Annotated in this window: 50 protein-coding genes and 3 pseudogenes (2 of these 53 running past the window's edge); 20 read left to right on the top strand and 33 right to left on the bottom strand. The window is 71.1% G+C overall.

Features of this window, described 5'->3' with window-relative positions:
* Window positions 1–986: the 5' portion of a zinc-binding alcohol dehydrogenase gene (locus ACGFZ2_RS04030; RefSeq protein WP_393450252.1), read on the bottom strand. Its footprint begins 64 nt before the window's first position; the window shows 986 of its 1,050 coding nt (coding positions 1–986); it begins with the start codon at window positions 984–986; the stop codon falls past the left edge of the window.
* A gap of 154 nt (window positions 987–1,140) precedes the next feature.
* Here ACGFZ2_RS04030 and ACGFZ2_RS04025 point away from each other — a divergent pair, with 154 nt between their 5' ends.
* Both ACGFZ2_RS04025 and ACGFZ2_RS04020 read left to right on the top strand, forming a co-directional pair.
* Window positions 1,141–2,550, top strand: a complete 1,410-nt coding sequence (locus ACGFZ2_RS04025) for a KamA family radical SAM protein (protein WP_393449930.1) — start codon at window positions 1,141–1,143, stop codon at window positions 2,548–2,550.
* Window positions 2,551–2,703: 153 nt separating this feature from the next.
* Window positions 2,704–3,033: an ArsR/SmtB family transcription factor gene (locus ACGFZ2_RS04020; protein WP_393449927.1), complete on the top strand. Its 330-nt coding sequence runs from the start codon at window positions 2,704–2,706 to the stop codon at window positions 3,031–3,033.
* Between the two features lie 185 nt (window positions 3,034–3,218).
* Here ACGFZ2_RS04020 and ACGFZ2_RS04015 read toward each other — a convergent pair whose 3' ends face one another.
* Window positions 3,219–3,413, bottom strand: a complete 195-nt coding sequence (locus ACGFZ2_RS04015; protein ID WP_393261983.1) for a CsbD family protein — start codon at window positions 3,411–3,413, stop codon at window positions 3,219–3,221.
* A gap of 172 nt (window positions 3,414–3,585) precedes the next feature.
* Between ACGFZ2_RS04015 and ACGFZ2_RS04010 the strand changes: the two genes are divergently transcribed.
* Window positions 3,586–4,197 (top strand): histidine phosphatase family protein, encoded by a 612-nt coding sequence (locus ACGFZ2_RS04010; RefSeq protein WP_393449924.1) that lies wholly within the window; start codon window positions 3,586–3,588, stop codon window positions 4,195–4,197.
* Here the strand turns inward: ACGFZ2_RS04010 and ACGFZ2_RS04005 are convergent.
* The 4 genes from ACGFZ2_RS04005 to ACGFZ2_RS03990 form a co-directional block, all read right to left on the bottom strand.
* Window positions 4,127–4,633, bottom strand: coding sequence for an Lrp/AsnC family transcriptional regulator (locus tag ACGFZ2_RS04005; RefSeq protein WP_357461989.1), 507 nt, complete (start codon window positions 4,631–4,633; stop codon window positions 4,127–4,129). The two genes, ACGFZ2_RS04010 and ACGFZ2_RS04005, sit on opposite strands and share 71 nt — an antisense overlap.
* Window positions 4,634–4,728: 95 nt before the next feature.
* Window positions 4,729–5,871: an acyl-CoA dehydrogenase family protein gene (locus tag ACGFZ2_RS04000; protein WP_393261991.1), complete on the bottom strand. Its 1,143-nt coding sequence runs from the start codon at window positions 5,869–5,871 to the stop codon at window positions 4,729–4,731.
* On the bottom strand, window positions 5,868–6,983 hold the full coding sequence (locus ACGFZ2_RS03995; protein ID WP_393449921.1) for a M24 family metallopeptidase: 1,116 nt from the start codon (window positions 6,981–6,983) through the stop codon (window positions 5,868–5,870). Before ACGFZ2_RS03995 ends, ACGFZ2_RS04000 begins: the two co-directional genes overlap by 4 nt.
* A 120-nt stretch (window positions 6,984–7,103) precedes the next feature.
* Window positions 7,104–7,985, bottom strand: a complete 882-nt coding sequence (locus tag ACGFZ2_RS03990; RefSeq protein ID WP_393449918.1) for a winged helix-turn-helix transcriptional regulator — start codon at window positions 7,983–7,985, stop codon at window positions 7,104–7,106.
* Window positions 7,986–8,069: 84 nt separating this feature from the next.
* Here ACGFZ2_RS03990 and ACGFZ2_RS03985 point away from each other — a divergent pair, with 84 nt between their 5' ends.
* A complete protein-coding gene (locus ACGFZ2_RS03985) occupies window positions 8,070–9,338 on the top strand; it encodes an MFS transporter (protein WP_393450249.1) in 1,269 nt (422 codons plus the stop codon).
* 16 nt (window positions 9,339–9,354) lie between these two features.
* Here the strand turns inward: ACGFZ2_RS03985 and ACGFZ2_RS03980 are convergent, their stop codons facing one another.
* Window positions 9,355–10,443, bottom strand: a complete 1,089-nt coding sequence (locus tag ACGFZ2_RS03980) for a DUF4037 domain-containing protein (protein ID WP_393449915.1) — start codon at window positions 10,441–10,443, stop codon at window positions 9,355–9,357.
* A 116-nt stretch (window positions 10,444–10,559) separates the two neighbouring features.
* Between ACGFZ2_RS03980 and ACGFZ2_RS03975 the strand changes: the two genes are divergently transcribed.
* The 3 genes from ACGFZ2_RS03975 (at window position 10,560) to ACGFZ2_RS03965 (ending at window position 12,804) form a co-directional block, all read left to right on the top strand.
* Window positions 10,560–10,787 (top strand): hypothetical protein, encoded by a 228-nt coding sequence (locus ACGFZ2_RS03975; RefSeq protein ID WP_393262002.1) that lies wholly within the window; start codon window positions 10,560–10,562, stop codon window positions 10,785–10,787.
* A gap of 86 nt (window positions 10,788–10,873) precedes the next feature.
* Entirely contained in the window at window positions 10,874–11,773 is a 900-nt protein-coding gene (locus ACGFZ2_RS03970) for a 5'-3' exonuclease H3TH domain-containing protein (protein WP_393262611.1), read from the top strand.
* A gap of 359 nt (window positions 11,774–12,132) precedes the next feature.
* Entirely contained in the window at window positions 12,133–12,804 is a 672-nt protein-coding gene (locus ACGFZ2_RS03965) for a hypothetical protein (RefSeq protein ID WP_393449912.1), read from the top strand.
* Between the two features lie 239 nt (window positions 12,805–13,043).
* Here the strand turns inward: ACGFZ2_RS03965 and ACGFZ2_RS03960 are convergent, their stop codons facing one another.
* Complete coding sequence (locus ACGFZ2_RS03960; RefSeq protein ID WP_393262007.1) at window positions 13,044–13,376, bottom strand: hypothetical protein; 333 nt, start codon at window positions 13,374–13,376, stop codon at window positions 13,044–13,046.
* Window positions 13,377–13,591: 215 nt separating this feature from the next.
* On the opposite strand from ACGFZ2_RS03960, the gene ACGFZ2_RS03955 reads away from it, so the two are divergent.
* Entirely contained in the window at window positions 13,592–13,933 is a 342-nt protein-coding gene (locus ACGFZ2_RS03955; protein WP_393449909.1) for a hypothetical protein, read from the top strand.
* Window positions 13,934–14,522: 589 nt separating this feature from the next.
* On the opposite strand, the gene ACGFZ2_RS03950 is transcribed toward ACGFZ2_RS03955, so the two are convergent.
* The 4 genes and pseudogenes from ACGFZ2_RS03950 to ACGFZ2_RS03935 all read right to left on the bottom strand — a co-directional run bounded on the left by ACGFZ2_RS03950 (window position 14,523) and on the right by ACGFZ2_RS03935 (window position 16,587).
* Entirely contained in the window at window positions 14,523–15,008 is a 486-nt protein-coding gene (locus ACGFZ2_RS03950) for an NUDIX hydrolase (protein WP_393449906.1), read from the bottom strand.
* A gap of 94 nt (window positions 15,009–15,102) precedes the next feature.
* The gene (locus tag ACGFZ2_RS03945) at window positions 15,103–15,609 is read right to left on the bottom strand and encodes a GNAT family N-acetyltransferase (protein ID WP_393450246.1); all 507 of its coding nucleotides are present in this window, start codon (window positions 15,607–15,609) and stop codon (window positions 15,103–15,105) included.
* A 95-nt stretch (window positions 15,610–15,704) separates the two neighbouring features.
* Window positions 15,705–16,148, bottom strand: a pseudogene (locus ACGFZ2_RS03940) (tyrosine-type recombinase/integrase); the annotation flags it as partial.
* A 76-nt stretch (window positions 16,149–16,224) separates the two neighbouring features.
* On the bottom strand, window positions 16,225–16,587 hold the full coding sequence (locus ACGFZ2_RS03935) for a site-specific integrase (RefSeq protein ID WP_393449903.1): 363 nt from the start codon (window positions 16,585–16,587) through the stop codon (window positions 16,225–16,227).
* Between the two features lie 403 nt (window positions 16,588–16,990).
* On the opposite strand from ACGFZ2_RS03935, the gene ACGFZ2_RS03930 reads away from it, so the two are divergent.
* Together ACGFZ2_RS03930 and ACGFZ2_RS03925 are read left to right on the top strand one after the other, a co-directional pair.
* The gene (locus tag ACGFZ2_RS03930; protein WP_393450243.1) at window positions 16,991–19,000 is read left to right on the top strand and encodes a hypothetical protein; all 2,010 of its coding nucleotides are present in this window, start codon (window positions 16,991–16,993) and stop codon (window positions 18,998–19,000) included.
* Between the two features lie 31 nt (window positions 19,001–19,031).
* Complete coding sequence (locus ACGFZ2_RS03925; protein ID WP_393449900.1) at window positions 19,032–19,427, top strand: hypothetical protein; 396 nt, start codon at window positions 19,032–19,034, stop codon at window positions 19,425–19,427.
* 245 nt (window positions 19,428–19,672) lie between these two features.
* Here ACGFZ2_RS03925 and ACGFZ2_RS03920 read toward each other — a convergent pair whose 3' ends face one another.
* The 4 genes from ACGFZ2_RS03920 to ACGFZ2_RS03905 all read right to left on the bottom strand — a co-directional run bounded on the left by ACGFZ2_RS03920 (window position 19,673) and on the right by ACGFZ2_RS03905 (window position 23,965).
* A complete protein-coding gene (locus tag ACGFZ2_RS03920) occupies window positions 19,673–20,041 on the bottom strand; it encodes a hypothetical protein (protein ID WP_393449897.1) in 369 nt (122 codons plus the stop codon).
* A 636-nt stretch (window positions 20,042–20,677) separates the two neighbouring features.
* The gene (locus ACGFZ2_RS03915; RefSeq protein WP_393449894.1) at window positions 20,678–21,511 is read right to left on the bottom strand and encodes a hypothetical protein; all 834 of its coding nucleotides are present in this window, start codon (window positions 21,509–21,511) and stop codon (window positions 20,678–20,680) included.
* Window positions 21,512–21,789: 278 nt separating this feature from the next.
* A complete protein-coding gene (locus ACGFZ2_RS03910; RefSeq protein ID WP_393262032.1) occupies window positions 21,790–22,746 on the bottom strand; it encodes a sigma-70 family RNA polymerase sigma factor in 957 nt (318 codons plus the stop codon).
* A 10-nt stretch (window positions 22,747–22,756) separates the two neighbouring features.
* A complete protein-coding gene (locus tag ACGFZ2_RS03905; RefSeq protein WP_393449891.1) occupies window positions 22,757–23,965 on the bottom strand; it encodes an NAD(P)/FAD-dependent oxidoreductase in 1,209 nt (402 codons plus the stop codon).
* 194 nt (window positions 23,966–24,159) lie between these two features.
* On the opposite strand from ACGFZ2_RS03905, the gene ACGFZ2_RS03900 reads away from it, so the two are divergent.
* Window positions 24,160–24,549, top strand: coding sequence for a hypothetical protein (locus ACGFZ2_RS03900; RefSeq protein WP_393449888.1), 390 nt, complete (start codon window positions 24,160–24,162; stop codon window positions 24,547–24,549).
* A 65-nt stretch (window positions 24,550–24,614) separates the two neighbouring features.
* On the opposite strand, the gene ACGFZ2_RS03895 is transcribed toward ACGFZ2_RS03900, so the two are convergent.
* The 3 genes and pseudogenes from ACGFZ2_RS03895 to ACGFZ2_RS03885 form a co-directional block, all read right to left on the bottom strand.
* A complete protein-coding gene (locus tag ACGFZ2_RS03895) occupies window positions 24,615–24,977 on the bottom strand; it encodes a hypothetical protein (RefSeq protein WP_393449885.1) in 363 nt (120 codons plus the stop codon).
* A 16-nt stretch (window positions 24,978–24,993) separates the two neighbouring features.
* Window positions 24,994–25,242, bottom strand: a pseudogene (locus ACGFZ2_RS03890) (IS256 family transposase); the annotation flags it as partial.
* 22 nt (window positions 25,243–25,264) lie between these two features.
* On the bottom strand, window positions 25,265–25,891 hold the full coding sequence (locus tag ACGFZ2_RS03885) for a class I SAM-dependent methyltransferase (RefSeq protein WP_393262042.1): 627 nt from the start codon (window positions 25,889–25,891) through the stop codon (window positions 25,265–25,267).
* Window positions 25,892–26,025: 134 nt separating this feature from the next.
* On the opposite strand from ACGFZ2_RS03885, the gene ACGFZ2_RS03880 reads away from it, so the two are divergent.
* Together ACGFZ2_RS03880 and ACGFZ2_RS03875 are read left to right on the top strand one after the other, a co-directional pair.
* Window positions 26,026–27,198 carry a sensor histidine kinase gene (locus ACGFZ2_RS03880; RefSeq protein WP_393449882.1) on the top strand — a complete coding sequence of 391 codons (1,173 nt, stop codon included), beginning with the start codon at window positions 26,026–26,028 and terminating at the stop codon, window positions 27,196–27,198.
* Window positions 27,195–27,887, top strand: coding sequence for a response regulator (locus ACGFZ2_RS03875; RefSeq protein ID WP_393449879.1), 693 nt, complete (start codon window positions 27,195–27,197; stop codon window positions 27,885–27,887). Before ACGFZ2_RS03880 ends, ACGFZ2_RS03875 begins: the two co-directional genes overlap by 4 nt.
* 142 nt (window positions 27,888–28,029) lie before the next feature.
* Here ACGFZ2_RS03875 and ACGFZ2_RS03870 read toward each other — a convergent pair.
* Window positions 28,030–28,669: pseudogene (locus tag ACGFZ2_RS03870) on the bottom strand (phosphotransferase); the annotation flags it as partial.
* On the opposite strand from ACGFZ2_RS03870, the gene ACGFZ2_RS03865 reads away from it, so the two are divergent.
* The 4 genes from ACGFZ2_RS03865 (at window position 28,629) to ACGFZ2_RS03850 (ending at window position 30,834) form a co-directional block, all read left to right on the top strand.
* Entirely contained in the window at window positions 28,629–28,790 is a 162-nt protein-coding gene (locus ACGFZ2_RS03865) for a hypothetical protein (RefSeq protein WP_393449876.1), read from the top strand. The pseudogene ACGFZ2_RS03870 and the gene ACGFZ2_RS03865 sit on opposite strands and share 41 nt — an antisense overlap.
* Window positions 28,781–28,978, top strand: coding sequence for a hypothetical protein (locus tag ACGFZ2_RS03860; protein ID WP_393262050.1), 198 nt, complete (start codon window positions 28,781–28,783; stop codon window positions 28,976–28,978). The genes ACGFZ2_RS03865 and ACGFZ2_RS03860 overlap by 10 nt, the downstream gene beginning before the upstream one ends.
* 168 nt (window positions 28,979–29,146) lie before the next feature.
* Entirely contained in the window at window positions 29,147–30,088 is a 942-nt protein-coding gene (locus ACGFZ2_RS03855) for an ATP-binding cassette domain-containing protein (RefSeq protein ID WP_393450240.1), read from the top strand.
* The gene (locus ACGFZ2_RS03850) at window positions 30,085–30,834 is read left to right on the top strand and encodes an ABC transporter permease (protein WP_393262055.1); all 750 of its coding nucleotides are present in this window, start codon (window positions 30,085–30,087) and stop codon (window positions 30,832–30,834) included. The genes ACGFZ2_RS03855 and ACGFZ2_RS03850 overlap by 4 nt, the downstream gene beginning before the upstream one ends.
* Here ACGFZ2_RS03850 and ACGFZ2_RS03845 read toward each other — a convergent pair.
* The 13 genes from ACGFZ2_RS03845 to ACGFZ2_RS03785 form a co-directional block, all read right to left on the bottom strand.
* On the bottom strand, window positions 30,818–33,955 hold the full coding sequence (locus ACGFZ2_RS03845) for a BTAD domain-containing putative transcriptional regulator (RefSeq protein ID WP_393450237.1): 3,138 nt from the start codon (window positions 33,953–33,955) through the stop codon (window positions 30,818–30,820). The two genes, ACGFZ2_RS03850 and ACGFZ2_RS03845, sit on opposite strands and share 17 nt — an antisense overlap.
* An 80-nt stretch (window positions 33,956–34,035) precedes the next feature.
* The gene (locus tag ACGFZ2_RS03840) at window positions 34,036–35,175 is read right to left on the bottom strand and encodes a PucR family transcriptional regulator (protein ID WP_393449873.1); all 1,140 of its coding nucleotides are present in this window, start codon (window positions 35,173–35,175) and stop codon (window positions 34,036–34,038) included.
* Window positions 35,168–35,956, bottom strand: coding sequence for an ABC transporter permease subunit (locus ACGFZ2_RS03835; RefSeq protein ID WP_393449870.1), 789 nt, complete (start codon window positions 35,954–35,956; stop codon window positions 35,168–35,170). The genes ACGFZ2_RS03840 and ACGFZ2_RS03835 overlap by 8 nt, the downstream gene beginning before the upstream one ends.
* The gene (locus ACGFZ2_RS03830; RefSeq protein ID WP_393262063.1) at window positions 35,934–36,860 is read right to left on the bottom strand and encodes an ABC transporter ATP-binding protein; all 927 of its coding nucleotides are present in this window, start codon (window positions 36,858–36,860) and stop codon (window positions 35,934–35,936) included. The genes ACGFZ2_RS03835 and ACGFZ2_RS03830 overlap by 23 nt, the downstream gene beginning before the upstream one ends.
* A gap of 248 nt (window positions 36,861–37,108) precedes the next feature.
* The gene (locus ACGFZ2_RS03825) at window positions 37,109–37,792 is read right to left on the bottom strand and encodes a potassium channel family protein (RefSeq protein ID WP_393449867.1); all 684 of its coding nucleotides are present in this window, start codon (window positions 37,790–37,792) and stop codon (window positions 37,109–37,111) included.
* Window positions 37,785–39,146, bottom strand: coding sequence for a TrkH family potassium uptake protein (locus tag ACGFZ2_RS03820; protein ID WP_393449864.1), 1,362 nt, complete (start codon window positions 39,144–39,146; stop codon window positions 37,785–37,787). Before ACGFZ2_RS03820 ends, ACGFZ2_RS03825 begins: the two co-directional genes overlap by 8 nt.
* Window positions 39,147–39,287: 141 nt before the next feature.
* Complete coding sequence (locus tag ACGFZ2_RS03815; protein WP_393262071.1) at window positions 39,288–39,971, bottom strand: response regulator; 684 nt, start codon at window positions 39,969–39,971, stop codon at window positions 39,288–39,290.
* Complete coding sequence (locus ACGFZ2_RS03810; protein ID WP_393449861.1) at window positions 39,968–42,523, bottom strand: DUF4118 domain-containing protein; 2,556 nt, start codon at window positions 42,521–42,523, stop codon at window positions 39,968–39,970. The genes ACGFZ2_RS03815 and ACGFZ2_RS03810 overlap by 4 nt, the downstream gene beginning before the upstream one ends.
* Before the next feature lie 92 nt (window positions 42,524–42,615).
* Window positions 42,616–43,497, bottom strand: a complete 882-nt coding sequence (locus ACGFZ2_RS03805) for a potassium-transporting ATPase subunit C (RefSeq protein WP_393262076.1) — start codon at window positions 43,495–43,497, stop codon at window positions 42,616–42,618.
* Window positions 43,497–45,704, bottom strand: coding sequence for a potassium-transporting ATPase subunit KdpB (gene kdpB, locus ACGFZ2_RS03800; RefSeq protein WP_393449858.1), 2,208 nt, complete (start codon window positions 45,702–45,704; stop codon window positions 43,497–43,499). Before kdpB ends, ACGFZ2_RS03805 begins: the two co-directional genes overlap by 1 nt.
* A 20-nt stretch (window positions 45,705–45,724) precedes the next feature.
* Window positions 45,725–47,380: a potassium-transporting ATPase subunit KdpA gene (gene kdpA, locus ACGFZ2_RS03795; protein WP_393449855.1), complete on the bottom strand. Its 1,656-nt coding sequence runs from the start codon at window positions 47,378–47,380 to the stop codon at window positions 45,725–45,727.
* A complete protein-coding gene (gene kdpF, locus ACGFZ2_RS03790) occupies window positions 47,380–47,469 on the bottom strand; it encodes a K(+)-transporting ATPase subunit F (protein WP_350704204.1) in 90 nt (29 codons plus the stop codon). Before kdpF ends, kdpA begins: the two co-directional genes overlap by 1 nt.
* An 877-nt stretch (window positions 47,470–48,346) precedes the next feature.
* Window positions 48,347–49,585: an RNA-guided endonuclease InsQ/TnpB family protein gene (locus ACGFZ2_RS03785; protein ID WP_393450234.1), complete on the bottom strand. Its 1,239-nt coding sequence runs from the start codon at window positions 49,583–49,585 to the stop codon at window positions 48,347–48,349.
* Between the two features lie 63 nt (window positions 49,586–49,648).
* Between ACGFZ2_RS03785 and ACGFZ2_RS03780 the strand changes: the two genes are divergently transcribed.
* The 3 genes from ACGFZ2_RS03780 to ACGFZ2_RS03770 form a co-directional block, all read left to right on the top strand.
* Window positions 49,649–52,546, top strand: a complete 2,898-nt coding sequence (locus tag ACGFZ2_RS03780) for an AAA family ATPase (protein WP_393449852.1) — start codon at window positions 49,649–49,651, stop codon at window positions 52,544–52,546.
* Window positions 52,547–52,993: 447 nt separating this feature from the next.
* Window positions 52,994–56,152 (top strand): S8 family serine peptidase, encoded by a 3,159-nt coding sequence (locus tag ACGFZ2_RS03775; RefSeq protein ID WP_393449849.1) that lies wholly within the window; start codon window positions 52,994–52,996, stop codon window positions 56,150–56,152.
* Window positions 56,153–56,196: 44 nt separating this feature from the next.
* Window positions 56,197–57,037: the start of a WD40/YVTN/BNR-like repeat-containing protein gene (locus tag ACGFZ2_RS03770; protein ID WP_393449846.1), read on the top strand. The gene runs 1,595 nt beyond the window's last position; the window shows 841 of its 2,436 coding nt (coding positions 1–841); its start codon is at window positions 56,197–56,199; the stop codon falls past the right edge of the window.

Genomic DNA, 57,037 nt, shown 5'->3' with positions numbered 1-57,037 from the left:
AACGCCAACTCCGCGTGCCCCGGCACGTAGCCGTTGCCCACCAGCATCGTCACGTCCGCCGCCAGACCCTCCGCGCCCAACGCCGCCGCCGCGAAACTCGTCGCCATCGAGAAGAAGACCACCGTGCCGCCGTCCGCGGTCGCCAGCACCGCCCCGTGCTCACAACCCGGCACGTCCACGCAGACCACCGTCACGTCGGCCGGCGCACCCAGCGCCGTGGTCACCGCCGACGACAACGCCACCGGATCCCGCGCGTCCGCCAACGCCACCGCGTCCGCCAGACCCGCCGCCGTCAGCGCGTCCCGCTCCGCCGCCACCGGCACCACCCCGACCGTACGGCCGGCGCCCGCCCGCCGCGCCGCCGCGAGGGACAACGACCCGCTCTTGCCCGCGCCACCGATCACCGCCACCCGCACCGGCGACGCGTCCCCCGCCCGCTCCCGGTCCGCCACGTGCCGCGCCACCACCCGCGAGGTCAACGCCGGCGCCCCGCACACGTCCAGCACCGCCAGGGACAACTGCGGATCCAGGTCCGCCGGCAGCACCGCCGCGATCGACCGGGCGAACAGGATCGCGTACCCGTCGCACGGCACCTGCTCGCTGCGCCCGTCCCACCGCGCCAGCCCGTCGAGGATCGTCAGCGGCGTCAGCGTCAGCGACACCAGCGTCGCCACCCGCTCCCCCGCCTTCAACCCCAGCGGGGAACGCCGCCCCGCCTCCTCCACCGTGCCGATCAGCATCCCGCCGGAACCGGTCACCGGGTTCTGCATCTTCCCCCGGGTCGACACGATCTCCAGCACCTCGGCGCGGACCGCGTCGCCGTCACCGCCGTGCTTCTCCCACAGTTGCCGGAAGCTCGCCGCGTCCAGGTTCAACCGCTCCACCCGGATGCGGACCTCGTTCGCCGCGATCTCCGGGCTCGCGTCGAGCCGCCACGCCGCCTGCGGCAGCACCCCCGCCGGTTCGACAACGCGGTGCAGACCCACCGGTGACGTCACGCCGACCACCCCCTGTCAAGCCGCCCGAAGCCCCGGCCAGGGCTCGCGTAGCGGGAAAACTTCCGGCAGACTAATTTCTTCACCGGATATTTTCCAGTAGCCTTCGGAATCGCTGATCAACCGCACCACCCGAGGAGGGGCCGTGACCCAGACACAACCGGTGGAGACCATCCCAGCGTCCCGCCCCGCGCCGGTCGCGGTCCCCACCGCCGGACAGCCCTACGAATACCGCCGCGCACCCCTCGTCGAACCCGACTGGACCCGCTTCCCCGGCTGGCGCCACGTCACCCGCGACCAGTGGGAGAACGCGCAGTGGCAGCGCGTCAACTGCGTCAAGAACATCAAGCAGCTACGCACCCTGCTCGGTGACCTCGTCGACGAGACCTTCTACGCCGACCTCGAGGCCGACCAGAAGGCCCTGGCCACCATGTCCATGCTGGTGCCGCCGCAGATGCTCAACACCATGGTCCCGTTCGCCCCGATGACCACCGAGGCGCTCCTCGCCGACCCCATCCGGCGCTACATGATCCCCGTCGCCTCCGACCGGCGCACCGACTGGCCCTCCCACCCGTACGCCAGCCGCGACTCCCTGCACGAACACGACATGTGGGTCGCCGAAGGCCTCACCCACCGCTACCCCACCAAGGTCCTCGCCGAACTGCTCTCCACCTGCCCGCAGTACTGCGGCCACTGCACCCGCATGGACCTCGTCGGCAACTCCACCCCCACCGTCGACAAGCTCAAGCTCACCCTCAAGCCCGTCGACCGCTACGACGCCCACATCAGCTACCTCAAGGCCCACCCCGGCGTCCGCGACGTCGTCGTCTCCGGCGGCGACGTGGCCAACGTCCCCTGGAAGAACCTCGAGTCCTACCTGATGCGGCTGCTCGAGATCGAGACCATCCGCGACATCCGGCTCGCCACCAAGGCGCTCATGGGCCTGCCCCAGCACTGGCTCCAGCCCGACGTCGTCGAGGGCCTCGAACGCGTCGCCCGCACCGCCGCCCGCCGCGGCGTCAACCTGGCCATCCACACCCACGTCAACCACGCCCAGTCGCTCACCCCGCTGGTCGCCAGGGCCGCCCAGACCGCCCTCGACGTCGGCGTCCGCGACGTCCGCAACCAGGGCGTGCTCATGCGCGGCGTCAACGCCACCGCCCCCGACCTGCTCGACCTCTGCTTCGCCCTCCAGGGCGAGGCGGGCATCCTGCCGTACTACTTCTACATGTGCGACATGATCCCCAACGCCGAACACTGGCGCGTCCCGGTCTGGCACGCCCAGCAGCTCCAGCACGACATCATGGGCTACCTGCCCGGCTACGCCACGCCGCGCATCGTCTGCGACGTCCCCTTCGTCGGCAAGCGCTGGGTGCACATGCTCACCGAGTACGACCGCGAGCGCGGCATCTCCTACTGGACCAAGAACTACCGCACCTCGATCGAGTCCGCCGACACCGAGGCGCTCAACAAGCGCTACGCCTACTACGACCCGATCGACACCCTGCCCGAGACCGGGCAGAAGTGGTGGGCCGACCACCGCGTCGACGACTGACCCACCCGCACCCCACCACCCCCGGCGCCGACCACCGGCTCCGGGGGTGGCACGTCTCCGGCCCACGGCGACACGTCCGCACGACGGTTCACCCGGTTTGCCGTAGGCGGCGGCCACCTCGATCAGTACATCACTGGGTGTACTATCCGCAGCGTGGAGACGTTGACGCACGGGCAGGTGTTGGCCCGCTTCGGTCATGCCCTGTCGGACCCGACCCGGGCGCGGCTGCTGCTGGCGCTGCGCGACGGGCCGGGATACCCAGCGGAACTGGCCGAACTGCTGGGCACGACCCGGCAGAACCTGTCGAACCACCTGTCGTGTCTGCGCGGCTGCGGCCTGGTCGTCGCGGCGCCGCAGGGCCGCCGCACCCGGTACGAGCTGGCCGACGCCCGGCTGGCGCACGCCCTCGCGGACCTGCTCGGTCTCGTGCTGACCGTAGACCCGGCCGCCTGCCCGGATTCCGACGAGCAGGGCTGCTGCTGATCAACCTGACGCCGGTGGCGCCATCGACCGTCAGCAAACGGATGGCACGCTACGGGCCGGACACCACCCAGATCCAGGCCGCAGTCCTCAGGCCGCGTTCTGGGCTGGAAGCTGCGACCGGGCCCGTTCCCCGTGCGCGATGACGGACCCCGGCATGCGCGCCAGGGTCCGTCATCGCGCACGGGTCACCGGGTGAAGGCGTCCTTCGCGTCGCGGCCGGCTTCCTTCATGCGCTCGCCGGCCTGCCGGGCACGCGCGTCGCTCTGCTGCGTGGCGCCCTCGCCCCGCATCCGCTCGTTGTCGGTGACGTCGCCGATCCGCTCCTTGGCCGCGCCGGTCAACTGCTCGACCTTGTTCTTCGCCTTGTCGGTGAAGCTCATGTCGCCTCCCCTGCCTCTGCGCCGGGCCGGCCCCTCCGTGCCCTCGTCCGACTGCGTGCCCGCACCCGGCAGCCGGAAACCTCGGCTGTGTCGGGTGGTGGGGCGCACACCCTCCATGGCGTCCTAGGAAGCTAGGTGAACGGGAGTGACGGGCTTCTGGTTGACTGGACGAATGGGAGAGATCCTGCTGATCCGGCATGGCGAGACCACCTGGAGCGCCAGCCGCCGGCACACCTCGTACACCGACCTGCCGCTCACCCCCGACGGCGAGCGGCAGGCCCGCGCCCTCGGCGGGTTCCTCGCCGGCCGGCACGTCGCCGCCGTCCTCACCAGCCCCCGGGCCCGGGCGCTGCGCACCGCCCAGCTCGCCGGCCTCCCCGTCACCGGCACCGACGACGACCTCGCCGAGTGGCACTACGGCGACTACGAGGGCCGCACCACCGCCGACATCCACGACGACCACCCGAGCTGGAACCTCTGGGCGGACGGCTGCCCCGGCGGGGAGTCCCCCAGCGAGGTCGGCGAGCGCGTCGACCGGGTGCTCGCCCGGGTCCACCCGCTGCTCGACCGGGGCACCGTGGCCCTCGTCGGGCACGGCCACAGCCTGCGGGTGCTCGGCGCCCGCTGGGTCGGCCTGCCGCCGTCGGCCGGCGGGCTGCTGCGGCTGGACACCGCCACCGTCAGCGTGCTCGGTCATGAGCACGGCCGGCGGGTCATCCAGCGGTGGAACCAGCCGGTTCCCCCGCCGAGCGGGAACGCGCCCGAGCCTGGAGCTCGGCACTGATCTTCGGCGGCCGGTTCTCGTACGGGGTCGACAGCACCACCGTCGTGCGGGTGGTCACGTTCGCCGCCGTCCGGATCTCCTGGAGCACCCGCTCCAGGTCGGTCGGGCTGGCCACCCGCACCAGCAGCAGGTAGAAGTCCTCCCCCGCCACGGAGTAGCACGAGTCGATCTCCGGCAGGTGGGCCAGCCGCTCCGGGGCGTCGTCCGGCTGGGACGGGTCGAACGGCCGGATCGCCACGAACGCGGTCAGCGGCAGGTCCAGAGCCTCGAAGGAGACCCGGGCGGCATACCCCTTGATCACGCCGCGCTGCTCCAGCCGGCGCACCCGCTGGTGCACCGCGGACACCGACAGGCCCACCTTCTCCGCCAGATCCGTGTACGACAGCCGACCGTCAGCGGTCAGTGCGGCGACGATGGCGCGGTCGATCTCCTCCACGGCGTGCAACCTACCGGGAAAACCGCCCGGCTGCGACGACGCGCCCCCGCCGGCACGACGCGGCGTACGCGTCGTGCCGGCCCGTCGGGGCACCGTCAGCCCTTCGCGAGCGCCCGGGAGATGACCAGCCGTTGGATCTGGTTGGTGCCCTCGACGATCTGCAGCACCTTGGCCTCACGCATGTAGCGCTCCACCGGGTGGTCGGTCACGTAGCCGGCGCCGCCGAGCACCTGCACCGCGTCGGTGGTGACCCGCATCGCCACGTCGGTGGCGAACAGCTTCGCCTTCGCCGCCTCGATCGAGTACGGCCGGCCGGCGTCGCGCAGCCGGGCCGCGGAGAGCATCAGCGCCCGGGCGGCGGAGATCTGGGTGGCCAGGTCGGCGAGGGTGAAGCCCAGCCCCTGGAAGTCGATGATCGCCCGACCGAACTGCTGCCGTTCCTTCGCGTAGCCCACCGCGTAGTCCAGTGCCGCCTGGGCCAGCCCCACCGCGCAGGCGGCGATGCCGAGACGCCCCGAGTCCAGGGCGGACATGGCGATGGTGAAGCCCATCCCCTCCCCGCCGATGAGCCGCTCGGTCGGCACCCGGGCGTCGTCGAAGGCGACCTGTGCCACCGGCGAGGCGTGCAGGCCCATCGTCCGCTCGGCGGCCTGCGGGGCGATGCCCGGCGTGCCCCGGTCGGCCAGCAGGCAGGAGATGCCCTTCGGGCCGGGCCCGCCGGTGCGGCAGAAGATGTTGTAGAAGTCCGCGACCCGGGCGTGGGTGATCCACGCCTTGGTGCCGGTGACCACGTAGGAATCGCCGTCCCGCACGGCCTTCGTGGTCAGGCTGGCCGCGTCCGACCCGCCCTGCGGCTCCGAGAGGCAGTACGCCCCGAGCAGTTCCCCGCCGACCATGTCCGGCAGCAGCTTGCGCTGCTCGTCGGTGCCGAACTGGGCGAGCGGGTAGCAGGACAGGGTGTGCACGCTGACCGCCTCGGCGACCGCGAGCCAGCGGCTGGCCAGGATCTCCAGCACCTGCAGGTAGACCTCGTACGGCTGGGCGGCGCCGCCGTGCTCCTCGGCGTACGGCAGGCCGAGCAGGCCCGCCCGGCCGAGGGTGCGCAGCACCTCGCGGGGGAACTCGGCGCGCTCCTCGAACCCGGCCGCCTTCGGGGCGAGCTCCCGGTCGGCGAGTTCGGTGGCGAGGTCGAGCAGGTCGTGGGCCTCGTCGGTGGGGAGGATCCGGTCGACAGTCATAGCGCGATGAGCTCCGTGGGGGTGGTGTTGAGCCGTTGCACGCCGTCCGTGGTGCAGACGACGATGTCCTCGATGCGGGCGCCGTGCCGGCCCGCCAGGTAGATGCCCGGTTCGACGGAGAACGCCATCCCCGCCTCCAGCGGGCGGGCGTTGCCGGCCACCACGTACGGCTCCTCGTGGCCGTCCAGACCGATGCCGTGGCCGGTGCGGTGCAGGAACGCCGCGCCGTGGCCGGCGGCGGCGATCGGCTCCCGCGCGGCGGCGTCGACGGCCTCGGCGGTCACTCCGGGGCGGACCGCGGCCACCGCCGCCGCCTGGGCGGCACGCAGCACCTCGTAGTACTCGGCGAACTCGGCCGGCGGCGGACCGCCGGCGACGTAGGTGCGGGTGCAGTCGGAGCGGTAGCCCGAGGGCATGGTGCCGCCGATGTCCACCACCACCGGCTCGCCGGCGCCGATCGGCCGGTCGGAGGTGCCGTGGTGCGGGCTGGCGCCGTTCGGGCCGGCGGCGACGATCACGAAGTCGACGGTGACGTGGCCGGCGGCCCGGATCGCCGCGCCGATGTCTGCGGCGACCTCCGTCTCGGTGCGCCCCGGCCGCAGCCACTCCCCCATCCGGTCGTGCACCGCGTCGATCGCCGCGCCCGCCTCGGCCAGCGCCGCCACCTCCGCCGGGGACTTGCGGATGCGCAGCTCGCGCAGCGCCTCGGAGGCCAGCCGCTGGGTGGCGCCGGGCAGCGTGGCGCGCAGGGCGAGAAGCTGCTCGGCCCACATCCGGTCGGCCAGCCCGACCGCCGCCACCGGCCCGCCGAGGGCGGCGGTGACGAGAGGGTACGGGTCCGTGCCGTCGGCGTGGTCGACGATCCGCACGCCGGTGGCCGGGGCCGGGGACGCCTCGGCGGCCGGCCGCTCCAGGGCGGGCACGACCAGCGTCGGCTCGCCCTCGGCGGGCAGCACCAGGCAGGTCAGGCGCTCGCCGGCGTGCGCGTCGTAGCCGGTCAGGTAGCGCAGGTCTGAGCCGGGGGTGAGCAGCAGCGCGTCCAGCCCGGCGGCGGCGGTGGCGCGCTGCGCGGCGGCCAGCCGCTGCGGCGGGTACAGCTTCTCGGATCCCACACCGGTCAGCTTAACGGTCGTTCGGGCGCCGACCCAGCCCACCCGACGCTCCGGCGGGCGCTCCCGGACGAGGCGCGGGCGGCGGCCCGGCGCGCCGACGGGCGCTGCCCGGCCGGACGCTCAGAGGGCGGCCCGGCGGCGGACGAGGGCGAGCATCTCGTCGACGGAGCCGGCGGGGTCGGTCACCGGGAACTGCACCGCGCGGACGACGGCGTCGGAGCCGACCAGCAGGGTCAGGCGCTTGAACCGCTCGACGCCGCCGGCGCGGAAGGTGGGCAGCGACAGGCCCGCCGCGAGCCGGCCGTCCTGGTCGGACAGCAGCGGGAAGGGCAGCTCGGCGTGCGCCACGAAGTCGGCGAGCTGGTCGGGCCGCTGGGTGCTCACTCCGAGGACCCGCGCGCCGGCGGCCCGGAAGTCCGCGTGCCGGGCGGCGTAGCTGGTGGACTCCAACGTGCAGCCGGCCACGCCGGGGATCTCCCCCCAGCCCGGCGGAAGGGCCCGTGCCCCGGGCGCGAACGCCCCGGGGAAGAAGTAGAGCACGTTCCAGCCCCGCGCGTCGGCCGGCGCGACCGGCCGGCCGTCGTGCCCGGGCAGGACGACGTCGGGCAGCCGCCGGCCGACCAGGTCGTGCACGCGGCGCGCCTCGGCGGAGGCGGCGTCGGCGGTCGCGGTGAGGTCGCCGTCGCCCATCACGTACCGGGTGCCCCAGTCCTGCAGGGCGATGAGCACCGGCAGCAGGCCCTCGCCCTTGGCGGTGAGCAGGTAGTCGAAGCGGGGCGGGTGCGCGGAGTAGGGCCGTCGCTCCAGCACGCCGTGCGTGACGAGCCCGGCCAGGCGTTCGGTCAGCGCCCGGCGACTGACGCCCAGCTCGCGGTGGAGCGCGTCGAAGCGGGTCGTCCCGCCGGCGACCTCGCGCACGATGAGGAACGTCCACCAGTCGCCGAGGACGCCCAGCGCCTGCGCGATGCCGCAGTCCGCGTCCGCCAGGTCGGCCCGCCGCACATCCCACCCCCGCCCGCTCCGTCGCCCTCGACTATAGTCCGTTTCAAATTGGAACTCACTGGCTCGCGGACGGGGGCGGACGACATGGGCGTCGGGCATGCAGCCGGGGTGTTCTGGCGGTGGTGGGCCGCCGGCACGACCAGCGCGGTCGGGTCGGCGGTCGGCGCCGTGGCGCTGCCGTTGACCGCGCTGACGGTGCTCGACGCCACCGCGTTCGAGATGGGCCTCATCGCGGCGGCCAGCTACGTCGCCTGGCTCGTGATCGGGCTGCCGGCCGGCGTCGTCACGCAGCGGCTGCCGCTGCGCGGGACGCAGGTGGGCGCCGACCTGGCCCGCGCGCTGGCCGTCGCGTCGGTGCCGGTCGCGTGGTGGTCCGACCGGTTGACCGTCGCCCACCTGGTGGTCACCGCGCTGGTGGTCAGCTTCGCCACGGTGCTCTTCGACGTGGCCAACTCGACCTTCCTGCCGAGCATCGTCGACCGGGACCAACTACAGTCCCGCAACAGCCTGACCTCCGCCACGCACGCCACCACCCAGCTCGGCGGGCCGCCGCTCGGCGGCCTCGCGGTGCAGGCGCTCGGCGCGGTGCCGACCCTGCTCGTCGACGCCGCCGGCTATCTCGTCTCGGCGGCCCTGCTCCGTTCCCTGCCCGCCCGCCGCGTCGACGCGCCGGACCGCTGGCCGCCGGTCGGGGAGATGATCCGCGAGGGCTGGCGCTTCGTGGCGTACCACCCGGTGATGGGCCCCGGCATGTGGGCCGCGACGGCGGTGAACTTCGTCTGCGGGGCGCAGCTCGCGCTCTACCCGCTGCACCTGGTGCGCGAGCTGCACGCCCCGGCGGGTCTGGTCGGCCTGCTGCTCGCCGTCGAGGGCATCGGATCGCTCGTGGGGGCCGCGCTGACGTCCCGGATCACCGCCCGGATCGGGACCGCCCGGGCCCTGGTCGTCGCCGGCTTCGTGTCGGTCGGCGGGGCGTTCGTCGTCCCCTGGGGCACCGGCTGGCCGGCGTACGTCGCCTTCGCGGTCGGCAACGTCGTCTTCGCGGCCGGCGTCGTGGTGCTCAGCGTGACCACCCGGACCTACCGGCAGATCGCCAGCCCGCCCGAGCTGCTCTCCCGGGTGATGGCGACCGTCCGGTTCGTCTCCTGGGGAGCCATCCCGGTTGGCGGCCTGCTCGCGGGCGCCCTCGCCGGCGTCGCCGGGACCCGCGCCACCCTGCTGGTCTTCGCGTTCGCGGCGGCCTGCGCGCCCCTGGCGCTGCTGCTGTCCCCCGTCCGGCGCCTGCGCGACCTCACCGACTACGACCGGGCGGCCGACGACCGCCGGGCGAGCCCCGCACCGGCGGGCCGCTGACGGCCCGACCCCGCGCTCAGCCCGACCCGTCCGGCACGACGGGCAGCGCGCCGGCCAGCCGGCGGGCCCGGTCGGCGTGGGTCAGCAGGTCCACGCTGTCGACGAACTGGTCGACCGCACCGACCGGCGGCCGCCCGCGCAGGGCCGGGTCGGTGACGGCGGCGTGCAGCGCGGCGGCGACCCGGCCGGCGTCCAGGACCAGGAAGGGCCGGCGGTGGAAGGGGCGCGGCCGGGCGCCCACCGGCGCCGCCAGCCCGGTGTCGTCGGTCCAGGCCGCGACGGCCTCCAGCGCCCGGACCAGCCCGTCCTCCCGGCGCGGCCAGTCGCCCGGGCCCAGCGCGTCGGCCAAGGCCGCGACCACGGGCCCCGCGCCGGGCAGCCGGCCGAACACCGTGCCCAGCCACTTGTCGTACGGCGGCCAGCGGCGGCGCAGCAGCAGGCCGAGCCGCATCACGTCCCGGGCCAGCCCGGCGGTGACCATCCGGCTGCCGACGTCGTCGCCGACCTCGGCACAGCGGCCGGGCAGGTGTTCCGCCTGGGCGACGCGGGTCCACCCGGCGGCGAGCACGTACCGCCACACGTCGTCCGGGTACCACCGCAGCGCCGCCCGCGCCCCGGTGAGCGCCCCGTCGAGGCCGTCGTGGAAGACCTCGCCGCCGGTCACCTCGGCCAGCCGCTGGGTCGGGATGGCCAGCCAGTCGGCTGTGGTGACCCCGGCGGCCGGGTCGAAGCCGAGCCGGTCGCGCCACCAGCCGACCAGCTCGTCGATCTTCACCCCGTGCCGGACGCCCGCCGGGTCGACCACGCCGAGGCGGCCGTGGCCGGCGAACCGGGTCGGCCAGCCGAGGAAGTCGGCCGGCAGGTCGGCGTCCAGCGCGGCGTGCAGCCGCGGGATCCGCCACGCGTCGGCAGCCGCCACGAAGAGCTGCGCCCGCGGCCCCCAGTCGTGGTCCGTGGAACGCGCGGTGTCCAGCCCGAGCAGCTCCGAGCCGCCGTCGAGCAGGCCGGCCGCGTAGCGCAGGCCGGGAAGGCGCCGGCGCAGGATCGGCGCGAGCACCTCGTCGTGGAACCGTCGGCCGAGCGTCAGGCCGGGAACGAACGTCACACCGGCCAGTCTGCGCCCCTCGTCGGGGCGCTCGCAGCACGGTTCCGGCACGACCGGCCGGTCGCGCCGATAGCCTGGAGCCGCGAGCGCCTCGCCGGCGGAGAGGAGCGACAGCCGTGGCACCGAACGACCCGGCCCGCGCCGCGGCGCGCCGCCGCCGCCTGCTCTGGTCCGGGATCCTCGCGGTCGCCGGCCTGGTGCTGCTGATCGTCGGCCTGACGATCGCCGACGGTACGGCGGCCTGGATCGAGGTGGCGCTCGCGGTCGCCCTGCTGGTCACGAGCTACGCGGTGCAGTACCTGGCCCGCCGCGAGACGCTCTACTCCGGCGACGAGCGCCCCTGACCGCCGGGCTGTCCCCGCCGTGCCGTACCCCCCGAACGTCGGTGCGGTGTGCCAGGCTGTCGGGCGTGGCACAGCGACCCCCGATCATGCTCATCGACGCGCCCAGCCTCTACTTCCGGGCCTTCTTCGGCATCCCCGAGTCCGCGGCCCGCGCCGCCGACGGCAGCCCGGTCAACGCGGTGCGCGGCTTCCTCGACATGCTGGCGGCCCTGATCCGCACCCGCCGGCCCGACCGGATGGTCTGCGCCATGGACCACGACTGGCGACCCGAGTGGCGCGTCGCGCTGCTGCCGTCGTACAAGGCGCACCGGCTGGCTCCCGAGGGCGGCGAGGTGGTGCCCGACACGCTCAGCCCACAGGTGCCGCTGATCCTGGAGGTGCTCGACGCCGTCGGCATCACCCACGTCGGCGCGGCCGGCTACGAGGCCGACGACGTGCTCGGCACCCTGTCGGTGACCCAGCCGGCGCCGGTCGAGGTGGTCTCCGGCGACCGGGACCTGTTCCAGCTCGTCGACGACGCCCGCCCGGTGCGACTGCTCTACGTCGGGCGGGGCGTGGCCAAGTTGGAGGACTGCGACGACGCCGCCGTGCGGTCCCGCTACGGGGTTCCGGCCGCCCGGTATGCCGACTTCGCCGCCCTGCGCGGAGACCCGAGCGACGGGCTGCCCGGGGTGCCTGGCGTGGGCGAGAAGACGGCCGCCCGGCTCGTGGAACGCTACGGCGACATCGCGGGCATCCTGGCCGCCCTGGACGAGCCGGGTTCCGGCTTCGCCCCCGGGCTGCGCACCAAGCTCGCCGCCGCGCGGGACTACCTGGCCGTGGCGCCGAAGGTGGTCCGGGTCGCCCTCGACGTGCCGCTGCCCGAGCTGGCCACCGCGCTGCCCAGCGCCCCGGCCAACCCGGACCGGCTGCTGGAGCTGGCCGGCGAGTGGAACCTGGCCGGCTCGGCACGCCGTCTGGTCGACGCCCTCGCCCAGCGCGCCTGACCTCGTCCGCGAGGGTCGGGGTCTCCACGCCGGGGATGTACGCCTCAGCAGGCGTTCGTTCATCGCCATCTCGGTGTTGACCATCCCCGGATTGACGGGGTTCACCCGGATGTCCTCAGTTCGTTCGCGAGGGTGGCGACAGCCGCGGCGGCGCTTGCCGAGAGAGGGCCTACGGATCGGCCACCACCTCGATGCGCTCACGCGTCACCGAGCCGATCAGGACCACCGCCAAGGCCGATCGGAAACGGCGGTCGGTGCGACCGTTGCCGGCGCCCCCGGTGTCGCCAATCCGTCGGTGTCTATGCGGCGTGCGGCACGTAGCGTCGTGGCAACCGATCGGATGCGTGGAAGGGGTTCTCGTGACTGAGCTCACCGCACCGCAGCTCGTGGTGAACAGCCGGATGATCTATTTCGGTTGGGTTCCGGCCGACCCCGACGCGGTTGCCGCGTTGGTGCCGGAGGGCCTCAAGCCCGCCCCGAACCGGCAGGTCTTCATGAACCAGTACGTCGTTGACGACGCCGCGCAGACGTCCGGCTTCGGCGCATACTCGCTGACGTATCTCGGTCCGGACCTGTCTGGAGTCGACGCCCCGGACGGGGTGACCCCCGGCCGCTGGTGGACGCACTACTTCAACTCCAGCCCGGTGGTACGCGACTACGCCGCCGCCCGGGGCGCGCCGGCGAGCGCGGGCACCACCACGATCGAGGTGAGGGGGCACCGGCTGGTCGCCACCACGGAGGCGGACGGCGTACCGGTGATCCGCACGACGGCCCGGGTCGGCCGCACCGGTGATGCCGTGAACCGGGGACAGCTCCGCTACCTCACTCAACTCGGCGGCAGGCTGGTGAGCGGGAACTACCCCTTCGTGGCGGAGCCGGTCGACCCCTTCGAGATCGAGTCGGTGGAGTTCCTGGCACCCGGCCACTCGGTCTACGCCCTGCGCCCCGCTGAGCCGCTCGAAATCGTCTGGGGCTTCTATTCACCACGCTCGTCCTTCGCCTACCCTGGCGGTGAGTCGGCGCTCGACTGAGCGGGACCCGCGCTGCGACGGCGAGGGCCTGCGGATCGGCAGCCAGTGTGGCGGCGCCGGGTGGTCGAGGTGGTCCGACGTCACCTCCTCCAGCTCCGGCAACAAATCAGTGACCTGCCGAGCGCGATGATCAGCACCATGCCGTGGCCGAACCACCTCGCATCGGGTGTCATCATGGCCGCAAAGATCCTCGGTCACGTCGGAAACATCAGGCGTTCCCCGACATAGCGGCCACCGCACTAGCGGGCGGCCTTGTCACGGATGGATCGCGCGTGCTGAAAGGCACCCAGCAGGGCGGTGACGAGGCCAGCCACCAGCAGGATCCTTACCACGTTGAACAGCACCGCGTCGGCCGTGGAGTGGGGCGGGAAGATGTCCTTGACGAGCCAGCCGACGCCCACCCCCAGCCCCAGGCAGGCGTGCATCGTGGCCCGCAGGCGCGGGAAGGGCTGCGGGCGGCCGAAGATCCGGGGCACCGCCGTGCCGCCACGGCTCCTGGCGAGCAGCACGGCGGCGACGGCCAGGTTGGCCACGGCGGCCACGACGGCCAAGACCAGGTCCACGGATCCCATGGGGCCGCACGCTATCGTACGGATGCTCGCGGCTGGGATCAGCGGAAGTCGAACTCCTCGTGGTGGATCGACGTGGCCGGCACACCCATCCGACGGAAGGCGCGGGACAACGCCCGCGTCATGCGCGGCGGGCCAGCCGCCACCGCCGCGCGGACAGCTCGTCCATCAACCGGCATCTACATAACGAACCCGGGCGGTCATATTAGACTCCGCAGGTGGGTGTCGATGTTGAACTGATCCGAGTCGAACAGCAGGGCACGAGCCCGCGAAGACGTCGCGAGTCGCGGGTAGCACTGATCGGCGACGTTCAGTTTCGCCTCGCATCGGCGCTGGAGCGGGTCCAGCATCGCGGGAGGACGCCGATGCTGGACCGGATCGACCCGTACGGTCTGCTGGAACTCACGTCGGTCGAGATGCCTCAGTTCCTCAGCGAGTTGGATTTCCTTGCCGAGCGGGCAGAAGGTGCGGGCGAGGAGCAGATCCTGAGTGAGGTACGACGCGTGGCCGAAACATGTCGGGACAGCGAGGCCCTGTGCCTCCGCTTCCTCGGTGATTAGGATCGACATCGACCCAGGTCCGCCGTGCCGGCCAATGCCAGCCGAAGGCCGCCAGCAGGCCGAGTGTGGCGGATCTGCGCAGCGCAGATCCTAGAGGGATTTTCCGGCAGCGCCGGGCGTAGACCCTGTGCCATGACCTGCGCCGTTACGAGTCGCTCCCCCGGCACTGGTCATTGGCCTGGTCCGCGTTGCCGGCACGGTGTCCCGGTCCGCGACCTGTCGCACATGCTCGCCGACTGGCTGCTAGTTTGGCCGCTGCCCTGTCTCTCGCTGGGATCATTCGGGTTGCTGCGACAGGGATGGCTGGCTATGACGGACGAGATGGTCTCCACCGGGACGGCCATAACTGGCCCCACCCACGGGCTGACTGTCGCTGTTCCCGGTTAACGAACGTAGTCGGCGCTGGTGCTTACCGAGCGGCGATTGGCGCCGACCCGCGCGTTGTCTGCGGCAGATCCGGTAAACGACAGATCGAGAACGGTTCGGGAGGCGAACACGCTGTAGTCCGTCCGCGGGGCTCGTCGCCGCGGTCCAGCAAGGTCTCGGGGCATCTTGGTCATCAGCAGGACAGGGACGTGGCAAATGTCCTTCACCCGTTGGGGTAGGTGACAACCGGCTCCGCTTCCGGATCGGAATACGCCCAATGGGCGCCCGGCTGAGCCTGACGGGTGAGGACCGCAACTGACGGCTCCGACAGCGGCCGGTAGGGCAACTCATGAAGCAAGCGGCTTGCTTCTTCGACGGGGAACCAGCGGGCCTCCTGAACCAGACCATCTGGGTCGCGGACGTGCAGGGTCGGATCCACCACGTCGACGGTGAAGTTCCACACCCGGCTGACGGTGACTGCTCCGGTCACCGCCGCCGTGCCATGAAGAACGAGGTCCGCGGTTGCGACCACCAGACCTGTCTCCTCGGCCAACTCTCGACAGGCGCCCTCAAACGGCGTCTCGTGGTCCTCGATCCGCCCGCTCGGGATGTTCCAGTAGGGGCCGCCCCACCGTGGGTACTCCTCGTACACGAGAACGACTTTGTCGTCGTGATGTGCGAGAACGCCGGCGTACCGGGACCGACTCATGCTTGGCACGGGGGCCATTCAACCTCACCTCAGCACCGCGCACGGGCACGGGCACGGGCACGGGCACGTCACAGCTTTCACTATCTGCGGCATTTCAGTGCGTTCCACCGCACCAGTCCCTGGCGCTGATCGCGAACCGTCGGTAGTGGGTCGGCTGGCCGAGGAAAGTACCCTCGTCGCCTCTGCCGGTTTCGACCAGACCGAGGCGCTGAAGGATGCGGACGGAACGCCGGTTGGCATCCATGGCCTCAGCCCAGACCAGCTGCAGCCCTAGGTGGTCGAACGCGTAGTCGAGAGCTGCAGCCCCGGCGAGGCGCCCAAGCCCCCGACCCCAGCGACCTCGCTCGCCGATTACGAACCCCAGTTCACGTCGGTGGGGCTCGTCGCCGTGGAGATCGACATAGCCGACGAGGAGGCCTCCGTGGATCGCCCCCAGTCTGATCAGGCCGGGGGGAGGTGACTCGATGAGAGTCTGGTGAAAGCGCTGGCGCTCGGTGAAGGGCAGGTCGGCAGTCCAGTCAGCAGTTCGACAGAACTCGGGGTCTGCTGCCCACTCTGCGATCACATCGGCGTCCTGCAGTTCCAAGGGGCGCAGGGTCACGGGATCTTCTGATTCATCCACATCGCGGAGCCTAGGAGGACGCTGCCCATGCAGCCACCCAACTTCCGGTCATCGGCAGAGCCGTGAGCGGCTGATCATGTTCCAGAGGCCATGTAGGCAGCGAGGATGTAGTTGGGGTGCCGGTCGAGGTTCTTACGGGCGCGGTCGTAGCGCATGGTGGTTCGCGGATCGGCATGGCGGGCGGCGATCTGCACGTCACGCAGGCTGACGCCGGCGTCGAGCATGGTGGTCACGAAGGTGTGCCGCAGCATATGTGGGTGCATCCTCGGCATCCGGATCCCCGCCGTGTGGGCCAGGTGCTTGAGCCGGCGGGTGGCGGCATGCCGGTCCATCCGAACACCGAGGGTATTGCGCAGGATCGGCCCGCTGATGCGCTCGTCGACGGCCCGGTCGATGGCTCGGGCCACCGCGGGTGGCAGCGGGACGAGCACGACCTTGCCTCCCTTGCCGTGCACGCGTAGGACCCGGTGCCCGTGCTCCTCACCCAGGTCGGCGATGTTCGACCGCAGGCTTCGAAGATCCGCAGCCCGAGCAGACCCAGGAGCGCGACCAAGGCGAAGTCGTTCGGGTTGGCCGACAGCCGGGCGGTAGTGATCAGAGCCTCAAACTGCAGGTGACCCAGCCCAAGGGTCGGCGACTCAGACGGCACCGTGGCCGACGGACGTAGTCGGCCGGCGAGTGCTCCAGGATCGCGTCGATGACGCAGACCCGATAAAACCCGACCACGACCGACAGGCGCCGCGAGACCGTCGAAGCCTGGTACAGGCGTACGTCCTGCAGCCAGCGCACGTACCGCTCGACGTCCATCCGCGCCGCAGCCAGCGGGTCAAGGCCGCGCTCGGCGCACCAGCGCAGGAAGACCCGCAGGTCGGACTCGGTGTGGACGCGAGTCTGGCCACGGTAACGGCCGAGGAAGGCCGACACCGCGGCGCGCACAACGAGTTGATCGGCCAGCACGACAGGGGAAGCGGAAGCAGGAGAGATAGCCATACATCACCGTGCGTCACCACCTGCGATGAACACCAGCCCACCTGAAGCGGCATGAACGAGCACCTGATCGAGCGCGCGCTCGCACGGTCCCTCGGTGCGAGCCTGGCGTGCCTGAGAAGTTGTTCGACCACCCAGGCCTGTCGGTGCCCGGGAAGGCAACCACAGCGTGAGCCGGGATGTACTCAACGGCGCCACCGGCCAACTGGCGGAAACTGCTGACCGCCGGCCCGGCACCCCACCGCCGTACGGGCTCCGGTCGACTGACCGCCGGCCACCGGCGCCCGTCTGTGACCGCGCGGACAGCCGGAAACGCGTTTCTCCGATTGGCGTTCGCTGCGTAGGATCTCCGGCGATCAAGGGGGATGAAACGGTGGGTGATTTCCAGCAGTTCGTGACGGATGTGACTTCGCGTCTGTCCACGATGTCCAGGGGTGAGTTGTACGCCGTCGGCGACGGTCTCGACCGGGACTCACTCTGGCTCACCTTTCTCGATTCCTTCCCCGCCGGCACCAATCTGCGGTTCCGTGAGCGATCCGAGTACGACTGCTCGACCTGCCGCAGTTTCATCAAGCACTTCGGCAACGTCGTCGAGATCCACGACGGGCGGGTCCGTACCGTCTGGTCCGGGGTGTCGGCATCCGACCCGGTCTTCTCCGTCGTCGCCGCCGCTCTGGACGAGTTCGTTCTTTCGCTGCCGTTGTCCACCATCTTCCGGTCCACTCAGGCGCAGTACGGGACGAAGACCACCCGAACGCTGCGCGACGGCCAGGTCGAGGTGTGGCACCACCTGCACGGCCGGGTGGAGAAGCGGCATCGCATCGAGGACGTCGGCGCGGCACAGGGCAACTTTGACGCCGCGGTGCAGGTCTTCCAGCGTGGCCTGGCCGAGCTGACCCGGCACGCTCTGGACACCGTCGTCGACCTCGTCGACGACAACGCCCTCTACCGCGGCGCGGAGCATCGCCGGGCGGTGACCGAGTTCCGCTCGCTGCAGAACCGGTGGACCCAGGCGACCGACCGACGTGCCTTCGTCTTCGCCAACGCCATGAACCCGGCGGCCCGGTTCCGCAACACAGTGATCGGCACCCTCGTCCAGGACCTCTCCGCGGGCGTCGACCTGGAGCAGGCGGTCCGGTCGTTCGAGGCGAAGGTGGCGCCGCAGAATTACCAGCGCCCCACGGCGTTGATCACCCCGGGCATGGTCAAGGCCGCCATGAGGACCATTGCCGAGCTGGGTATCGAGGAGTCGTTGCAGCGACGGTTCGCCCGGCTGTCCGATGTGTCGGTCACCAACGTGCTGTGGGTCGACAACGACACCCAGGCACGGATGAAGGACGGCATCGAAGGGCTGCTCATGCAGGCGGCCACCACCCGGTCGTCAGGCGGGCTCCTTCGCGACGCCAAGCCGGAGGAGATCCCCGTGGTCTCCTTCATGAAGGACATCCTGCCCGGCGCCGCCACCATCGACCTGTGGGTCGCCAACACCTACGAGCCGCACCTCGTCAGCCTCACCACCGGCCGGCGCCCGGCTGCTCCGCGGTTGTTCAAGTGGGACAACGATTTCGGCTGGTCGTACGGCGGCAACGTCACCGACTCGATCAGGGAGAAGGTCAAGCGGGCCGGCGGCAACGTCACCGGCAAGCTGCGGGTGAGCCTGTCCTGGTTCAACCACGACGACCTAGACCTGCACGTGTACGAACCCAACGGCGACCACATCTGGTACCAGGAGAAGCGCAACAAGCTGGACGTCGACATGAACGCCGGCGGGACGCTCTCCCGCGAGCCGGTGGAGAACGTCACCTGGACCGACCGTGTCCCCGACGGTGAGTACCGGATCGAGGTGAACCAGTACCGCAAGCGGGACAGCACCCAGGTCGGCTTCGTGATCGAGACCGAGAGCAACGGGAAGATCGAGCATTACAGCCACGAGCGCGCGGTCAGCCACAAGGAGACCGTCGAGGTGGGCCGGATGACGGTTGCCGGCGGGGTGATCACCGCTTTCCGGCCGGGTAAGGACGTGCAGCCGGGCAGTGCGGGCAAGGAGTTGTGGGGCATCACCACCGAACAGTTCGTACCGGTGTCCACCATCATGTACTCGCCGAACTACTTCGACGACAACGAGGTCGGGAACCGGCACTACTTCTTCATCCTGAAGGGGTGCGTGAATGACCAGCCGACGCGGGGGATCTACAACGAGTTCCTCCGCAGCGACCTGCAACCGCACCGCAAGGTGTTCGAGGTTCTCGGCGACCGCACTAAGTGCGAGCCGTCTCCGGATCAGCTGTCCGGCCTCGGCTTCAGCTCCACGGTCCGCAGCTCTGTGGTCGCCAAGGTGACCACGACCGGCGGCCGGCGCCGCCTCATCAGCATCCAGTTCTGATTCCCTACCCAGATATCCCAGAGAGGCTACCGTGACCATTTTCGAGAAGGCCACACGGGAGAAGTTCCGCTATCCGTCGGCCAAGGGACTGCTGACCACTGAACAGCTGTGGGAGCTTCCGCTGACCGCCAAGTCCGGCTTCAGCCTCGATGATGTGGCCAAGGCGGTCAACGCCGAGCTCAAGGCCGTCGACACCGAGTCGTTCGTGGCCACCGAGGCCAATCCAGCCAAAGCAACCTTGGAGACCAAGCTGGAGGTCGTCAAGCACGTCATCGCCGTCCGCCTCACGGAGGACCAGGCGGCGAAGGCGGCGGCGACCAAGAAGCTGGAGAAGGAGAAGCTGCTGGCGGTCCTGGCCCGCAAGCAGGACGCGGCCCTGGAAAACCTGACTGAGGCAGACCTACTGGCCCGAATCAACAACCTGTAGCCCGCCGACAATCAGCGTCTGCCAGCGGACCCGCACATCGCCGAGAAGTACGGTCGCCATGCAAGACCTGTGCGGCCAGGCCGGCGCTCACGGCCACTTCTCGGCGAACTCACATCGGTACAACAGCGACCGCGACGCCCTCTCGTCGGCAGATCCGCACCGCGAGCCGCGAGCGGTCACGTAACCCTGCGTAGCGCGCGGATCGCGGCATGAGAGTGCGTGGGTGCCTACGCAGATGTGTTCCATCAGCTCCCGAACTGTCGCGGCATCGGCGGCGCTGACACGGTCATCGGCCCTGCCCGATCCGCCACGTAGGTGGCGTAATCGACGAAGTGGCGTCGACGACCGAGGTAGTGGGGATAGTGATCGAAGTGCCACCGACATTGTTCGATGAACTCCTCGTGATCAGTCAGTTGAAGCCGACTGCACAGGGAAGCGAAATCGTCCAGGCCATGGAGCATCTCGGCGCATTCAGCCGCCGTCGCGGCGTTCGGACCCCACAGCACGCCAGCTGGAAGCTCGTGCATGGCGTATAGCAGCCACCCACGCGCTTCGCGATACGCGCGCCGTTCGTCGGCGAACCCGCGCCCCTGGCCATCCGATGCTGCCCCCACACGCGCAGGATAGGACACCCCATGTGTTCGACGGCCTGGAGCGCGCTCATCGGCAGATCCGCGCACTGCCGCGCAGCCGCACCAGCAGTCTTGGCCTCACGCACCGTTACTTGACTCTTGGCGAGATCGGCCCCGCGGGTGGGGCCAGTGGTGAACCGTCACGCCAGCTCCACGTCAGGGTTGAAACAGCTCACTGGCAGGCTTGCGGCTCAGGCACGTTCCAGGGGTTCTTGGCCTGCGGCGCGAAGCCTCCTGAGACACTGAGCGCGTGCGACAGGCGTTCGCTCATGAGGCAGTCCTCGTCATGGAGGCGGGGGCAGATCTGCGGGCCCCGGGGGCAGCGATCACGGCGGCGTTGTGCGGACGCTGGGATCATGAGCCGCCGTGCCCCCTGGCGCCGCACCACAGTCACGCGGACTGGGTCGATGGCGAGTTGCATTTGAGGATCTTGTTCGCTGTCGAGCCCGACATGGAACCTGTCGTCCGTCAACGCATCGACCTGGCGCTGTCCAGCGGCGAGCTGCGGGGCCCGGACGACACAACCACTCGGTGGCGGCTGCACCGCAGTCGACACAGCGACGTCTCAACGAAGGAAACTGAGCACGCTGAGCGCCTGACGCGGGATTGAACCACTGATCAAGGTATCTCCAGGACGGGACGCACCGGAGTCTCTCCGGTGAGGCCGCCGTCGTAGACGGCCTCCGCCAGGTCCGGGTCGCGGTAGGCGGTGGCGAGGGTGAGCCAGGTCAGAAACCTGCCATAGCCACCGCACAGTGCCGCGCCGCCGTCTCCGCCGCACAGGACCGCTGGGTCGGTGGTGAACTCGGCCCGGTACGGGTCGTCTCCGATGACCAGGCCGAACAGGTTCGGTTCTTGGATTAGGGGCACGTCGCCGTAGGGTTCGCCCTCGGGATACTCGTCGCCCCAGCGGAACAGGTGGGTGGCCCCGGCTGCGCAGGCGTACTCCCATTCGTCGGGAGTCGGCGGTCGCAGGCCGCGGCGATCGAGTCCGGCCATCAGCCAGGCGTGGTCGTACTCCTCGTCGCTGTCGTCGAGATCGGCCTCGTCGTCGGCTGCCAGCAGCGCGTCGGCTTCCTCGGCGCGAACCGCGACGAGCCGGGCCGGTAGAAACACGTGGCGCGGCGGCGAGGTGGCCTCGGCTACGAAACGGCCGAGCGGCCTGGTCAGGTCGTACTGTGCGGTGGCCGTGGTGAAGTCGGTGAGCTGCCGGGCGCTGGGAACGAAGCGGTCGGCGTCATGGCCGAGCTGTACGGTGCCGCCTGGCACCAAGGCGTAGCGGATGCCGTCGCGGTCGAAAAATGCGACCCGCCCGGTCCGGCCAACGTACGCATGCGGGCCCATGCCAGCGAGACGGACCTCGGTGCTACGCGCGATGGCAGCGGCGGTGCGGCCGGCGGCCTCGTCGGACAGGTCCAACCAAGCAGACAACGTGAGATCGGCGTGCGACACGTAGGCATTATGCCGGCGTGCCAGGCTCGGCGCCGGGGCGGTGCACGTGCACCCCCGCGGCGCCGACGGGGCCGTGCTCTGGACACGGGGCGACAAGCAGGGCCGCCCAGACGGGACGCCACGGACCTCGGCGGCTCGGCGCGCACCATCAGCTGGTGGAGGCGCAGGCGCGGCACGAAGACCAGGCGCGGAATGATCGGGGTCACGGTCACGTCGTCGCGCTACGCGAGCGGTTCATCGCAGCGCGGATGCTGCGCCTGGCCGCGGCCGGCATCGGGTCACCACTGGGCGATGAGCGGCGTGTCCGGTTCGTGCTGCCGCCAGGCTTCGGCGAGGCGGGCGAGGCGGGTGGGGGCGGCGATGCCGCGCACGGTTGCGATCTTGCCGTTGGTGATGTCGAACGCCACGGCCCCGAGGACCTGGTCGCCGAGCACGAAGAGGATGGCGGGGCTGCCGTTGACGAGCGCGTAGTGGATGGCGGGCGTGCCGCCGGCAAGTCGCCGTTTCGCGGGTGTGGGTTTGAAGCCGGCCCGTACGACGGCGGCGACGCGCTGCGGAGTGTCGTACCGCTGCAGCGTCTCGGTCAGGCCGGCGCCGTCGGAGATCGCGGTCGCGTCGTCGGTGAGCAGCGCTACCAGCCGTTCGGTGCGGCCCGAGGAGGCAGCGGCGAGGAATTCCTCGACGATCCTGCGGGCGGACGCCGGGTCGACTTCGCCGCCGCCGCGTCGGCGCGCGGCGGCGATGTGGCGCCGCGCCCGATGGAGGTGCTGCTGGCTCGCGGACTCGGTGATGTCGAGGATCTCGGCGATCTCGGCGTGGCTGCAGGAGAACGCCTCGCGCAGAACGTAGACGGCCCGCTCGAGGGGTGACAGGCGCTCCATGAGAGTCAGCACGGCCAGGGAGACCGATTCGCGCTGCTCGAACGTGTCGGCCGGGCCGAGCATCGGGTCGCCGGCGAGGAGCGGTTCGGGTAGCCAGGCGCCGATGGTGCGTTCACGGCGTGCTTGTGCCGAGCGGACCCGGTCGAGGCACAGGTTGGTGACGACCTTGGTCAGCCATGCTTCCGGCACCTTGATCCGCTGCCGGTCGGCGGCCTGCCAGTGCAGGAACGCATCCTGCACGGCGTCTTCGGCGTCGGCGGCGGAGCCCAGCAGCCGGTACGCCAGTGAGGCCAGCCGGTTCCGGCTGGCCTCGAACCGACTGGCATCGAAGCGATCGGTGGTGGTGCTGTCCACGCGGATCACCCTAGGCGGCTACGCCGACCGCCTTCGTGGCGGACGCATCCGGCGCGGCGGCCAGGCGGTGCTTACGCTTGGGCAGGCCGAAGGTCGGGTGCGAGGTGGCCCACAGCGAGACCTTGAGGATGCCCGACTTGATCCGCGCGGCCTTCCGGCCGCCCACGTACTTCGGCTTTGCTTGCGCTTCGTCGTCGACCAGCTGCAGGATCCCGTCCCGCCGCCCGAGGCTGATGTGGTTGCCCGGGTAGACCAGCTTGGTGTTCGCGATCTTACGGCCGGTGAGGCGTCCCACGATCGCCTCGATGGCCTGCTGACCGGTGAAGCCGGCCGAAGCGCAGGACATCGGCAGCGGCCGGCCGTTGTCGCCGATGGCGTAGGCGCTGTCGCCGGCGGCGTAGACGTTCGGGTGCGAGACCGACCGCATGGTGCGATCGACGACGATCCGACCGTTCTCGGTGACCTCCAGCCCGCTGGCGGCGGCGATGGGGTTGACGGCGAACCCGGCCGTCCACACGGTTGCGTCGGACGCCCGGGCGGTGCCGTCGGCGCACAGCACCCGCGTCGCTTCGACGGCTTCGACCTTGGTGTGCTCCAGGACGGTGATGCCCAGCCGGGCGCAGGCCTGGCGCAGGTGTCTGTGGGCTCCGGCGGAGAGCCGGGCGCCCAACTCGCCGCGGGCGACCAGCGTCACCGACAGGCCGGGCCGGGCTTCGGCGATCTCGGTGGCGGTCTCGATGCCGGTCAACCCGTCGCCGACGACCAGCACACGCCCGCCTTCGCCCCGCCTGCCCAGGCTGTCCAGGCGCTCGCGCAGGCGCAGGGCCGAGGGCCGGGCGGCGATGTCGAAGGCGTGCTCGACCACGCCGGGGACGCCGTGGTCGTCGCCGTGGCTGCCAAGCGCGTAGAGAAGCGTGTCGTAGCCGAGCTCGCCGCCGCCGTCGGCGTCGGCCACGGCGACGACCTGGCGCTCGGGGTCGACGGCGGTGACACGGGCCAGGCGTAGCCGTATCCCCGTGCCCGCGAAGACGTCGGCGAGTTTCGGAGCCTTGATCTCGTGGCCGGCCGCAAGCTCGTGCAGCCGCAGCCGCTGGACGAAGTCCGGCTCGGCGTTGACCACGGTGATCTCGGTGTCCGCCGGGGACAACCGGCGGGCCAGGTTCCCAGCCACGTGGGCCCCGGCATAGCCGGCGCCGAGGACGACGATGCGGTGCTTCATGTTTTGCTCCCGTCGGTTCGCTTGCTTCCGCGAGTTGAGCGGAACGGCGCCCCGATTGCTGACAGGAACTGCATGTGGCTTGGGTCACAGAGCGGCAGGGGCCGCCCCCAACGATGCACGGCGCAGATGCAGGCTGAGCTGAACGAGGTGATCTGGTGCCGATCACCACTTGACCCCGCCCGCATAATGCCAGGATGACTGGCGACCGCGTGATGTTGGACGACTCGCGGCCCTTCCAGGAACGCGTCCGGCACCTCCGTGACGCCTGGGTCCGGGACGGACGCGGTCGCGCTTTCCTGGTCACCGGCACGGCGTTCTTCGCGGTGTACTGCTGGAGCTTGAACTGCAAGATCGGCGACCCGACGGCTCCGGCGTACGATGCCGAGCTGGCCGAGTTCGTCGCCGCCTCGTACGAACTCAATGGCGGGTCCGTCGGCTGGAACGCCATGCTCACCAGCCGCGAGATCTGTTCCACCTGCCATGACCGGTACCGGCTGGAAAACCTCGGGATCTGCACCGACTGCATGCGATACACCTGCTATGGCTGCGGCGATCATGAACGCTGCGCCGGCGAACTGCTTTGATCGCGCGGGTGTCTGGTCAAGCGACGCGCTCTCATCGGCTACCTGGGTGGTCGACGTAAGGCCGGTCAGTCCCCGGTGGTCTTTCCCCCGTTGGCCGCGAGGAGGCGGCGGAGCCTTCGGATCTCACCGATCAGGCGTGGGATGTCGCGGCGGGCGCTGGCGATGAACTGGGCGTTCTCGTCCCAGCGTTCGTCCGCGATATCGACGTAGCGGGGGTGCTGGACGAGGGTGGCGGCCACCATCTCGTGATGGTCGAAGTCCGGCCAGCGTTCAGCGAGCCCGGTGCCCGGGATTGTGCTGATGGCGACCAGGCTCATGGCGAAGTCATCGTCGAGTTGACGCACGTGCCATGGACCCGGAGTCGCTGCGTCGGCAAGCTCCTCGATCTCGGCGAGTTCCTCGTCGGTCATCGGCTGGGGGGCGTCCATCAGGCAGCGCGGCTCCTCACGTTCGGCCAGGGAGTCCGTTGGTAGACCGCGCGCCAGCGCGGACGAGAGCGACGAGGTGGGGTGCGTCGACCGCCCGCCACCGGTCCTCGGCGGCCTCGATGAGCTTGAACGCTATCGCGAGGCCGGCGGCGCGGCTGCCTGGCCCCCCTGGTGACGCGGGTGCGGTGCCGGACGGTGGCGAAGGTGGACTCGATCGGGTTCGAGGTGCGTAGGTGTACCAGTGCTCGGCCGGGAAGTCGTAGAACCGGCCAGCTGCCGCTGTGCGGCTACCTCGCTGGCGGGCGGCCCGCGTGCCGGCGGTCGAGGTGGAGCGGGCGGCGGCAGTGGTAGACCAGGGCCGGCGGCAGGTTGGTCCAGACGGTCCGGCCCACGGTCACCTCGTCGAAGGCCCTGGTCAGCAGCGAGTGGAAGCGCCGCGCCGGGCGGGTCGGCAGCGCGTGCCGGTACGCGAAGGTGGTGAACACTCCGCCAGCGCCGAGCGATCCGACCACGGCGTCGAGGATCGCCCGCTGCCGCCCGGCGGGAAAGGCGGCCCAGGGCAGCCCGCTGATCACCACGTCGGCGGACACCAGCCGGCGTTCCGCCAGCAACTCCCCGAGGGTGGCGGCGTCGGCGCGTACCACCTCGATGGTGGGGTGCCGACGGGCCAGGCCGGTGGCGAACGTCGGATTGAGCTCGACCGCCAGGTGGTGGCCGCGGCCGGCCAGCCGTTCCTGGATGGTCCGGGTGAATGCCCCGGTCCCCGGCCCGAGCTCGACCACCAGGGGATGCCCCACCCGCGGTACCGCGGCGGTGATGTCCCGGGCGAGCGTGGTCCCGCTGGGCAACACCGCGCCGGTGGTGAGCGGGTGTCGGATGAACTGGGCGAGGAAGGTCGGCGCGTCACTGGTCACGCCGGTTGACGCTAGGTACGGGACGGCGGGGCGGGGCTCGTGCCGGGGGTCGGCGTATCGGCCACCTGGAGGAGGCATGGCGGCCGATGGGAGGGCCGGCGGGGACGCCGTCCCTCCGTATGGTTGGCCAGGTGATGGGTGGGCGACGCGGCTGGTGGCGGGAGCTGCTGCTCGGGCTGGTCACGGCTGGCCTCGGGCTGGCCAGCACCTGGCTCGCCCGGCCCGGGGTGGCCCGCGAGGAGTGGGCGGGGGTCTTCGCGGTTCTCGCCGGGCTCGCCCTGGTGGCCGTACGGCGGTGGCCCTGGCCGGTGCTGTTCGCGGAGTCGGCGCTGCTGCTCGTCGCCGACGCGGTGACGCCGGCCGGGGCGGGCACCGCGCAGCTCGCCGCGGCGGTCGCGCTGGGCTACGTCGCGTACTGGTGCGGCCGGGCCTCGACGGCGGCGGCCTACGTCCTCTTCCTCGGGGTGACGCTGGTTGACGTCCTGCGGCACGGCGACGCCGGGGTCCTCTCCGGCGGCACGGGGATGATCCGCCTGATCATGCTGGCCGGGGTCGTTGCTGCGCCGGTGGCGTTCGGTCGGTACCTGCGCGGGGTGCGGCACGCCGCGGTGGCGGCCGAGGAGCGTGCCCGGGAGGTGGAGGAGCGCCGGGCGGCGGAGACGCGGGCGGCCCGGCTCGCCGAGCGGGCGGCCATCGCCCGGGACCTGCATGACATCGTGGCCCACCACATCGCGGCGATCGCCCTGCGCGCCGGCGCGGCGCGGTACGCCGTGCAGCACACGGGCCGGACCGAGGAGGCGGTCTCCGCCCTCGGCGAGCTGCGCGACACGGCCGGGCAGGTGCTGGACGAGCTGCGGGAGCTGCTGGAGGTGCTCCGGGACCCGGAGGCGGTCGAGCCCGCCGACCCCCAGGTGGAGCCGGCGCAGGTGATCCGGGACGCCGCCCGACGGGTACGGGAGGCGGGCGTCGCGGTCCAGATGAGCGACCCGGCCGCGCTGGACCGGGTGCCTCTGGTGGTGGGGACGACGGCCGCGCGGGTGGTGCGGGAGGCGCTGACCAACACTCTCAAACATGCCGGGCCCGGGGCGATCGCCTCGGTGGACGTCCGGGTGGTCGACGGTGGGCTGCTGCTGGAGGTGCTGGACAGCGGGCCGGTGAAGCGGCATCCCGTGCTGCCCGCGTCCGGGTACGGGTTGAACGGGATGCGGGAGCGCGTCGGCCTGCTCGGTGGCACGCTCGCCGCGACGGCCACGGACGGCGGTGGCTGGCGGGTGCGGGCCCGGCTACCGATCAGGGAGAACACATGATCAGGGTGCTCGTGGTGGACGACCAGACGCTCGTCCGGGCGGGGGTCGGTCTGCTGCTGCGGACGGCCGGTGGCTTCGAGGTGGTGGGTGAGGCGGGGGACGGCCACGAGGCGGTCCGCCTCGCCGAGCGGCTGCGGCCGGACGTGATCCTCATGGACCTGCGGATGCCCCGGATGGACGGTATCGAGGCGACCCGGCGGATCCTGGACCGGCAGCCGTCCGCTCGGGTGGTGGTGCTGACCACGTTCGCCGACGACGTCAACGTGTACGGCGTGCTCGGTGCGGGCGCGATCGGCTACCTGGTGAAGGACGGCGCCCCGGAGGAACTGGTGGACGCGGTACGCCGGGCGGCGCGGGGGGAGGCGCTGCTGGCGCCGCCGGTGCTGGCCCGGGTCCTGCGCCGGGCGCTCGCCGCCCACGACCGGGAACGCGAGCCCGACCGGTCGGCGGCGGCGCTGCGGCTGCTCAGTGTCCGGGAGCGGGAGGTCCTGGCCCTGGTCGGCGCTGGGCTGTCGAACGCGGAGATCGGCGCGCGGCTGCATCTGGGGGTGACCACCGTCAAGACGCACGTGTCCGCGGCGATGGAGAAGCTGGTGCTGCGCAACCGGGTGCAGGCGGCGGTGCTGGCGCACCGGCTCGGCCTGGTCGATGACGACTTCAACCCCGTTCCGGGTGCGGGGGGACCCTAGGGAGGCGTAGACCCGCCGCGCCGGCCACGTCCTCGACGTGGAGTCGCGTTACGTGACAGACGTGCGGGCGCTCGACGTTCGATCGTGCCGATACGCGGATGGCTGATCACGCCGTTTGTCGGACGCCGTGGCGATCGCCGGGTCAGCGGATTGTGGCGGTGAGGCGTTGCAGGGCGGCGTGCGCGGGTGGGCCCCAGGTGGGCTTGCCGCCGGGACGGCCGTGGACACCGTCGTCGCCGATGAGGATGCCGCTGAGGGCGCGTACGATCGCCCAGCCGCGGGCGCGGCGCGTGGTGGCGGTGTCCGGGGTCGGCTGGTAGGCGGCGTAGAAGTGTTCGGTCGTGTCGTCCGGGAGCAGGAGCCACCCGGCGGCGAGGTCATATGCCGGGTCGCCCGCGCAGAGGTCGCCGAAGTCGATCAAGCCGCAGAAGGTGCCGTCGGTGGTGAGGACGTTGGCCGGGTGCAGGTCGGCGTGGAGCCATAGCGCCGGGCCCGTCCATTGAGGCGCGGTGACCGCGTCGTGCCAGACGGCGCGGACGGCGTCCGGGTCGTCGATCAGCCCTCGCGCGGTGGCGGAGGTGAGCGCCTTGGCGAATCCCCCGGCGTGGTCGGTCAGTGGCCCGCCGCGGTCCCGGCCTGCGGGCGCGCCGTTGGGGGCGGGTTGGTGGAGAGCCGTCAGGAAAGTGGCCATGGATCTGGCCGCGTCGGAGGCTCGCGTGACGGGGGTCCGGTCGGCGGGGTGTGCCCGGAACCCAGGTGGTGATGAGCCAGGGCCGAGGGAAGCTGGCGTACCTGCGTTACGTCGAGGCGCAGCAACAGCGGGTGGTGAACTGGCTGCTGCCGGCGATCCCGAGCGCGCGCTGGAGACGACGATCGCGTACGAGCAGGTGGCGGTGGACCTGACCGCGCGGGTGGCGCGGATGGAGCCCGACCCCTACCTGAAGCAGGCGTACGAGTTCGGGGTGCTGGAGGACTTCGACCACCTGTACCGCTACGCCAACCTGTTCGAGATGATCGAGCACCGCAAGGCGGAGAAAGGTGGTGGACGAGCTCACCGAGGTGATGCCCGGCCGCCCCACGCCGCCGGCTGAACCGGTTGGCAGCCGTCGCGAGCGTAGCGACGCACCCTCATGCCAACGAGCTGAGGTTCCGCGAAGCGAGGCTGACGGCTATTCGCTGTGACGAGGTAGAAACCCGTGTCAGTGGCCGTGTCAGGGTCGTGTCAGGCGGCTGACAGGCCGGGCGCCCATGGTGGTCGCATGACAAGTTCAGCGATCGCGGCCTCAGCATTGCGCAAGGCATACAAGGACAAGGTCGTGCTCGACGGCATCGATCTGGATGTCCGCGCGGGGACGATCTTCTCCCTACTAGGTCCCAACGGGGCGGGTAAGACGACCACGGTGAACGTGCTGACCACGCTGGTGAAAGCCGACGGTGGGACGGTACGCATCGCCGGACACGACGTCGTGACCGAGGCCAAGGCGGTGCGCGCGGCGATCGGGGTGACCGGCCAGTTCGCGGCGGTGGACGAACTGCTGACCGGGCGGGAGAACCTGCAGCTGATGGTGGACCTGAGCCAGGTGCCCGCCAAGGGCGGGAAGCGGCTCGTGACGGAGCTTCTGGAACGGTTCGACCTGGTCGAGTCGGCGCAGAAGCCGGTCTCGACCTACTCCGGGGGTATGCGCCGGAAGCTGGATCTGGCGATGACGCTCGTCGGCAACCCGCGGATCATCTTCCTCGACGAGCCGACGACCGGACTCGATCCGCGCAGCCGACGCACGATGTGGTCGATCATCCGTGACTTGGTGGCCGACGGTGTGACCATCTTCCTCACCACCCAGTACCTCGAGGAAGCCGATCAGCTCGCCGACCGGATCGCGGTACTCGATCAGGGCCGGCTGGTCGCTCAGGGCACCCCCGACGACCTCAAGCGCCAGATCCCCGGGACTCATGTCCGGCTCCGGTTCACCACCGTCGCCGAACTCGACGCGGCTGCGCGGGTCCTCAGCGACTCCACCCGGGACGACGAGGCACTGGCCCTGCGGGTTCCCAGCGACGGCGGGACGAGGTCGCTGCGGGCTCTGCTGGACCGGCTCGACGAGTACGCGATCAGTGCCGAGGGACTCTCCGTGCAGACGCCGGACCTCGATGACGTTTTCCTCGCCCTGACGGGCCGTACCACGGAGGTGGCCGCGAAATGAGCACCAAGTCCCACTCGATGGTCATGTTGCGTCGCAACTTCAAGCACATCGCCCGGAATCCGACCTCGGTGTTCAACGCGGTCCTGATGCCGGTCGTGATCATGTTGATGTTCGTGTACATGTTCGGAGACGCCTTCAACGTCGGTGTCGACTACATCGACTACGCGACGCCGGGGCTGATGCTGTTGGCTGTCTGTTACGGGCTCGGGTCCACCGCGACGGCGGTGAACTCCGACATGACGAAGGGCATCATCAACCGGTTCAAAGTCATGCACGTCTCCCGCGGTGCGGTGTTGACCGGTCACGTCATCGCCACTGTGCTGACCAACCTGGTCGCCATTGCGGCCCTCATCGGGGTGGCCTTCCTGCTGGGGTTCAGCCCGTCGGCGAGTTTCTTCGACTGGCTCGGCGCGATCGGCATGGTCGTGCTGCTCGGTTTTGCGGCCGGCTGGCTCACGGTGGCCCTGGGATTGTCGGCGAAGTCTCCGGAAACGGCGGGTCTGGCCTCCGTGCCGCTGGTCATGCTGCCGTTCTTCAGCAGCGCGATCGTGCCGGCGGACAAGATGGGGCCCGGGCTCCGGGAGTTCGCGGAGTATCAGCCCTTCACGCCGATCATCGAAACCCTGCGCGGGTTCCTCAACGGTGCACCGTCCTCCGGTGACGTGATCCCGGCCCTCGCCTGGTGCGTCGGCATCGCTCTCGTCGGGTACCTGTGGGCGCGTTCCACGTTCACGAAGCGAGCGTGACCTCGACCAGCTGACTCCAGCTCGTCTCGGTGCCCTCCCGAGCCGCCTCGGCGAACCGCGCTTCGCCGAGGCGGCGCCGCACTGTCTGCTCGATCCGGGCCACATCCGGGTGGGAGCGATCCGGCAGTCCACGCACACCAGCGCTCGCGGCGAGCAGCCGCGCGGCCTGCTCGGGCTCGTCGCGACGCAGCGCCAGGTCCGCGACGCCGACGAGCACCTGCGCGATCAACGGTGCGTAGCCGGCCTCGATCGCCGCCTGACACGCCGCCACGCGATGCGTACGGGCCTGGTCGACATCGTCGGTCAGGTAGCCCAGCAGGTCGTGGGTCCCCGCGCGGATGCCGGCCAGCTCCGCGTCGTTGCCCAGCAGAGCTGTCAGGACTCCGAGCTGCTTGTACGCCTCCTCGGCGTCACCGCTCCAGCGCGCGAACTCCGCCTTCGACAGCGCCAGCTCGGCCAGCGCGCCCGGCCACGTGACCCGTTCCGCGAACCGTTGCGCCTCGGCTGTGGCGGCCGCGCTGGCATCCTCATCGCCCAGCAACCAGTACAGCCGCGCCTGTCGCGATCGCATCCGGATGACGTCCTCGATGGCGCCGACTTCGGTGACGACCGCGATCGCCTCTTCGTAGTGCTCGCACGCAGCGGCGAACTCACCGCGTACGGCGATCAGCTCCGCCAGCTCGGTCAGGGCGAACGAGATCCCGAACCGTTCGCCGAGGGCCCGGAACTCGGTGAGCGCACGCTCGAAATGCGCGTCCACATCCCGCCCGTCCTGGCCGAGGATGATCCGCATCTTGCCGAGGTGCAGCCGGGCCAGTGCGCGTACCCAGGCGTCCTCGTGGTCCAGCAGTGTTTCCCAGGCGGGCAGGAGCGCGTCCGGCTCCCGCAACATGCGTTCCAGCGGGACGACGAGCGCCATCCCCGGGTGGCTGCCTCGACTGCGCCGGCTGAACTCGTACGCCTTGTGGATCCACTCCGCCGCATGGTGTGCGTCGCCCGGCCCGGAGTTCAGGAACAGCACCACGAGCGCGTACACCGTGGCCCGGATCTCGTCGGGCACCTCACCGGGCGTCTCGGTGGCCGCGGTGATCAGCTCCATGCCCTCGGTCCGGTGGCCGCCGAGCCACCAGTACCAGCCGGCGCCTGCGGCCAGCCGCATCGCCGCATGCGCCTCGCCGGCCGCGAGCGCACCGCGCATCGCCGAAGCGATGTTGTCGTGCTCGGCCTCGAGGAGGGCGAGCCATGTCACCTGGTCGGCGCGGCGAAGCTGCGGCTCCGCCTCCTCGGTGAGTTCGGTGAAGTGGACGAGATGCGCGTGGCGCGCCAGATCCGATTCCCCCGCCTCGGCGAGCCGGTGCGCGGCGTACTCCTTGATCGTGACGAGCATGCGGTAGCGCGGAGCGCCCTCGCCCTCGGCGACCAGCAGCGACTTCTCGGCCAGCGCGGTGAGCAGATCGAGCACCTCCTCCTGCTCGACCGCGTCGCCGGCGCAGACCCGCTCGGCCGCCTCCAGGCTCGCCCCGCCTGAGAACACCGAGAGCCTGCGCAGGACCGCTCGCTCGGCGTCGGTCAGCAGCTCCCAGCTCCAGTCGACCATCGCGCGCAGCGTCCGGTGCCGGGGCAACGCGGTACGGCTGCCGCCGGTCAGCAGGCGGAACCGGTCGTCGAGCCGGTTGGCGAGCTGGTCGACGGACATGGTGCGCAACCTGGCCGCGGCCAGTTCGATCGCCAGCGGCATCCCGTCCAGCGCCCGGCAGACGCGCGCCATCGTCGACAGCGTGAGGGCGTCGACGCCGAGATCCCTGCGCACCGCGCTCGCCCGGTCCCGCAGCAACCGGACGGCGGGAGAGGACGCGATCTCGCCGGGGCTGGCGTCCCCGTCCGGCAAGGCCAGCGGCGCGACCGGCCACAGCGCCTCGCCGGTGATGCCGAGCGGTTCCCTGCTCGTCGCCAGGATCCGCAGCCGCCGGCACTCCCCGAGCAGCCGATGGGCGAACGCCGCCGCCGCCTCGATCACGTGCTCGCAGTTGTCCAGGATCAGCAGCGCCTCCCGCTCCCGGATCGCGGCGATGAGCCGGTCGATCAGCTCCACGTTCGGCGCCTCGCCGAGCAGAGCGTCCCGGAGGCCGAGCCCGGTGAGCGTCGCCTGCACCACGTCGCCGTCGGCGCCGACGGCGGCGAGCTCCACCAGCCAGACGCCGTCCGGCAGGTCGTCGAGCAGCCTACGCGCGGTTTCCGTGGCCAGCCTGGTCTTCCCCGAGCCGCCCGGCCCGATCAGGGTGGTGAGCCGGTGTTCGGCGACGAGTGCGCCAACCGCGGCGACCGCGTCGTCCTTGCCGATGAAGCTGGTCAGCTCGGCACGCAGGTTGGTCCGCCGGCTTTCCTCCCGCCGTCCCAGCTCGCCCCGCAGCAGCGCGACGTGCAGTGCCGACAGCTCCGGTGAGGGGTCGACGCCCAGCGCGTCGGCCAGGGCTTCGCTCGTGCGCTGGTACACGAGCAACGCCTCGGTATCGCGACCGGTCGCGGCGAGGGCACGCATCAGCGCAGCGACGAGTCGTTCTCGCACCGGGTGCACGGCCACCAGGTCGGTCAGTTCCGTGACCAGCTCCGCACCGTGACCGAGGCTGATCTCCGCGTCGAACCGATCCTCCATGGCGGTCACGCGTAGCCTCTCGAGCCGGGTGGCCGCCGCGTCGAGCGCCGCGCTGTCGGGCAGACCGACGTCCTGCATGGCCGCACCGCGCCACAACGCGAGGGCCTCGCGCAGCCGCCGTACCCGCTGCGGGTCCTCGCCGTCGCGGGCCCGGCCGACGAGACGTTCGAACCGTACGGCGTCGACGGCGTCGGGCTCCACCGTCAACCGGTAGCCGTCCGTCTGCCCCTCGACCAACCCTTCCGGAAGCACCTTCCGCAGCCGGGAAACCAGGCGTTGCAGGGCGTTCGCCGCGTCAGAGGGCGGGTGTCCACCCCAGATCCAGTCGACGAGTGTCGCCTTCGGGACTACGTGACCTGGCCTGAGCGCGAGGGCGACCAACAGCCCGCGCAACCGCGCGCCCGGCACGTCGGCCAGGACGCCGTCGTCCGTGCGGACCTCGAACGGTCCAAGCATCCCGATCTGCACCTGGCAGATCTTGCCACGGGCGATCGACAGGCTCACACCGCTGACACGGCGCAGCAGTCATGGAGTGCCGGCACGCCGACCTACCTTGCTGACACCCCCTCGGGCCAGCCGAGGAGTCGGGCGCCGAGCACGGCGGCGTGGAGTGTGAAGCGTTGGGTGGGTTCGTTGGGGTGGTAGCCGGTCAGGTGGTGGATGCGGTCGAGGCGGTAGGTGACCGCGCGTACGGAGAGGTGCATCTGACGGGCGGTGGCGGTGTGGTTGCCCTGGTTGTCGAAGAGCACGGACAGGGTGTCCAGGTAGGGCTGCACGCCGCCGCGGGCGGTGGTGAGGGGACCCAGGACGGTGGTGACCAGGTCGGTGATCGCGTCGCGGTCGCGCAGCAGGACGGGGAAGACCAGCAGGTCGGCGGCGTTGAGGACGGGTGCGGTGAAACCGAGTTTGGCGGCGTGGTCGAGGGCGTTGCGGGCCTCGTCCAGCGAGGTGGCCAGGCCGCGCACGCCGGGGTGGGGGCGACCGACGGCCACCTGCCAGCCTTCGGCGCCGAGTTCGGCGAGGAGCAGGTGTGCCAGTTCGGCGTCGATGCCCCGTAGGCCCCCGGCGCTGATGCACACCAGGTCGCCTTCGCGCAGGGTGGTGAGGGTGTTACCTGCGCCGAACCGGGCGGCGAGCGCCGCGTCGACGCGGTGGATGAGGTCGGCGGTGAGGCGGGGCGTACGGGCGACCAGAACGGTGTGGGTGGCCGACAGGCGGATGCCGTAGCGGTGAGCGCGTTCGGCCAGGCTGCCGGGTTCGGCTCGGCCGGTGAGCAGGTCATTGACGAACGCGGCACGTTCGGTGTCGTGACGAACCAGCTCAGCGCGGGCCTGGTCGAGGTAGCCGTCGAGGGCGGCCGACAGCACCGAATGTGCGGTGTCCAAGAGTGTCGCGACGCGGCTGTACACGGCGGTGGGGCTGTCGGCGGGGTCGAGGGGCGACGTGTTCCAGCAGACGCCGGCAGCGGCGAATACGCGGTCGACGAGGTCGTGCGGTTGCAGGTCCTCATCTGCGGCACGGGCGCCCAGCCGGGCGGCAGCCTCGCCCCGCTGGTCGGCGGCCGGGGCGCGCAAGAGGTCTTCGAAGCCTTGGGCCAGCCAGGTGTGGGCGCCCCTGGGCTGTTCCTTCTGGGCGTTGTGGTGGCCGCCCCGATACTGCTGGCGGCCACCACGGTCCGCTTCAGACACCGACGTCGCGGCGATCGAACATGAATACCCCGACGATCGTGGTCACGGCGCCGAAAGCCACGAGGGCGAGCAGTGGCACCGGGTGCCAGCCGGTGTGCAGCGGATCGGTGCCGATGAAGTAGTGAAACGGGGACAGCCAGCGCACCCATTGCCAGCCATCGGACATGCCGCCGATGGCGTTGGCCATGTACGTGGTGACGGCGAGCACACCGGTGACCGCCAGAACCGTACCCCGCTTTCCGGTGGCCGCGCCGGCGAGGAAGGCGACACCGGTGAAGCACCACACCAGGGCGATCAGGCCGACGCCGGCAGCCGCGACCTTGGACAGGGGAATGTCCATGCCCACCTGGGGAACGATGATCATCAGGAGGATCACCGGGATGGCCGCGACCAGCGTGATGGCGCTGCCCGTGGCCGCGAGGCGCTGTCCGGCGAAGGCGGCACGGGACAGCGGGTTGGCCAGCAGCAGTTCCATGCCCCCGTCCTCCTCGGGCCGGGCGATCGTGCGGGCGGTCAACGTGATCGCGCACATGAGGACCAGCAGCGGCCCGATCAGGCTGAAGATCGTCGCCTGCAGGTAGCCGGCCGGCGAGAGCATGTCGGCGATGCCGAGGAAGTCCAGCATTCCCTGGGGCAGGGCGTCCTGTTTCAGTTCCGCGGCTCCCTGGAACTGGCTGTAGAAGGAGGTGTAGATGACGGTGAAGAGGGCGACGCCGGCGGCCCAACCGATCAGCGCCCGGCGGTCGTCGCGCCAGGTCTTACGCACCAGCGCGGGAAGCATCGCCGGCTCCTTCCGAGTGGTAGTAGAACGACAGGAACGTCTCCTCCAGGTCGGGCTCGGCCGACAGCATGTCCACGACCTCGTGTCGTGCCGCCGCCTTGATCACGGGGTCGAGGCGGCCATCCACCGTGCACCGGAGCACCGGCCCGGACACCGCCACGTCACTGACCCCGGGGAGGACCCTGAACTCCGCCGGATCCACGGGATCGTCGAAGTGGATCTCCACCGATCGGACGGCCCGCTTGCCGAGCGACTCGACGCGTTCGACCGCGGCCAGCCTGCCGTCGCGGATGATGGCCACCCGGTCGGCGGTCTGCTGCACCTCGGCGAGGACGTGGGAGGACATGAAGACGGTCTGGCCGGCGTCGCGGGCGTCGCGGACCATGGCCAGGAACTCCTGCTGCATGAGCGGGTCCAGGCCGCTGGTGGGCTCGTCCAGGATCAGCAGCGCCGGTTGGTGCATGAACGCCTGCACCAGGCCGACCTTCTGCTTGTTGCCCTTGCTCATGGTGCGTACCGGGCGGGACAGGTCCAGGTCGAGCCGCTCGGCCAGATCGGTCACCCGCGACCAGGCCACGCCGCCCCGGGCGTCACCGAAGAACCGCAGCAGGTCTTCTGCCTTCTCCCTGCCGGGAAACGCCAGTTCGCCAGGTAGGTAGCCGATCTGCCGGTGCAGGGCGGCCTTGTCCCGGCGCGGGTCGAGCCCGAGCACGGTCGCGCGGCCGGAGGTCGGCCGCAGGAAGTCCAGCAGCAGCCGGATGGTGGTGGTCTTTCCGGCGCCGTTGGGCCCGAGGAAGCCCATCACCTCCCCGACGCGGACCTCAAGGGTGAGACTTTCGATGCCGCGGCGTTGGCCGTAGAACTTCGTCAAGTCCTCGGCGAGCAGGGCAAGGTCGTTGGTCATGCTCCACATCGTGGCGCTCACGCCCGTCCGGCATCCAGGGCCGCATTCGGCCGACATCGGGCAGGACAATTGCCGACACTCGGCAACCAGGAGGGGAAAGGCAACTCGGCGGGGATCCACAACCCACCGGAGACCCGGTGAACGTTGCCGGACGCAGCACCAACTGTCTGCTCATCCACCTGGCGACGAACGGCGACCTTCCACGGGCAGCGCGATCATGTGGGCCGACGCCCATTCCTGACCGGCTTCTAGTCACTGGTGGCGAAGCGTTCGACGTTGTCAACGGTGCCGACGACGAGGATGAGGTCGCCGTAGGCGAGGACCGTGTCGGGCGTGGCGTAGGTGAAGACGCGTGGTCTGCCGCCTGGTACGGCCGCCTCTGGCTTGACGGCCACGACAGTCACGCCCCACTTGCCACGGACCCGGGACTCGCGCAGTGGTACGCCGACGATGTCGCGGGGTGGGGTGGTCTTGACGACGGCGAAGTCGGCGTCGACTTCGACGTAGTCGAGGATCCGTCCGGAGAGCAGGTGGGCGACCCGTTCGCCCATGTCGTGTTCGGGTGCGACGACGTGGTGGGCGCCGACGCGCGTGAGGATGTTGCTGTGCTGGGCGCTGATGGCCTTGGCCCAGATGTCAGGGATACCGAGTTCGGACAACAGGCTGGTGGTGAGGATGCTGGCCTGGATGTCGGTGCCGATGGCCACCACGGCGCGGTGGAACTCGGCGACGCCGAGTTGCCGCAGGGCTTCGATGTCGGTGGAGTCGGCGGTGATCACGTGCGGAAGCTGCCCGGAGAGAGCCTGCACGACTTTCGGGCGGTGGTCGATGCCGAGCACCTCGGTGCCCCGATTGACCAGCTCCAGAGCCAGGGCGGTGCCGAACCGCCCCAGCCCGATCACAACGACCGGTTCGGTGGGTGCCTCAGCCAACGATCGTCCTCTCCTCGGGTAGCTCGAAGCGGCGGTTACGGTCGCGCAGCGCCAGCGCCGATGCCAGGGTGAGCGGACCGACGCGGCCGGCGAACATCAGCACGATCAGCAGTACGTCGGCCTCTGGTGGCAGGTTAGCGGTGATGCCGGTGGACAAGCCGACGGTGGCGAACGCGGACACCACCTCGAACAACACGATGTCCAGCCGGTACGGGGTGATGGCCAGCAGCAGGAACGTGGCGGTGACCACGGCGCCGACGCCGAGCAGGGCGATCGCGAGGGCTTGGCGCTGGTTGCTGGCGGAGATGCGCCGCCGACCGACGTTGACGTGGATCTCGCCGCGCATCTCCGACCAGAGCACGAACGCCAGCAGCCCGAAGGTGGTCACCTTGATGCCGCCGGCGGTGCCGGCGCTGCCGCCACCGATGAACATCAGCACGTCGCTGGCGAGCAGGCTCTCCGGTCGCATCCCGCCGATGTCGACGCTGTTGAACCCGGCGGTGCGGGTCATGGCCGAGGCGAAGAATCCGGCCAGCAGCTTCTCCGGGCCGGCGAGCGGGCCGAGGGTGCGCGGATTGGAGAACTCGGTGAGGGTGAGAACGGCGGTGCCGAGAACGAGCAGCACGGCGGTCAGGCCGACGGTGATGCGGGTCAGCACCGACCACAACGCCGGGCGGCGCCAGCACTTGAGGAGTTCGAACACGACGGGGAATCCCAGCCCGCCCAGGATGACCGCGGCGGCGATGGTCAACGAGATCCAGGGGTCGGTGACGTAGCCGACGAGGTTGTCGGCGTTGGTGGAGAACCCGGCGTTGTTGAACGCCGACACCGCGTGGAACACCCCGTCGTACAGCGCCTCGCCGAACGGCATGTGGTAGGCGGTGGCGAAGCGCAGGGTCAGCACCACCGCGACGACGGCTTCGCTGACGAGGCTGAACAGCACGATCCGGCGGACCACCGCACGGATGTCGGTGAGGGTGAGGCTCTTCGTCTCGGCTTGGGCCAGGAACCGGGCCCGCAGGCCGAGCCGGCGGGACAGCAGCACGGTGAACAGCGTCGCGAGGGTCATGATCCCCAGCCCGCCCGCCTGGATGAGCAGGAGGATCATCGCTTGGCCGAAGCCGGACCAGTAGCTGCCGGTGTCGACGGTGGCCAGGCCGGTGACGCAGACGGCGGAGGTCGCGGTGAACAGCGCGTCCACCAGGTCGGCCCGTTCGCCGGATCGGGTGGCCACGGGTAGTGACAGCAGGCCGGTGCCGACGGCCACCGCGACGCCGAAACCGACAGCGATCACCTGCGCCGGATGCCGCAGCCCGCTGCTACGCCGCTGCCATGTCGGTCGTCGGTTCAGCATGCGCCCGCCGCGCAGGTACGACGGCCATCCGCGGTACGTGCCCTCGGCGTTGCCCTCGGACGGGTCAGGGTCATGAACCGCATGCTCTCACGGCGCGGTTGCCAGCGACGTGGGACGGTCGCGGCGTCGCGTCCTGCCGGTTCAAGGCTGGTAGCGGTAGCCCATGCCGGGTTCGGTGATGAGGTGGCGGGGCCGGGTGGGGTCGGGTTCGAGCTTGCGGCGTAGCTGCGCCATGTACTGGCGCAGGTAGCTGGTCTCGGTCTCGTATCCCGGGCCCCACACGTCGTGGAGGAGTTGGCGCTGACTGATCAGCTTCCCGGGGTTGCGGAGCAGTGCTTCGAGCACCCCCCACTGGGTGGGGGTCAGTCTGATCTCGGTGCCGTCGTCGCGGGTTACGGTGTGGGCGCCGAGGTCGACGGTGTGCCGGCCGACCCGCGCGGTGGGGCTGGCCGCGTCCGCGCCGGGTCCGTGCCGGCGGGTGACGGCACGGATGCGGGCGAGGAGTTCGTCGACGCCGAAGGGTTTGGTGACGTAGTCGTCGGCACCGGCGTCGAGGGCGGTGACCTTGTCGTCGCTGCCGGCGCGGCCGGAGAGCACGATGATCGGGACGGTGGTCCAGCCCCGGATCCCGCGGATGACGTCGACGCCGTCGAGGTCGGGAAGACCGAGGTCGAGTACGACGAGGTCGGGTGGGTGGCTGGCGGCGGCCCTGAGCGCGGCGGCGCCGGTGGCCGCGACGTCGACGTCGTAGCCGCGGGCGCGCAGGTTGATGCGCAGGGCGCGCAAGATCTGCGGTTCGTCGTCGACGACGAGGATCCGGTTCATTCCTGCGGGCCCTCCGTGGGTTCGGCCGGTGTGGCGGCGGGCAGCCGCAGCACCATGGTGAGTCCTCCGCCGGGTGTGGTCTCCGGGGTGATGCTGCCACCCATGGCCTCGGCGAGGCCGCGGGACAGGGCGAGGCCGAGGCCGACGCCGGTGGTGTTGTCGCGGTCGCCGAGGCGCTGGAACGGCAGGAAAACCTGTTCCCACTGGTCCTCGGCGATGCCGGGGCCGGTGTCGATGACGCGTAGTTCGACCTGGCCGGAGTGGGCGCTGGCGGTGATGGTGGGTGGCCGCCCGGGCGGGCTGTGGCGCAGGGCGTTCGCGACGAGATTGACCAGGACCCGCTCCAGCAGGCCCGGGTCGGCGGTGGCGGCCGGCAGGTCGGCGGGGATGTCGGCGGTGACATCGGCCGCCTGCGGGCCGAGTTCGTCCAGGGCCCGGGGCACGACGTCTTCCAGGCCGATCGCCGCGGCGGTGATGCCGAGGGCCCCGGCCTGCAGGCGGCTCATGTCGAGCAGATTGGCCACCAGCCGGCCGAGCCGGTCGAGTGACTCGTCGGCGGTGGCCAGCAGTTCGTCCCGGTCCTCGGCGTCGAAGTCGACGTCGCGGCTGCGCAGGCTGGACACGGCGGCCTTTGCCGATGCGAGGGGGGTGCGTAGGTCGTGGCTGACCGCGGTGAGCAGGGCGGTGCGCATTCGGTCGGCCTCGGCCAGGGGCCGGGCGGCGGCGGCCTCCTCGGCGAGGCGTTCCTGCCGGAGCGCGACGGCGGCCTGCGCGGCGAACGCCTCGATGATGCGCCGGTCGGCGGCCTCCAGCCGTCGGCCGGAGAGCACGACGGTGAGCCGGTCGTCGACGGGTACCGTCGTTTCGCCTGCGCTCGGGCTGCCGGCCGGCGCCTCGCCGACACTGGCCACGACTCGCCAGGCGTCTTCCTCCCGGTCCCGGCCGGGGCGCCCGGCGGCCTCGGCGACCAGTTCCAGGACGCTGACCGCGCGCAGCGCGAAGGTTTCCCGGAGCCGTTCCAGCAGCGCCGGCAGCGGGCGTTGCCCGCGCAGGACGTTGCCGGCGACGGTGGCGAGGGTCTGCGCGTCGGCGGACGCGCGGGCCGCCTCGCGGGTGCGCCGGGCGGCGAGGTCGACCACCCAGCTGACCGCTACGGCGACGCCGACGAAGACGCCGAGGGCGAGCAGGTTGTCCGCCTCGGCGATGGTCAGCGTGTAGAAGGGCGGGGTGAAGAACCAGTTCAGCAGCAGGGATCCGCCCAGCGCGGCGAGCAGCGCCGGCCAGAGCCCGCCGACGAGCGCGACGCCGACGACGGCGGCGAGGAAGATCAGGATGTCGTTGGTGAGGGTGAGGTCGGGCAGCGCCCTGAGCAGTGCGGTCAGGGCGGGCATGCCCGCGACGGTGAGCGCGAAGCCGTACAGCCGGCGTCGCCGGGACAGCGCGGCCGGCACCGTCGGTCCGGGCCGTCCGCGACGGACCTCGGCGTGGGTGACCAGGTGTACGTCGATGGGCCCGGACAGTGCGGTCGTGGTCACGCCGACTCCGCGGGAGAACAGTTGCGCGAAGCGGCCGCGGCGGCTGGCACCGAGCACGAGCTGGGTGGCGTTAACGCCCCGGGCGAAGTCGAGCAGCGCAGCGGGGATGTCGGTGCCGAGGACCTGGTGGTAGGTGCCGCCGAGGCTCTCCACCAGCACCCGTTGCCGGGCGAGCTGCGCCGGGTCGGCTCCGGCGAGCCCGTCGCTGCGGGCGACGTGCACCGCGAGGAGGTCGGCACCCTTGCTGCGGGCGGCGATCCGGGCCGCGCGCCGGATCAGGGTCCCCCCCTCGGGTCCGCCGGTGAGCGCGACGACGACCCGCTCGCGGGCTTCCCAGGTGGCGGAGATGCCCTGCTGGGCCCGGTACGCGTCGAGTTGCTCGTCGACCTTGTCGGCGAGCCAGAGCAGGGCCAGCTCGCGCAGGGCGGTGAGGTTGCCGACGCGGAAGTAGTTGCCGAGCGCGGCGTCGATCTTGTCCGGGCGGTAGATGTTGCCGTGGGCCATCCGCCGGCGCAGCGCCTCGGGGGTCATGTCGACCAGTTCGACCTGTTCGGCGGCGCGCACGATCTGGTCGGGGACGGTTTCGCGTTGGGTGGTCCCGGTGATCTGGGCGACCACGTCGTTCAGCGATTCCAGGTGCTGGATGTTTACCGTGGTGAGGACGGTGATCCCGGCGTCGAGGAGTTCCTGGATGTCATGCCAGCGCTTGGAGTTGCGGGAGCCGGGCACGTTGGTGTGAGCGAGTTCGTCGACCAGGGCGACCTCGGGGCGGCGGGCCAGAACCGCGTCGAGGTCCATCTCGGTGAACTCGGCGCCGCGGTAGGTGATCGCGCGGCGGGGGACGATTTCCAGTTCGCCGATCATGGCGGCGGTGTGCTTGCGGCCGTGGGTCTCGACGAACCCGATCACCACGTCCGTGCCGCGCTCGGCGCGGCGCTGCGCCTCCTCGAGCATGGCGTAGGTCTTGCCGACGCCGGGTGCGGCACCGAGGTAGATGCGCAGTTCCCCTCGTGGCACAGCAGGATTCCTCTCCACAGCGTGACCGGCGGGTCGGGTGACGGGATGCCGGGCCGGGACCGTGCCAGCGTCCCAGCCCGGCGCCCTCGTGTTCAGCGTGCCGGGAATTGTTCGTCCAACGCGAGGTTCAGCTCCAGCACGTTCACCCCGGGCGAGCCCAGGAAGCCGAGCGACCGGCCGGTGGTGTGCTCCTGGACCAGGCGCCGGACCGCCGCCGGGTCCGCGCCGCGCTCCCCCGCCACGCGCGCCACCTGGAGTTGCGCGTACGCCGGAGAGATGTGCGGGTCGAGGCCGCTGCCGCTGGCGGTGACCGCGTCGGCGGGCACCGCGGGCTCGGCGGGGGCGTCGCCCCGGATGGGGACGATGGTCGCCCCGGCGGCCCGGTGGTCCTCGCCCGGCGTGGCCGGCTCGACCGGCACACCTTCGTAGCGGGCGAGGAACGGGGTGGCGGGTGCGGTCTGGTTGACGCTGACCACCCGGGTGACCGGGCCGGTCAGCCCGTCGCGGCGGAACACCGCCAGCACGGCCCCGACCCCGTCGGTCGTGCAGTACGGGCGGCTTCCGTCGACGCCGTTCAGCTCCCCGACGGCCCTGCTGCGTGCGCAGACCTGGGTGAGCAGGCTCCGCGTGCTGTCGTCGGGGTTGGTGGCGATGGTGTCGACGATGTCCTCCGGGCCGAGGTTGCTGGCCGAGGTGGCGGTGGGGTCGTAGCCGTCGCCGGCTGCCGAGGGGCGGGACTGGAAGTAGCGCGGGACGGGGTTGCCGTCGGCGTCGGTGAACGACTGCCCGATGAGCGTGCTACCGACAGGCCGGCCGTCCACCTCGATGAGCGATCCGTCGGCCTTGTGGGCGAGGACCGGGATCCGACCGACCGCGACCAGGGCCAGCGGATAGGCCAGGCCGAGCAGGACGGTGAAGACGAGCACCGCGCGCAGCGCGGCCAGGTGCTGGGCGAGCCAAGACGGTAGGCGCATCACAAGATCCCCGGGATGAACTGGACGAGCAGGTCGATGAGCTTGATGCCGATGAACGGCACCACGATGCCGCCGAGGCCGTAGAGCAGCAGGTTGCGGCTGAGCAACTGCGACGCGGCGGCGGGCCGGTAACGGACGCCGCGCAGCGCCAGCGGGATCAGCGCGATGATGACGACCGCGTTGAAGATGACCGCGGACAGGATCGCCGACTCGGGGCTGGAGAGCCGCATGATGTTCAGCGCGTCCAGGCTCGGGTAGATGCCGGCGAACATGGCCGGGATGATCGCGAAGTACTTCGCGATGTCGTTGGCGATCGAGAAGGTCGTCAGCGCGCCGCGCGTGATCAGCAACTGCTTGCCGATCTCCACGATCTCGATGAGCTTGGTCGGGTCGGAGTCGAGGTCGACCATGTTGCCGGCCTCCTTCGCGGCCGACGTGCCGGTGTTCATCGCCACCCCGACGTCTGCCTGGGCGAGCGCGGGTGCGTCGTTGGTGCCGTCACCGGTCATCGCGACCAGCCGGCCGCCCTCCTGCTCCTTCCTGATCAAGGCGAGCTTGTCCTCCGGCGTCGCCTCGGCGAGGAAGTCGTCCACCCCGGCCTCGTCGGCGATGGCCTTCGCGGTGCGCGGGTTGTCGCCGGTGATCATGACCGTGCGGATGCCCATCCGGCGCATCTCGTCGAAGCGCTCCCGCATCCCGGCCTTGACCACGTCCTTGAGGTGGATGACGCCGAGGGCGCGGGCCGGCTGGCCGTCGAGGTGTTCGGCGACCACCAGCGGGGTGCCGCCGATGCCGCTGATCTCGTCGACGATCTGGCCGACCTGCTCGGTGGGGTGGCCGCCGTTGTCGCGGACCCACTTCATGACGGCGGCGGCGGCGCCCTTGCGGATCCGGCGCGCCGGCCCGGCGACACCGCCGTCGGCGGTCGCGTCGGGAGTCAGGTCGACGCCGCTCATCCGGGTCTGTGCGGTGAACGGCACGAAGGTGGCGTGCGGAATGAGCCCGGGTTCGCGTTGCCGTAGGCCGAACCCGTTCTTGGCCAGCACCACGATCGATCGGCCCTCGGGTGTCTCGTCGGCGAGGCTGGACAGCTGCGCCGCGTCGGCCACCGTGGCGACGTCCACCCCTTCGACGGGGACGAACTCGTCCGCCTGCCGGTTGCCGAGCGTGATGGTGCCGGTCTTGTCCAGCAGCAGAGTGTTGACGTCACCGGCCGCCTCGACGGCCCGACCGCTCATCGCGAGGACGTTGCGCTGCACGAGGCGGTCCATGCCGGCGATGCCGATCGCCGAGAGCAGCGCCCCGATGGTGGTGGGGATCAGGCAGACCAGCAGCGACACCAGCACGATCCCGCTGACGCCGGCGTCGGTGATCGCCCGCGTGTCCGGTGCGGCGGCCTGGTGGCCCATCGAGAAGATCGCGAGAGGCTGGAGGGTGACGACGGCCAGCAGGAAGATGACCGTGAGCGCGGCGAGCAGGATGTTCAGCGCGATCTCGTTCGGAGTCTTCTGCCGGTTCGCCCCCTCGACCAGGTTGATCATCCGGTCGAGGAAGCTCTCGCCCGGCTTCTGTGTGATCATCACGACGATCCGGTCGGAGAGGACCCTGGTGCCGCCGGTGACCGCGCTGCGGTCGCCCCCGGACTCCCGGATCACCGGGGCCGACTCGCCGGTGATGGCCGACTCGTCGACACTGGCGATCCCCTCGACGACGTCCCCGTCTCCGGGGATGATCTCCCCGGCCTCGACCACGACGACGTCGCCCTGCTTCAGTTGGGGTGCCGGGACGCTCTCGGTGCGACAGGTGCCGGGGGCGGCGCCCGGGGTCCAGCCGAGGGCGCGGGTGGCGACGGTGTCCGCCTTCGCCTTGCGCAGGGCGGCGGCCTGCGCCTTGCCGCGCCCCTCGGCGACCGCTTCGGCGAGGTTGGCGAAGATCACGGTCAGCCACAGCCACCCGGTGATCGCGAGGGCGAACACCGACGGGTCCGCGACGGCGAGGACGGTGGTGAACGCCGCGCCGATCTCGACGATCAGCATCACGGGGTTGCGCCACAGGGTGCGCGGGTCGAGCTTACGCAGCGCGTCGGGCAGTGATTGGACGAGCTGCCTCGGGTCGAGCAGTCCCCCGCCCCGGTCGCCCTGGGTGGCGGGTGTGCCGGAGGTGGGGGCGTCCGCCGTACCGTGCGGTGCCGGCGTGGAGGTCGTCATGTCTTTCTCTCTCATCGGTGTCACAGCCCCTCAACGAGGGGACCGAGCGCGAGCGCGGGCAGGAAGGTCAACGCCACGAGGATCACCGTGACGCCGACGACCATGCCGACGAACAGCGGCCGGTGGGTCGGCAGGGTGCCCTCGGAGGCGGGCGTCGGCTGCTGGCGGGCCAGCGAGCCGGCCAGGGCGAGCACGAGGATGATCGGCAGGAACCGGCCGAGCAGCATGCACAGCCCCAGTGCGGTGTTCCACCACGGCGTGCTCACGGTCAGGCCGGCGAACGCGGAGCCGTTGTTGTTGCTCGCCGAGGTGAACGCGTAGAGCACCTCGGACAGAGCGTGCGGGCCGGTGTTGAGCGCGGTGGAGTTGTTGCCGGTGGCGAACGCCGCCGCCGTGCCGGTCAGGACCAGCGCGGGGGTGACCAGGAAGTACAGCGACGCCAACTTGATCTCGCGGGCGCCGATCTTCTTGCCGACGTACTCCGGTGTCCGGCCGACCATCAGGCCGGCGACGAACACGGTGATCACGGCGAGGATCAGCATCCCGTAGAGGCCGGCACCGACGCCGCCGGGGGCGACCTCGCCGAGCATCATGTTGACCAGCGGCATCATGCCGCCGAGCGCGGTGTAGGAGTCGTGGAAGGAGTTCACCGCGCCGGTCGAGGTGAGCGTGGTCGCGGCGGCGAAGGTGGCCGAGTTCGACACGTCGAACCGGATCTCCTTGCCCTCCAGCGCCGCCCCGGCCGCCTGCGGCACCGTGCCGTCGCCGGCCAACTCGAAGACGTTGGTCAAGGCGATGCTCGCGACCGCCAGGACCGCCATCACGGCGGCGATCGCGTACCCCTGCCGGTTCTGCCCGACCATCCGGCCGAAGACCCGGGGCAGGCTGAACGGAATCACCAGGATCAGGAAGATCTCCAACCAGTTCGTCCAGGTGGTCGGGTTCTCGAACGGATGGGCGCTGTTGACGTTGTAGAAGCCGCCACCGTTGGTGCCCAACTCCTTGATGACCTCCTGGCTGGCCACCGGCCCGCCGGTGATGGTCTGGCTGCCACCGGTCAGGGTGGTGACCTCGGTGCCGGCGGAGAGGTTCTGCACCGCCCCGCCGATCATCAGGGCGAGGGCGCCGAGCACCGAGATCGGCAGCAGGATCCGCAGCGTGACCCGGGTCAGGTCGACCCAGAAATTGCCCAGGTCACCCGTGCGGCGGCGGGCGAACCCGCGCACCAGCGCGACGGCGACCGCGATACCGACGGCAGCGGAGACGAAGTTCTGCACCGCCAGCCCGGCCATCTGGACCAGGTGCCCCATGGCCGACTCACCCGAGTACCACTGCCAGTTGGTGTTGGTCACGAACGACACGGCCGTGTTCCACGCGCCGTGGGTCAGCACCGGGTCGAAGCCCAGCGAGAGCCACAGGTGGTCCTGCAGCCGCATGAACGCGTAGAGGAACAGGATCGAGATGGCGGAGAAGGCAAGCACGCTGCGGGCGTACACGCCCCAGGACTGCTCGGCGCCCGCGTCGACCCCGACCAGGCGGTAGATACCCCGCTCGACGCGGAAGTGCCGCCGGCCGGACACCACGCGGAACATGTGGTCGCCGAACGGCTTGTGGACGGCGACCAGCGCCACCACGAGCGAGACGATGAACAGCACGCCGGCTGTCGTCACGGCCATCAGAAGCGCTCCGGGAACAACAGGGCGACCACCAGGAACACGGCCAGGCCGATCGCCAGCACCAGACCGATGACGTTGACGGCGCTCACAGCTTCTCCACTCCCCTCACCACCAGGGCGAGAGCCGCGAACAGCCCCATCGTCAACACCACGAACACCACGTCAGACACGTCTGACTCCTCATTCCGGACCAGCTCGACACGGCCGCCATCCGGCCGCGCCGAGCAATCACAACGCCACCCGCCCCGCACCGACAGGGGCTATAACGCGACCATCACGGCGATCCGGCGTTTCTTAACGCCCTTTTCACACCACCCCTGGATCGGGTGATCCCGACCACCGTCGGCAGGGCGGATCACACCGCTTGCCCCCCAGGAAGCAGTGGTGGCAGATCCGCGGCATCGCCGCCGAGCGGCGGACCGGGCAGGGGCGACGGCGCGAAGACCCCGAACTCACCCCGACGGTCGACAAGCTCACCGAAGACCGCCAGCCGCACAGCGAGGCTCCCGGTCGGGGCATCGGATCCTGGCCGACTGCCGCCCCACCCGGAGCTTCGTCCAGTGTCGACACGGCTCCCCGCGCCTACCCTGGCGGGGCTATCACGAAAGGCCTCAGTGGACCCCAGCATCTCCCCATGCCTCGGCCCGGGCCGCTCGCCCTGCCTCGACCAGGACACCGCACGGCAGCCCGACGCGACGCGTGCCCGCCTCGTCCGCTGAACAGGCCGTACCGATCGCCGGCCCGCTGCGGCAGAATGCCAGGCAGGCGGCCCCGGCGGCGCAGGCCGGGCGGGCAGCTCCGGCCGCCCTCAGCCGCCCGATCCCTCGGGGAGGACGACCATGCCGCACCATCGCCACTCCGCCCGCCGGCAGGTCGCCGGGAGCGCGGGTTCCCCGTGTCGGGCGGCCCGACGGCCGCGCGCCTAGCTCCGGTACGCCAGGCGCTGACGGTTGACATCCTCCCCCGCCTAAAGGCGAGGGATTCCCACCCTCGCGGGTTGGGGTTCCTGGTTCACCGCAGACCGCACGGAAGGTTGCCCCTCGTGTCTGACGTCCGCTCCGCAGGCGTTTTGTGTCTCGACCAGCCCGGCCGCGACAGCGATGTTCTGGGCGGCGTTGACGTCCCGGTCATGCCGGGTGCCGCAACCCGGACACGACCAATGCCGTGTGCCGAGGGAAAGCTGGGCGAGCAGATGCCCGCACGCCGAACACGTCTTCGACGACGGGTACCAGCGATCCACGACGGCGAGGGTGCGGCCGTCGCGGTGCGCCTTGTAGGTCAGCAGGGTGCGGAACTCGGCCCAGCCGGTACGGGCGATCGCTTTGGCCAGGCAGCGGTTGCGGACCATGTTCGCCACCGCCAGGTCCTCCACCGCGATGGCGGCGAACCGGCGCACCAGGGCGGTGGACTGCTGGTGGAGGAAGTCCCGACGGGCGTCTCGTACCCGCGAATGCGCCCGCGCCACCCTTTGCCTGGCTTTGGCGCGGTTGGCGGAGCCCTTCTGCCGGCGGGCCATCATCCGCTGGTACCGCTTGAGTCGGCGCTCGCGCCGCTCCATGTGCCTCGGATGCGGAATACGCTCGCCGGTGGACAACACCGCAAAATCGGTCAGGCCGAGGTCCACCCCCACCGCCCCGTCCGTCGGTTCGGGTGCGACGGGTGCCTCGACGTCGACGGCGAAGGTCACGAACCAGCGGCCGTCCGGGTCACGCGACACCGTCACCATCGTCGGATCCAGCCCCGCCGGGTCCACGTCTGGCCAGGACCACACGAACCGCAGCACACCCGGAGTCTTTCCCAGCGACAGGTTCCCGCCGCGCAGCCGGAACGCCGACCGGGTGTAGGAGGCCGACTGGCGGCCGTGCCGCGACTTGTACCGCGGGTACCGGGCTCGTTTCTGGAAGAAGGCAGTCATGGCGGTGTGCTGGTGCCGCAGGGTCTGCTGCAACGGCACCGACGACACCTCACCCAGAAACGCCAGATCGGGCCGCCTCTTCATCTCGGTCAGCGCCCGATCCGTCTGGGCGTACGAGGTCGCTCTGCCCTCAGCGTGGTAACGAGCATGACGGGCGGCGAGAGTGCGGTTCCAGACGACACGTACACACCCGAACGTGCGGTTCAGCACCGCCGCCTGCTCCGGCGTCGGATACGCCCGACACCTGTACGCCGTCCGCGCACGACCAGTCCTACCACAAGGGACAGTCATGGTTGACGACGCGTCCGCCATTCCTCCCCGCCCGGAAGGACGGGGCATCCTGGCGGTGATCCGGTGACGGGGATCCCGGTCGCGCGGCCTGGGCCGGCCCCTGGCCAGCGGCGGATCTCCTCCCCCAGGCTCATCGGGCGCATCCGGGAGCTCGATCTGCTGGTGTCGACCCTGGCGACGCCGCCCGCCGCGGTGGTGCTGGAGGGAGAGGCGGGAGCCGGCAAGACCCGGCTGATCACCGAGGTACGAGCCCGGCCTGAGCTTGCGGGACTGAGGTTCGTGCTCGGGGCGAGCCGGCGGATTCGCGAGCCGTTCCCGTTGGGCCCCATCATCGACGCGGTCCGCGGGCTCGACACGGAGCTGGCGGAAACCCGGCTGTCCCCGCTGGCCGGCGCGCTCCGGCCGTTGCTGCCCGAGCTCGCCGAGGCACTGCCACCGGCGCCCGAGCCACTGGCCGACCCGGCCGCCGAGCGCCATCGGGTGTTCCGTGCGCTGGCGGAGGTGCTGGGGTCGGTGGGTCCGGTGGTGCTGGTCCTGGAGGATCTGCACTGGGCCGACGAGCAGACCCTCGACTTCACGAGCTACCTGCTGGGCGATCTGCCAGCACAGCTGTCGGTGCTGCTGACGTTCCGCAGCGAGGAGGCGGCCCCGGGCGTACGGGCGTTGACCGCACGGTTGCCGGCGTCGACGAGACACGCGCAGGTCGTGCTCGCCCCGCTGGACGCGGGGCAGACCGGTGCGCTGGCTGCGGCCATCCTCGGGCTGGCCCGGGTCTCCGAGGAGTTCGCCGACTACCTGTGCGAGTGGGCCTCCGGGCTGCCGTTCGCGATCGAGGAGCTGCTCGCGTTGCTGCAGGCGAACGGCCAACTGGTCCGCCGGAACGGCGGCTGGGCACGCCGGGAGCTGGGTGAACTCAACGTGCCCACCGGAGTCCGTGACCAGGTGCTCGAACGCGTGGCGCACCTGTCCGACGAGGCCAGGGCGGTTGTCGAGGCGGCTGCCGTGTTGCACACGTCCGCACCGATGTCGGTGGTGGTGGCGACCTGCCGGATACCGGCGGCCCGGGCGTTGCCGGGTCTGGAGGAGGCGCTGGAGTCGGGCCTGCTCGTCGAGCATGGCGAGTTGGTGGGGTTCCGGCACGTGCTGGCCGCGCAGGCGGTGGAGGAGGCGTTGCCCGGCCCGCGCCGGCAGCAGCTGCACGGCCGGGCGGCGGCCGCGCTCGGCGCGCTCGATCCGATACCGCTGGGGCAGCGGGCACACCACCTTCGCCACGCTCGCCTGCTGGAGGAGTGGGTACGCGCGGCCGAGCAGGCGGCGGACCAGGCGGCGGCGCTGCGGCACGACGCGGAGGCGGTCCGGCTGCTCGAAGACGTCGTACGCCATGGGCCGTTGTCCTCACAGGAGCGCGCGCGGCTGGCGGTGAAGCTGGGCTGGGCCGCCCTTGAAATGGTGCGTACGCACGAGGTCGTCGACCTGCTCTGGGCGGTGCTCAACGAGAACGGGGCGCCAGCGACGCAGGGGGAGCTGCGGTTCCTGCTGGCCTCGGCGCTCAACGTGGCTGGCGAGGATCCATCGGTGCAGCGCACGTTGTTCGCCACCGCCATCGAGCAGCTGCCGAGCCGGCCGGACCTGCGAGTGCGAGCGACAGTCGCGGTCGGGTTGCTGACCGCGTCCATCGGCACGGTCACCCGGGGTCGAGACTGGCTCTACCGCGCGCTGGAGCTCCTCGCGGAGGTCCACGACCCGATGGTCGGCGTGTTCGTGCTGGGCAAGGTCGGGATGGGGCTGGTGACCCTCGGCGACCCCCGCTGGCGGCAGGTGCTCGACCGCATCGAAGCTGCCACCGGAAGCTCACCCCGGTCGCTGGCCGAGGTCAACGCGTACTTTTCGGTCGGCACCCAGTGTTGCTACTTCGGGCACCACGAGGTCGGGCAGCGGCTGCTGACGAATGCCCTGACGGGAGCGGTCAGGTGCGGCAGCCGCCGGCTGGAGCTGCTCACCCGCTCCGCGCTGGTCCTGCTGCACTATCTCCGGGGCACCTGGGAAGCGCTGAGCGACGGCACCGACGCCCTGCTCGACGCCCTGTCCGACTACCCGCTCGGCCGGATCGAAGCCGAGCTGGCGCTCGGTGGCCTGGCTCTCGGTCGCGGCCAGCTCGACGACGCCCAACACCGACTCGCCAGTGCCCGGCAACTGGCCGAGGATCTGGGTCTGGTGGAGTCGCTGGCGTTCCCGGCGAGCGGTCTGGCCCGCATCGCGCTCGCCCGGGGGGACGTCGACGCCGCGTTGACCGCGACGCAACGATGTCTCACCATGTTGACCGGCAAGGAGGCGTGGGCGGCTGCGGCACCGGTGCTGCCGGCCGCCACCGAGGCACTGGTCGCCGCGGGCCAGCTGACCGACGCCGACGTCCTGCTGACCGACTACGAACACCGGCTGGGTGACCTGGACGTCTCCATCGCCCCGGCCGTTCTCCAACACGCCAGGGGCCTGCTGGAGACGGCTGCCGGCCACCCGCCGCGAGCGGCCCGCCACCTCGTCGAGGCGGCTCACCGCTACGACCGGCTGCCCTATCCCTACCAGGCGGCCCAGGCACGGGAGCTGGCGGCGTTGGCGCTGCTCGGTGCGGGTGACCACGAGGCCGGTGCCGCCGAGCTGTCGGCGGCCCTGGCCACGTATCAGCGCCTGGGCGCCACCTGGGACTACGCCCGCGCGATCGGCGCGGCTCGGCAACGCGGCCTGTCGCTGCCCGGTCGCCGCCGGACCGGGCGGCCCAGCTACGGCAACGAGCTGTCACCGCGGGAGCGGGAGGTGGCCGAGCTGGCCGCCGCGGGTCGCACGAACAAGGAGATCGCCGCGGAGCTGTTCCTCTCCGTGTACACGGTCGAGCAGCACATCACGTCCGTACTGCGGAAGCTGCACATCCGTTCCCGAGCGGCCATCGCGAGCCGGTTGAGCTGAGTGGCAAGCCGTTAGTTGCCGGGTTTCCGGGATTGTTCCCGTGCTGCCTCGCGGCCAGGCTGCTGCCATGCATCATCCTGAGCCCGACGAGACCCCTGGACCGTCCGGGTCTCCCAGCGAACCAGCGTCACCTGCCGGTGCGGTACGGCCGGCTGCGGGCGCACCGTCGAGCCCGGCCGAAGACGAGAACGCACCGGCGGGCGAGACGGCGGAGGGGACCCGGCACGAGGGCGGATGGCGGTCGGTATGAGCCCTTCCGCCGCTACGGACTCAGGCCCGACAAGGGACAGCGGGCGAGACCGCACCGCGAGGACAGAGGAGAGTTCCTTGAATGGATTGGCGACGGGTTCCCCGACGCTCGTGAGCGCCCCTCGGCGGCGAAGGCTCCGACTGGGTGCCGTCCTGGTCACGGCCGTGCTGCTCGTCCTGGGGATGCCAGGAACGGCGGTGGCCGCACCCACCCGGACGGCATCGGTCGAGCCGGCGCTGCACACCACACTTGCCGCGGACGGTACCGCCACCTTCTGGGTGTACCTGCGGGACCGGGCCGACCTTTCCGGCGCAGCCAGGATCACTGACCGCGCCGCGCAGGGCCGGTTCGTGTACGAGAGGCTGACCGGCACCGCCAGGGCCAGCCAGGCTGGTCTGGTGGCGATGCTGAAGGCCGCGGGAGCGAGCCACCAGCCGTACTGGATCGCCAACACGGTTCGGGTGACCGGCGACGCGGCGCTGCTGAAGCGGATCGCCGCCCGCCCAGAGGTCACCCAGATCACCGCCGACCAGGTCTACCAGCTCCCCACGCCGGAAGCAGCCGGCGAGGAATCGCAGATCACGGCCGTCGAGTGGAACATCAGCCGGGTCAACGCCCCGCAGGTGTGGCAGCAGTACGCGGTGACCGGTGAGGACATCGTGATCGGCAGCATCGACACGGGGGTGCGGTACAACCACCCGGCGCTGGTGAAGCAGTACCGGGGCAACCTGGGCAACGGCGCGTTCGACCACAACTACAACTGGTGGGACCCGTCGAGCGTGTGCGGCGCGCCGTCGTTGGTGCCGTGCGACAACAACAACCACGGCACCCACACCGTGGGCACCATGGTCGGCAACGATGGCGGGGCCAACCAGATCGGGGTGGCGCCCGGGGCGAAGTGGATGGCCGCGAAGGGCTGCGAGTCCAACTCCTGCACGTCCTCCGCGCTGCTGTCCAGCGGCCAGTTCATGCTCGCCCCCACCGACCTGCGTGGAAAGAACCCGAACCCGGCGCTCCGCCCGCACATCATCAACAACTCCTGGGGTGGCGGCGCCACCACCTCCCCCTGGTACCAGCCCACTGTCCAGGCCTGGGTGGCGGCCGGGATCTTCCCCCAGTTCTCCAGCGGCAATCCGGGGTCAGCGTGTGGGCAGGCGGGCAACCCCGGCAACCTGCCCGAGGCGTACTCGGCCGGTGCGTTCGACGTCAACGGCGCCCTGTACGTCAACTCCGGCCGCGGCCCCTCGGCTTGGGGCGCTGACCAGGTGAAACCGAACATTTCCGCCCCGGGTGTCGCGGTACGCTCGGCCTTCGCCAATGGCGGATACGGCGCGCTCACCGGCACGTCGATGGCTTCCCCGCACGTGGCGGGCGTGGTCGCGCTGCTCTGGTCCGCCGCGCCCGCGCTGGAGCGCGACATCGCCGCCACCCGGTCCATCCTGGACGGCTCCGCCGTGGACACCGCGGATCTCACCTGTGGCGGTACCAGCGGCAACAACAACGTGTGGGGCCAGGGCAAGCTGGACGCCCTCGCCGCCGTCACCCAGGCGCCGCGTCCGGCGAAGGGACAGCTGACCGGCACGGTGCTCGCCGCCCCCACCAACACGCCGATCGCCGGTGCCACCATCACCATCGCCGGGTCGGTGAACCGGACCCGTACCACGGGGCCGGACGGCCGGTACGCGATCACCCTGCCCGCCGGCAGCTACACCGTGACCGCCTCGGCGTTCGGATACCAGGCGGCGAGCGGCCCGGCGACCGTCGTCGAGGGCGGCACCGCCGCCCGGGACTTCGCCCTGGTACCACCGGACGGACGACAACTGAGCGTGGCACCCCGCTCGCTGGACTTCGGCGTGACGAAGATCGGCGACACGGCCGGGCCGTTGACGGCGACGCTGACCGGCACCGGCGCCGAACCGGTGACGGTCAGCGCGATCACCGAGCCGGGCGGCGGGTTCGCGCAGTCCGGCGGCACGTGTGGCGCGCTACCGGTCACGCTCTCGCACCTGCGGAGCTGCACCGTGGCGTACACGTTCACGCCCACCGTTGAAGAGCCGGCGACGGCGACGGTGACGGTGACCAGCGACGCGGTCGACGGTCCGCACGCGATCACTCTGGAGGGCACCGCCATCCGGGTCCCGCTGCGGGTCGACGCCGCGACGTTGGCGGCCGGTGAGAACGTGCTCTTCTCCGGGTTGGTCGATCCCGCCGGCCGGTACGCGTACTTCGGTACGCAGACGTCGCCGGGTCGGGTGGTGAAGGTCGACCTGGGCACCTTCCAGCGGGTGGGTGCGATCACGCTGGCCGAGGGTGAGAACTACCTCAACTCGGCGGTGATCGACCCGGCCGGCAGGTACGCCTACCTCGGCACGGGCACCGCACCCGGGCGCATCGTGAAGATCGACCTGGCCACCTTCCAGCGGGTCGGCACGATCACGCTCGACAGCGGCGAGAACTACCTGCGGTCGGCGGTGATCGACCCGGCGGGGGCATACGCCTACTTCGGCACCGGCACCGCGCCGGGACGGGTGGTCAAGATCGACCTGAACACCTTCCAGCGGGTGGACGCGGCCACGCTGAGCAGCGGCGTGGACAACCTGCGCTCCGCCGTGATCGACCCGGCGGGGGCATACGCCTACTTCGGCACCGGCACCGCGCCCGGGCTCGTGGTGAAGCTCGACCTGACGACGATGGCGGAGGTCGGGGTGATCGCGATGGTGAGCGAGAGCCTCTTCTACTCGGCGGTGATCGACCCGATGGGCAGGTACGCCTACTTCGGCACCGGCACGTCACCGGGACGCATCGTGAAGATCGACCTGGCCGGCTTCCAGCGGGTCGAGGCGATCGAACTCGCGACCGGCGAGAACTCGCTGCTGACGGCGGCGATCGACCCGGCCGGTCGGTACGCCTACTTCGGCACCGGCACCGCACCCGGCGGCGTCGTGAAGATCGAGCTCGCCGGCTTCCAGCGGGTCGGCGCGGCCACGCTGGCCGAGGGCGAGAACTCGCTGCTGTCCGCGGTGATCGACCCGCAGGGTGGCTTCGTCTATCTCGGCACGGTGAGCTCGCCGGGTCGGGTGGTGAAGGTGAAGGTCGACACGGCGATCCAGCTCAGCGCCGCGGCACACCGGGTGCGAGGGAACGCCGTCGTGAATCTGGCCTGGGACGGAGCTACCTCGACCGACGTCGACGTCTTCCGCGACGGCACGCTCGTCGCCACGGTGCCCAACAACGGCACGTACGCCGACGCCGTCGACGGCTCAGGCGCCGTCACGTACACCTACCGGGTGTGCCACGCCGGCACGCTGAAGTGCTCGAACAGGACCACCGTGCGGTTCGCAGGCCAGCAGGGATGACCGGTCACGTCGGCGCCCACCCCCAACGAAGGAGACAACGAGTCATGAGTACGAGTCGACTGCGACGTGCTCTGGGTGCCCTGCTGGCGCTCGGCCTCACCGGCGGCACGGTGCTGGCAGCCAGCACGGCCGCCGCCGATACGGCAGCCAGCGACAGCCAGTGGACGGACAGCTCGGGTCTGACCGCGGACGCGTACGGACACCACCCGGACGGCGCTACCGTGACGCCCACGGCGGGCGAGACCGCTTCCGCGGTGACGTCCACGGCGGCGGCCTGGTCGCTGCTCGGGCCGCCCGGTGGCGACATCTACGACACCGCTGTGTCCCCTGCGGATCCGAAAATGGTGCTGGCCGGCTACGCACCGGGCGGTGGATACAACGGAGGTCTGTACCGCTCCGGCGATGGCGGCGCCACCTGGTCCGAGGTGCCGGCGCTGCGCGGCAGGAGCGTCTTCGCCATCGAGTTCACCGCTGGCGGAACGGCCTACGTCGGCACCCAGGACGGCGTGTGGCGCAGCAACGACGGTGGCCTGACCTGGGTCGCCGGCAACCTCAACATCGGCCTCAACGACCAGGTCCTGAGCGTCGCGGTCGACCCGGTCAACCCGTCGGTGCTGTGGGCCGGGATCGCCAATGCCCTGGGCTCCCAGAAGGTCAACCTCATGCGATCGGCCGACGGCGGCGTGACCTGGACCAACCGGACCCCGGCGATGGGTGCCGCGCTGTCCGGCAGGGCGATCGCGATCGACCCGAACGACCCGAACACGGTGATCGTCGCGTTCGACGCCGGCCAGGTGTGGGTCACCCGGGACAGCGGGGTCACCTGGACGAAACGCTCCGCCGGCCTTCCCACCAGCCCGTTGTTCGACATCGGGTACGACGGAA

The sequence above is a fragment of the Micromonospora sp. NPDC048063 genome, from assembly GCF_043202855.1.
Taxonomy (GTDB): Bacteria; Actinomycetota; Actinomycetes; order Mycobacteriales; family Micromonosporaceae; genus Micromonospora.
Note: the sequence above shows the minus strand (reverse complement) of the source record. Positions and strands in the feature narration are given on the sequence as shown.

Bases quoted from the DNA above. Each gene is read 5' to 3' on its own strand.
- ACGFZ2_RS04015 (WP_393261983.1), bottom strand. From the start codon at position 3,413: ATGAGCTTCACCGACAAGGCGAAGAACAAGGTCGAGCAGTTGACCGGC.
- ACGFZ2_RS04010 (WP_393449924.1), top strand. From the start codon at position 3,586: ATGGGAGAGATCCTGCTGATCCGGCATGGCGAGACCACCTGGAGCGCC.
- ACGFZ2_RS04000 (WP_393261991.1), bottom strand. From the start codon at position 5,871: ATGACTGTCGACCGGATCCTCCCCACCGACGAGGCCCACGACCTGCTC.
- ACGFZ2_RS03985 (WP_393450249.1), top strand. From the start codon at position 8,070: ATGGGCGTCGGGCATGCAGCCGGGGTGTTCTGGCGGTGGTGGGCCGCC.
- ACGFZ2_RS03970 (WP_393262611.1), top strand. From the start codon at position 10,874: ATGCTCATCGACGCGCCCAGCCTCTACTTCCGGGCCTTCTTCGGCATC.
- ACGFZ2_RS03960 (WP_393262007.1), bottom strand. From the start codon at position 13,376: ATGGGATCCGTGGACCTGGTCTTGGCCGTCGTGGCCGCCGTGGCCAAC.
- ACGFZ2_RS03950 (WP_393449906.1), bottom strand. From the start codon at position 15,008: ATGAGTCGGTCCCGGTACGCCGGCGTTCTCGCACATCACGACGACAAA.
- ACGFZ2_RS03905 (WP_393449891.1), bottom strand. From the start codon at position 23,965: ATGAAGCACCGCATCGTCGTCCTCGGCGCCGGCTATGCCGGGGCCCAC.
- ACGFZ2_RS03900 (WP_393449888.1), top strand. From the start codon at position 24,160: ATGACTGGCGACCGCGTGATGTTGGACGACTCGCGGCCCTTCCAGGAA.
- ACGFZ2_RS03895 (WP_393449885.1), bottom strand. From the start codon at position 24,977: ATGGACGCCCCCCAGCCGATGACCGACGAGGAACTCGCCGAGATCGAG.
- ACGFZ2_RS03880 (WP_393449882.1), top strand. From the start codon at position 26,026: ATGGGTGGGCGACGCGGCTGGTGGCGGGAGCTGCTGCTCGGGCTGGTC.
- ACGFZ2_RS03875 (WP_393449879.1), top strand. From the start codon at position 27,195: ATGATCAGGGTGCTCGTGGTGGACGACCAGACGCTCGTCCGGGCGGGG.
- ACGFZ2_RS03855 (WP_393450240.1), top strand. From the start codon at position 29,147: ATGACAAGTTCAGCGATCGCGGCCTCAGCATTGCGCAAGGCATACAAG.
- ACGFZ2_RS03850 (WP_393262055.1), top strand. From the start codon at position 30,085: ATGAGCACCAAGTCCCACTCGATGGTCATGTTGCGTCGCAACTTCAAG.
- ACGFZ2_RS03835 (WP_393449870.1), bottom strand. From the start codon at position 35,956: ATGCTTCCCGCGCTGGTGCGTAAGACCTGGCGCGACGACCGCCGGGCG.
- ACGFZ2_RS03830 (WP_393262063.1), bottom strand. From the start codon at position 36,860: ATGACCAACGACCTTGCCCTGCTCGCCGAGGACTTGACGAAGTTCTAC.
- ACGFZ2_RS03820 (WP_393449864.1), bottom strand. From the start codon at position 39,146: ATGCTGAACCGACGACCGACATGGCAGCGGCGTAGCAGCGGGCTGCGG.
- ACGFZ2_RS03815 (WP_393262071.1), bottom strand. From the start codon at position 39,971: ATGAACCGGATCCTCGTCGTCGACGACGAACCGCAGATCTTGCGCGCC.
- ACGFZ2_RS03805 (WP_393262076.1), bottom strand. From the start codon at position 43,497: ATGCGCCTACCGTCTTGGCTCGCCCAGCACCTGGCCGCGCTGCGCGCG.
- kdpB (WP_393449858.1), bottom strand. From the start codon at position 45,704: ATGACGACCTCCACGCCGGCACCGCACGGTACGGCGGACGCCCCCACC.
- kdpA (WP_393449855.1), bottom strand. From the start codon at position 47,380: ATGGCCGTGACGACAGCCGGCGTGCTGTTCATCGTCTCGCTCGTGGTG.
- ACGFZ2_RS03785 (WP_393450234.1), bottom strand. From the start codon at position 49,585: ATGACTGTCCCTTGTGGTAGGACTGGTCGTGCGCGGACGGCGTACAGG.